General features: G+C 63.6%; 53 protein-coding genes, 3 pseudogenes and 2 riboswitches. Of the genes and pseudogenes, 27 read left to right on the forward strand and 29 right to left on the reverse strand.

Features of this window, described 5'->3' with window-relative positions; translation table 11 throughout:
* Nucleotides 1-130 precede the first annotated feature (130 nt).
* Nucleotides 131-382: a hypothetical protein gene (locus JZZ72_RS12920; protein WP_043861483.1), complete on the forward strand. Its 252-nt coding sequence runs from the start codon at nucleotides 131-133 to the stop codon at nucleotides 380-382.
* 53 nt (nucleotides 383-435) lie between these two features.
* On the opposite strand, the gene JZZ72_RS12925 is transcribed toward JZZ72_RS12920, so the two are convergent.
* The 4 genes from JZZ72_RS12925 to JZZ72_RS12940 all read right to left on the reverse strand — a co-directional run bounded on the left by JZZ72_RS12925 (nucleotide 436) and on the right by JZZ72_RS12940 (nucleotide 2,325).
* Nucleotides 436-618 carry a DUF6021 family protein gene (locus tag JZZ72_RS12925; RefSeq protein ID WP_078480403.1) on the reverse strand — a complete coding sequence of 61 codons (183 nt, stop codon included), beginning with the start codon at nucleotides 616-618 and terminating at the stop codon, nucleotides 436-438.
* Nucleotides 619-702: 84 nt separating this feature from the next.
* Nucleotides 703-882, reverse strand: coding sequence for a hypothetical protein (locus JZZ72_RS12930; RefSeq protein WP_080922870.1), 180 nt, complete (start codon nucleotides 880-882; stop codon nucleotides 703-705).
* Between the two features lie 104 nt (nucleotides 883-986).
* Nucleotides 987-1,160 (reverse strand): hypothetical protein, encoded by a 174-nt coding sequence (locus JZZ72_RS12935; protein ID WP_167400190.1) that lies wholly within the window; start codon nucleotides 1,158-1,160, stop codon nucleotides 987-989.
* Nucleotides 1,161-1,281: 121 nt separating this feature from the next.
* Nucleotides 1,282-2,325, reverse strand: a complete 1,044-nt coding sequence (locus tag JZZ72_RS12940) for an ABC transporter substrate-binding protein (RefSeq protein ID WP_054914548.1) — start codon at nucleotides 2,323-2,325, stop codon at nucleotides 1,282-1,284.
* A 192-nt stretch (nucleotides 2,326-2,517) separates the two neighbouring features.
* On the opposite strand from JZZ72_RS12940, the gene JZZ72_RS12945 reads away from it, so the two are divergent.
* Complete coding sequence (locus tag JZZ72_RS12945) at nucleotides 2,518-4,470, forward strand: oxidoreductase (RefSeq protein WP_043861480.1); 1,953 nt, start codon at nucleotides 2,518-2,520, stop codon at nucleotides 4,468-4,470.
* Nucleotides 4,471-4,515: 45 nt separating this feature from the next.
* Entirely contained in the window at nucleotides 4,516-5,118 is a 603-nt protein-coding gene (locus tag JZZ72_RS12950; RefSeq protein ID WP_043861479.1) for a helix-turn-helix domain-containing protein, read from the forward strand.
* Nucleotides 5,119-5,165: 47 nt separating this feature from the next.
* Here JZZ72_RS12950 and JZZ72_RS12955 read toward each other — a convergent pair whose 3' ends face one another.
* From JZZ72_RS12955 to JZZ72_RS12965, 3 genes are all read right to left on the reverse strand, one after another.
* A complete protein-coding gene (locus tag JZZ72_RS12955) occupies nucleotides 5,166-5,339 on the reverse strand; it encodes a hypothetical protein (RefSeq protein ID WP_167400191.1) in 174 nt (57 codons plus the stop codon).
* A 40-nt stretch (nucleotides 5,340-5,379) separates the two neighbouring features.
* Entirely contained in the window at nucleotides 5,380-5,574 is a 195-nt protein-coding gene (locus JZZ72_RS12960) for a hypothetical protein (RefSeq protein ID WP_054914550.1), read from the reverse strand.
* An 82-nt stretch (nucleotides 5,575-5,656) separates the two neighbouring features.
* On the reverse strand, nucleotides 5,657-6,172 hold the full coding sequence (locus JZZ72_RS12965; RefSeq protein ID WP_210014535.1) for a DUF4142 domain-containing protein: 516 nt from the start codon (nucleotides 6,170-6,172) through the stop codon (nucleotides 5,657-5,659).
* Nucleotides 6,173-6,368: 196 nt separating this feature from the next.
* Here JZZ72_RS12965 and JZZ72_RS28005 point away from each other — a divergent pair, with 196 nt between their 5' ends.
* Nucleotides 6,369-6,503: a hypothetical protein gene (locus JZZ72_RS28005; RefSeq protein ID WP_255001044.1), complete on the forward strand. Its 135-nt coding sequence runs from the start codon at nucleotides 6,369-6,371 to the stop codon at nucleotides 6,501-6,503.
* Between the two features lie 263 nt (nucleotides 6,504-6,766).
* Here the strand turns inward: JZZ72_RS28005 and JZZ72_RS12970 are convergent, their stop codons facing one another.
* From JZZ72_RS12970 to JZZ72_RS12995, 7 genes are all read right to left on the reverse strand, one after another.
* Nucleotides 6,767-7,825, reverse strand: coding sequence for a linear amide C-N hydrolase (locus JZZ72_RS12970; RefSeq protein WP_116054068.1), 1,059 nt, complete (start codon nucleotides 7,823-7,825; stop codon nucleotides 6,767-6,769).
* 547 nt (nucleotides 7,826-8,372) lie between these two features.
* Entirely contained in the window at nucleotides 8,373-8,723 is a 351-nt protein-coding gene (locus JZZ72_RS12975; protein WP_054914552.1) for a copper-binding protein, read from the reverse strand.
* The gene (locus JZZ72_RS12980; RefSeq protein ID WP_210014536.1) at nucleotides 8,720-11,878 is read right to left on the reverse strand and encodes an efflux RND transporter permease subunit; all 3,159 of its coding nucleotides are present in this window, start codon (nucleotides 11,876-11,878) and stop codon (nucleotides 8,720-8,722) included. The genes JZZ72_RS12975 and JZZ72_RS12980 overlap by 4 nt, the downstream gene beginning before the upstream one ends.
* Nucleotides 11,875-13,359: an efflux RND transporter periplasmic adaptor subunit gene (locus JZZ72_RS12985; RefSeq protein ID WP_058540154.1), complete on the reverse strand. Its 1,485-nt coding sequence runs from the start codon at nucleotides 13,357-13,359 to the stop codon at nucleotides 11,875-11,877. The genes JZZ72_RS12980 and JZZ72_RS12985 overlap by 4 nt, the downstream gene beginning before the upstream one ends.
* A complete protein-coding gene (locus tag JZZ72_RS12990) occupies nucleotides 13,356-14,612 on the reverse strand; it encodes a TolC family protein (RefSeq protein WP_043861473.1) in 1,257 nt (418 codons plus the stop codon). The genes JZZ72_RS12985 and JZZ72_RS12990 overlap by 4 nt, the downstream gene beginning before the upstream one ends.
* A 100-nt stretch (nucleotides 14,613-14,712) precedes the next feature.
* Nucleotides 14,713-15,054: a hypothetical protein gene (locus JZZ72_RS27805; protein WP_054914555.1), complete on the reverse strand. Its 342-nt coding sequence runs from the start codon at nucleotides 15,052-15,054 to the stop codon at nucleotides 14,713-14,715.
* Between the two features lie 340 nt (nucleotides 15,055-15,394).
* Complete coding sequence (locus tag JZZ72_RS12995; protein WP_177346323.1) at nucleotides 15,395-15,565, reverse strand: hypothetical protein; 171 nt, start codon at nucleotides 15,563-15,565, stop codon at nucleotides 15,395-15,397.
* Nucleotides 15,566-15,790: 225 nt separating this feature from the next.
* Here JZZ72_RS12995 and JZZ72_RS28095 point away from each other — a divergent pair.
* The 3 genes and pseudogenes from JZZ72_RS28095 (at nucleotide 15,791) to JZZ72_RS13005 (ending at nucleotide 19,125) form a co-directional block, all read left to right on the forward strand.
* A pseudogene (locus tag JZZ72_RS28095) lies at nucleotides 15,791-16,102 on the forward strand (integrase).
* Between the two features lie 71 nt (nucleotides 16,103-16,173).
* The gene (locus tag JZZ72_RS13000) at nucleotides 16,174-17,760 is read left to right on the forward strand and encodes an ABC-F family ATPase (RefSeq protein ID WP_043861471.1); all 1,587 of its coding nucleotides are present in this window, start codon (nucleotides 16,174-16,176) and stop codon (nucleotides 17,758-17,760) included.
* A 171-nt stretch (nucleotides 17,761-17,931) separates the two neighbouring features.
* Nucleotides 17,932-19,125 (forward strand): MFS transporter, encoded by a 1,194-nt coding sequence (locus JZZ72_RS13005; RefSeq protein ID WP_054914556.1) that lies wholly within the window; start codon nucleotides 17,932-17,934, stop codon nucleotides 19,123-19,125.
* Here the strand turns inward: JZZ72_RS13005 and JZZ72_RS13010 are convergent.
* Entirely contained in the window at nucleotides 19,119-20,150 is a 1,032-nt protein-coding gene (locus tag JZZ72_RS13010; RefSeq protein ID WP_054914557.1) for an alpha/beta hydrolase family protein, read from the reverse strand. The two genes, JZZ72_RS13005 and JZZ72_RS13010, sit on opposite strands and share 7 nt — an antisense overlap.
* 133 nt (nucleotides 20,151-20,283) lie before the next feature.
* Nucleotides 20,284-20,895: an FMN-dependent NADH-azoreductase gene (locus JZZ72_RS13015; RefSeq protein ID WP_054914558.1), complete on the reverse strand. Its 612-nt coding sequence runs from the start codon at nucleotides 20,893-20,895 to the stop codon at nucleotides 20,284-20,286.
* Nucleotides 20,896-21,023: 128 nt separating this feature from the next.
* Here JZZ72_RS13015 and JZZ72_RS13020 point away from each other — a divergent pair, with 128 nt between their 5' ends.
* Both JZZ72_RS13020 and JZZ72_RS13025 read left to right on the forward strand, forming a co-directional pair.
* A complete protein-coding gene (locus tag JZZ72_RS13020; protein ID WP_210014548.1) occupies nucleotides 21,024-21,932 on the forward strand; it encodes a LysR substrate-binding domain-containing protein in 909 nt (302 codons plus the stop codon).
* Nucleotides 21,925-22,284, forward strand: coding sequence for an MmcQ/YjbR family DNA-binding protein (locus tag JZZ72_RS13025; RefSeq protein WP_043861467.1), 360 nt, complete (start codon nucleotides 21,925-21,927; stop codon nucleotides 22,282-22,284). Before JZZ72_RS13020 ends, JZZ72_RS13025 begins: the two co-directional genes overlap by 8 nt.
* Nucleotides 22,285-22,347: 63 nt before the next feature.
* On the opposite strand, the gene JZZ72_RS13030 is transcribed toward JZZ72_RS13025, so the two are convergent.
* The gene (locus JZZ72_RS13030; RefSeq protein ID WP_236066268.1) at nucleotides 22,348-22,749 is read right to left on the reverse strand and encodes a DUF1294 domain-containing protein; all 402 of its coding nucleotides are present in this window, start codon (nucleotides 22,747-22,749) and stop codon (nucleotides 22,348-22,350) included.
* A gap of 1 nt (nucleotide 22,750) precedes the next feature.
* On the reverse strand, nucleotides 22,751-23,581 hold the full coding sequence (locus JZZ72_RS13035; protein WP_054914658.1) for an undecaprenyl-diphosphate phosphatase: 831 nt from the start codon (nucleotides 23,579-23,581) through the stop codon (nucleotides 22,751-22,753).
* A 284-nt stretch (nucleotides 23,582-23,865) separates the two neighbouring features.
* Here JZZ72_RS13035 and JZZ72_RS13040 point away from each other — a divergent pair, with 284 nt between their 5' ends.
* The 8 genes from JZZ72_RS13040 to JZZ72_RS13075 all read left to right on the forward strand — a co-directional run bounded on the left by JZZ72_RS13040 (nucleotide 23,866) and on the right by JZZ72_RS13075 (nucleotide 30,663).
* Entirely contained in the window at nucleotides 23,866-25,500 is a 1,635-nt protein-coding gene (locus JZZ72_RS13040) for a methyl-accepting chemotaxis protein (RefSeq protein ID WP_043861500.1), read from the forward strand.
* 150 nt (nucleotides 25,501-25,650) lie between these two features.
* Nucleotides 25,651-26,217, forward strand: coding sequence for a nicotinamide riboside transporter PnuC (pnuC, locus tag JZZ72_RS13045; protein WP_210014537.1), 567 nt, complete (start codon nucleotides 25,651-25,653; stop codon nucleotides 26,215-26,217).
* The gene (locus JZZ72_RS13050) at nucleotides 26,214-26,765 is read left to right on the forward strand and encodes an AAA family ATPase (protein ID WP_210014538.1); all 552 of its coding nucleotides are present in this window, start codon (nucleotides 26,214-26,216) and stop codon (nucleotides 26,763-26,765) included. The genes pnuC and JZZ72_RS13050 overlap by 4 nt, the downstream gene beginning before the upstream one ends.
* A gap of 295 nt (nucleotides 26,766-27,060) precedes the next feature.
* Nucleotides 27,061-27,513 (forward strand): hypothetical protein, encoded by a 453-nt coding sequence (locus JZZ72_RS13055; protein WP_373870424.1) that lies wholly within the window; start codon nucleotides 27,061-27,063, stop codon nucleotides 27,511-27,513.
* A gap of 1 nt (nucleotide 27,514) precedes the next feature.
* The gene (locus tag JZZ72_RS13060) at nucleotides 27,515-28,087 is read left to right on the forward strand and encodes a hypothetical protein (RefSeq protein ID WP_043861463.1); all 573 of its coding nucleotides are present in this window, start codon (nucleotides 27,515-27,517) and stop codon (nucleotides 28,085-28,087) included.
* A 65-nt stretch (nucleotides 28,088-28,152) separates the two neighbouring features.
* Nucleotides 28,153-29,148, forward strand: coding sequence for a hypothetical protein (locus JZZ72_RS13065; protein WP_043861462.1), 996 nt, complete (start codon nucleotides 28,153-28,155; stop codon nucleotides 29,146-29,148).
* Between the two features lie 60 nt (nucleotides 29,149-29,208).
* The gene (locus JZZ72_RS13070; protein WP_043861461.1) at nucleotides 29,209-29,889 is read left to right on the forward strand and encodes a C39 family peptidase; all 681 of its coding nucleotides are present in this window, start codon (nucleotides 29,209-29,211) and stop codon (nucleotides 29,887-29,889) included.
* Nucleotides 29,890-29,922: 33 nt separating this feature from the next.
* Complete coding sequence (locus JZZ72_RS13075; RefSeq protein WP_043861460.1) at nucleotides 29,923-30,663, forward strand: hypothetical protein; 741 nt, start codon at nucleotides 29,923-29,925, stop codon at nucleotides 30,661-30,663.
* A gap of 101 nt (nucleotides 30,664-30,764) precedes the next feature.
* Here JZZ72_RS13075 and JZZ72_RS27810 read toward each other — a convergent pair whose 3' ends face one another.
* Complete coding sequence (locus JZZ72_RS27810) at nucleotides 30,765-30,902, reverse strand: hypothetical protein (RefSeq protein WP_236066271.1); 138 nt, start codon at nucleotides 30,900-30,902, stop codon at nucleotides 30,765-30,767.
* Between JZZ72_RS27810 and JZZ72_RS13080 the strand changes: the two are divergent.
* Nucleotides 30,864-31,915, forward strand: a pseudogene (locus JZZ72_RS13080) (hypothetical protein). The gene JZZ72_RS27810 and the pseudogene JZZ72_RS13080 sit on opposite strands and share 39 nt — an antisense overlap.
* 88 nt (nucleotides 31,916-32,003) lie before the next feature.
* On the opposite strand, the gene JZZ72_RS13085 reads toward JZZ72_RS13080, so the two are convergent.
* A complete protein-coding gene (locus tag JZZ72_RS13085) occupies nucleotides 32,004-33,329 on the reverse strand; it encodes a sigma-54 dependent transcriptional regulator (RefSeq protein WP_043861458.1) in 1,326 nt (441 codons plus the stop codon).
* Nucleotides 33,330-33,652: 323 nt separating this feature from the next.
* On the opposite strand from JZZ72_RS13085, the gene JZZ72_RS13090 reads away from it, so the two are divergent.
* On the forward strand, nucleotides 33,653-33,919 hold the full coding sequence (locus JZZ72_RS13090; protein WP_054914565.1) for a hypothetical protein: 267 nt from the start codon (nucleotides 33,653-33,655) through the stop codon (nucleotides 33,917-33,919).
* Nucleotides 33,920-34,036: 117 nt separating this feature from the next.
* On the opposite strand, the gene JZZ72_RS13095 is transcribed toward JZZ72_RS13090, so the two are convergent.
* Genes JZZ72_RS13095 through cobW form a run of 4 tightly spaced genes read right to left on the reverse strand, consistent with a single transcriptional unit; the run spans nucleotide 34,037 to nucleotide 40,540 of the window.
* Nucleotides 34,037-34,705: a vWA domain-containing protein gene (locus tag JZZ72_RS13095; protein ID WP_229589463.1), complete on the reverse strand. Its 669-nt coding sequence runs from the start codon at nucleotides 34,703-34,705 to the stop codon at nucleotides 34,037-34,039.
* A complete protein-coding gene (locus tag JZZ72_RS13100; RefSeq protein ID WP_116054196.1) occupies nucleotides 34,702-35,709 on the reverse strand; it encodes an ATP-binding protein in 1,008 nt (335 codons plus the stop codon). The genes JZZ72_RS13095 and JZZ72_RS13100 overlap by 4 nt, the downstream gene beginning before the upstream one ends.
* A gap of 7 nt (nucleotides 35,710-35,716) precedes the next feature.
* On the reverse strand, nucleotides 35,717-39,466 hold the full coding sequence (gene cobN, locus JZZ72_RS13105) for a cobaltochelatase subunit CobN (RefSeq protein WP_210014539.1): 3,750 nt from the start codon (nucleotides 39,464-39,466) through the stop codon (nucleotides 35,717-35,719).
* A gap of 3 nt (nucleotides 39,467-39,469) precedes the next feature.
* On the reverse strand, nucleotides 39,470-40,540 hold the full coding sequence (cobW, locus tag JZZ72_RS13110) for a cobalamin biosynthesis protein CobW (RefSeq protein WP_043861454.1): 1,071 nt from the start codon (nucleotides 40,538-40,540) through the stop codon (nucleotides 39,470-39,472).
* 98 nt (nucleotides 40,541-40,638) lie between these two features.
* A riboswitch (cobalamin riboswitch) is annotated at nucleotides 40,639-40,837 on the reverse strand.
* Nucleotides 40,838-40,893: 56 nt separating this feature from the next.
* Nucleotides 40,894-41,122: riboswitch (cobalamin riboswitch) on the forward strand.
* 114 nt (nucleotides 41,123-41,236) lie between these two features.
* On the opposite strand from cobW, the gene JZZ72_RS13115 reads away from it, so the two are divergent.
* The 6 genes from JZZ72_RS13115 (at nucleotide 41,237) to JZZ72_RS13140 (ending at nucleotide 47,516) form a co-directional block, all read left to right on the forward strand.
* The gene (locus JZZ72_RS13115) at nucleotides 41,237-41,422 is read left to right on the forward strand and encodes a CbtB domain-containing protein (RefSeq protein ID WP_043861453.1); all 186 of its coding nucleotides are present in this window, start codon (nucleotides 41,237-41,239) and stop codon (nucleotides 41,420-41,422) included.
* Between the two features lie 11 nt (nucleotides 41,423-41,433).
* On the forward strand, nucleotides 41,434-42,123 hold the full coding sequence (locus tag JZZ72_RS13120; RefSeq protein WP_210014540.1) for a CbtA family protein: 690 nt from the start codon (nucleotides 41,434-41,436) through the stop codon (nucleotides 42,121-42,123).
* Entirely contained in the window at nucleotides 42,123-42,527 is a 405-nt protein-coding gene (locus JZZ72_RS13125) for a cobalamin biosynthesis protein (protein ID WP_123752579.1), read from the forward strand. The genes JZZ72_RS13120 and JZZ72_RS13125 overlap by 1 nt, the downstream gene beginning before the upstream one ends.
* 28 nt (nucleotides 42,528-42,555) lie before the next feature.
* Entirely contained in the window at nucleotides 42,556-43,302 is a 747-nt protein-coding gene (gene cobM / locus JZZ72_RS13130) for a precorrin-4 C(11)-methyltransferase (RefSeq protein WP_043861450.1), read from the forward strand.
* Between the two features lie 295 nt (nucleotides 43,303-43,597).
* Complete coding sequence (locus tag JZZ72_RS13135) at nucleotides 43,598-44,212, forward strand: response regulator transcription factor (RefSeq protein WP_043861449.1); 615 nt, start codon at nucleotides 43,598-43,600, stop codon at nucleotides 44,210-44,212.
* Nucleotides 44,213-44,219: 7 nt separating this feature from the next.
* Nucleotides 44,220-47,516 (forward strand): transporter substrate-binding domain-containing protein, encoded by a 3,297-nt coding sequence (locus tag JZZ72_RS13140; RefSeq protein ID WP_210014541.1) that lies wholly within the window; start codon nucleotides 44,220-44,222, stop codon nucleotides 47,514-47,516.
* 8 nt (nucleotides 47,517-47,524) lie between these two features.
* Here JZZ72_RS13140 and JZZ72_RS28275 read toward each other — a convergent pair whose 3' ends face one another.
* From JZZ72_RS28275 to gntR, 3 genes and pseudogenes are all read right to left on the reverse strand, one after another.
* Nucleotides 47,525-48,064, reverse strand: a complete 540-nt coding sequence (locus JZZ72_RS28275) for a methyl-accepting chemotaxis protein (protein ID WP_373870429.1) — start codon at nucleotides 48,062-48,064, stop codon at nucleotides 47,525-47,527.
* Nucleotides 48,062-48,844: pseudogene (locus tag JZZ72_RS28280) on the reverse strand (PAS domain-containing protein); the annotation flags it as partial. The pseudogene JZZ72_RS28280 and the gene JZZ72_RS28275, both read right to left, overlap by 3 nt.
* 89 nt (nucleotides 48,845-48,933) lie before the next feature.
* Entirely contained in the window at nucleotides 48,934-49,953 is a 1,020-nt protein-coding gene (gntR, locus tag JZZ72_RS13150; RefSeq protein ID WP_054914573.1) for an HTH-type transcriptional regulator GntR, read from the reverse strand.
* A gap of 207 nt (nucleotides 49,954-50,160) precedes the next feature.
* Here gntR and JZZ72_RS13155 point away from each other — a divergent pair, with 207 nt between their 5' ends.
* Together JZZ72_RS13155 and JZZ72_RS13160 are read left to right on the forward strand one after the other, a co-directional pair.
* Nucleotides 50,161-50,700, forward strand: coding sequence for a gluconokinase (locus JZZ72_RS13155; RefSeq protein WP_043861445.1), 540 nt, complete (start codon nucleotides 50,161-50,163; stop codon nucleotides 50,698-50,700).
* A gap of 100 nt (nucleotides 50,701-50,800) precedes the next feature.
* On the forward strand, nucleotides 50,801-52,153 hold the full coding sequence (locus JZZ72_RS13160; protein ID WP_043861444.1) for a GntP family permease: 1,353 nt from the start codon (nucleotides 50,801-50,803) through the stop codon (nucleotides 52,151-52,153).
* Between the two features lie 80 nt (nucleotides 52,154-52,233).
* Here the strand turns inward: JZZ72_RS13160 and yiaY are convergent, their stop codons facing one another.
* Both yiaY and ilvA read right to left on the reverse strand, forming a co-directional pair.
* A complete protein-coding gene (gene yiaY / locus JZZ72_RS13165) occupies nucleotides 52,234-53,382 on the reverse strand; it encodes an L-threonine dehydrogenase (protein WP_054914574.1) in 1,149 nt (382 codons plus the stop codon).
* Nucleotides 53,383-53,460: 78 nt separating this feature from the next.
* Nucleotides 53,461-55,023, reverse strand: a complete 1,563-nt coding sequence (gene ilvA / locus JZZ72_RS13170) for a threonine ammonia-lyase, biosynthetic (RefSeq protein WP_210014542.1) — start codon at nucleotides 55,021-55,023, stop codon at nucleotides 53,461-53,463.
* Between the last annotated feature and the right edge of the window lie 83 nt (nucleotides 55,024-55,106).

Raw genomic sequence — 55,106 nt, forward strand, 5'->3', positions numbered from 1 at the left:
CGCCCCCACCCCGCAACCTGCTGTAACGCAACCGGTCGCCCCCTCGCGACATCCGGTGGAATCCCTGCCGCCCTGGCCTGTCGGAAGCTGTGCAACGCCCTTCATACCCATGAACACTGCGAGGCAGGCAATGACCAATCAAACACTGCAAAACGAAGTACTCACCCGGCTGTACCACGCCCACCCGAACGGGTTGGGCAAGGAAGTGCTGGACAACTTCGAAGGCGAAAAGGCGGTGGCCGAGACGCTCAAGCAACTGCAGGACAAGGGGTTGATCCAGGACGGTGCGGTCACCGTTGGGGCCGACGATGAACCGTCAGTGCGTTACCCTATCAAGCTCAGTGCGGCGGGTGTGACCGCGGCCAAGGCAGCCGGCGGCTGATTGCACGGCTGATTGCAAAAAGGCCCGGCATTGCGCCGGGCCCTTGTTTGCGGCTACTCGCCAAGAAGCGGTGGCTTGCGTGGTTCTGGCCCGCCCTTGGGCGCCTTGGCCGGGCCTACCGGATCCACCTGCGGGTCATCCAGGTCTGGCGAATCGGGATCAAAGTCCAGCGTGTCCCGTTCAGAGGCGTGCTCGGATGAATGCGGTCCTTCTGGTTTGTGCTGATTACCGGTCATCAATACCTCCACGTCGTCGAATGGGGCCAGGCATCCGGGTGTCTGCCAGCGATCCCCCCAGCCCCCTGGCAGACGCCCCTGCGCTCAATCATTGGGCAGCGGCATGTCTTCGTCATCGGGCACGCCATCACCGCTGGCCGGGTCTTTCCAGTCCTCGGGACGATCTGGCGTGAACACCGGTGGGCGTGCCAGCGGATCGACGTCTTCGGGAGCCGTCGTCGGTTGAGTGGGGTCTTGGGCTTGGGCAGTCACTTGGTCAGTCATGGAACACCTCGCCAGCAAAGGCCCGGAACATCCGGGCCCTGTCAGTTGGAGGTCAGGCCGCGGCCAGGGTGCAGCACACGCGACGAATGGTGAAGCCGGCGGGGCTATGGGTCTTCGGGCTGGTCATCGTCATCGTCGAGCAGACCCCAGGCATCATCGTCCTCGTCATCCTCATCCATACCGCCCGCCTCTGGCTCGGGGGCAATGTATTGATCGTGAAATTCGTGGTCGAGCAGGTGGTCGTGCTCGGGTTCGTGGATATCGTCGTCATCGTGCATGGAACGGGCTCGCCGGCGGTTCTGGTAAGCGCGTATTTAACCAGACTTTGAAGGGGCGCCGCGCGCCCCTTCACAGCTGAGCCCGCTCCTGCAGAACGGTGCAGGAGACGGGCTGCAACGGCTACTTGGTAGCCCAGGCGTTGAACCGCTCCTCCAGTTCGTCACCATGATCGACCCAGAACTCGACGTTCATCGACAGCGCCCCTTGAAGGTTCTGCGGCGAGGTCGGCACCCAGCTGGCCAGCGACGGGTCCAGCTTTGCCGCGGCCTGGGTGTTGGTCGGGCCGTAGGGAATCTGCTGTACATAGCGCACCTGCGCTGCCGGGTCGTTGGTGTAGGCGATCAGCCGCTTGGCCTGGTCGACATGTTTGGAGCCCTTGATGATGGCCCAGTAGTCCATGCCGTACAGGCTGCCGGGCCATACCACCGCCAACGGCGCACCGGCCTGCGCGGCACTGGCGATGCGCCCGCTGTAGGTGGAGGTCATCACCACGTCACCCGCCGTCAGCCACTGCGCCGGCTGCGCGCCAGCCTCCCACCACTGGATGTTGGGCTTGAGCTCGCTCAGCTTGGCAAAGGCGCGGTCCACGCCCTCGGGGGTGGCCAGTACCTTGTAGACGTCCTCGACCTTGACGCCGTCGGCCAGCAGTGCGAACTCCAGGTTGTACACCGCACGCTTCCTCAGGCCGCGCTTGCCCGGGTATTTGTTCACGTCCCAGAAGTCGGCCCAGGAGGTGGGCGCCTGGGCCAGTTTGTCGCGGTCATAGGCGATCGCCACGCTCCACACCAGCGCCGCCGAGCCGCACGCCTGGGCAGCGTCCGGGATCAGCTCGTCGGCATGCCCCAGCTGCTTCCAGTCGAGGGGTTCGTACATGCCTTCGTCGCACCCGCGCATCAAGTCAGGCCCTTCGATCTGCACCACATCCCAGTCCACATTGCCAGTGTCGACCATGACCTTGATGCGGGCCATTTCACCGTTGTACTCGCTCTGGATCAGCTTGCTCTTGTCCTGGGCACTGAACGGCTGGAAGAACGCCACGTCCTGGGCCTTCTGCCCGGCACCGCCATAACCCACCACGACCATCTGCGGAGCTGCCTGGGCACTGCCCAGGCCCAGGGCAAGCAGCACTGCATACAGGCCTGGTTTACGCGGGAACGCTTTCATCGATGGATCCTCCTGCGGGTACCACTCGGCCTGGCGCCGGCGTGGTCCACTTTCTTGTTTTTGTGAGGTAAGCCCCTGCACTGGGGTGACTCGACGCTAATCAAACCCAAGTAAAAAAACAAGTTGATTTTTTACTGTCGGTACACTTTCATAGAAAAATAATAACAACACCCCCGCTGGAGCCTGACCACCATGTCGACCGCCTTCGCGCACCTGTTCACCCCGTTGCAGATCCGTGGCAAGCGCCTCAAGAACCGCATCATGTCCAGCGGCCACGACACCTCGATGCCCACCGACAACCTGGTCAACGAACAGCTGATCGCCTATCACCAGGCCCGGGCCGAAGGTGGTGTGGGGCTGATCGTGCTGCAGGTGGCCGGCGTACACGACAGCGCCCGCTACACCTCCCACGTGCTGATGGCCACCGATGACGCCTGCATCGAGGGGTATCGCCGGCTGGCCGAGACCTGCCATGCCCACGGCACCGTGGTGCTGTCGCAGATCTTTCACCCGGGCCGCGAGATCATGGAGTCCAGCGACGGCTTGCTGGCGGTGGCCTACTCGGCCTCGGCGGTGCCCAACGAACGGTTCCGGGTGATGCCGCGCGAGCTTGACCAAGGCATGATCGACGAGATCGTGGCCGGCTATGCCGCGGCGGCGCGGCGCCTGCATCAGGCGGGCGTGGACGGCGTGGAGGTGGTGGCCAGCCACGGGTACCTGCCCGCCCAGTTCATCAACCCTCGGGTCAACCGGCGTAGCGACGGCTACAACGGCGACCTTGAACAACGTTTGCGCTTTGTGCGCGAGGTCATCGCCGCGGTGCGTGCCAGCACCGACGAACACTTCATCATCGGCCTGCGCATCAGCGCCGATGAACGCGACGCCGAGGGCCTGAGCGAAGATGAATCGCTCGGCGCGGTGAAGGCCCTGCAAGGGCAACTGGACTATGTGCATATTGTGGCCGGCACCTCGGCGTCCCTGGGCGGCGCGGTGCATATCGTGCCGCCGATGGCCATCGAGGCCGCCTATCTGGCCCGCGAGGCGGGCACCTTCAAGGCCAGCCTGGACATTCCGCTGTTCGTTACCGGGCGCATCAACCAGCCCCAGGAGGCCGAGCTGATACTTGCCCGCGGCCAGGCCGACGTGTGTGGCATGACCCGCGCGCTGATCTGCGACCCGCAGATGCCGAACAAGACCGACAGCGGCCGGGCCGAAGACGTGCGTGCCTGCATCGCCTGCAACCAGGCCTGTATCGGGCACTTCCACAAGGGCCTGCCGATTTCGTGCATCCAGCATCCGGAGACCGGGCGCGAGCGGCAGTTCGGCCAACTGCAGCCTGCCACGCTGCGCAAGAAGGTGATGGTGGTGGGCGGCGGCCCGGCCGGCATGAAGGCTGCCGCGGTAGCGGCGGCCCGTGGTCATCAGGTCACCCTGTATGAGGCTGCCGCCCAACTGGGTGGCCAGGTGCTGCTGGCGCAACTGCTGCCACGGCGCAGCGAATTCGGCGGTGCCAGCACCAACCTGCAACGCGAGATGCAGTTGGCCGGCGTGGAGGTGGTGCGCAATACCCGGGTCGACCGCGCGCTGGTCGCGCGCGAGCAGCCGGATGCCGTGATCGTCGCCACCGGTGCCGCGCCCTACTGGCCGGCTTTCGAGCGCGGCGGCGAGTTGCAGGTGGTCGACGCCTGGCAGGTGCTGCGCGAGCAGGTACAGGTCGGTCGCTCGGTGATGGTGATGGACTGGCGCTGCGACTGGATCGGGCCGGGCATCGCCGAACGCCTGACCCGCGCCGGGCATCAGGTGCAACTGGCGGTCAACGGTACCCACTGCGGCGAGAGCCTGCCGTTGTATGTGCGTGACCAGATGGCCGGCGAGCTGCACAAGCTGGGCATCCCGATCACGCCCTATGCGCGGCTGTATGGCTGCGACGACAGCAGCGTCTACCTGCAGCACACCGCCAGCGGCGAGGCGATGATCTTCGAGGGCATCGACACCCTGGTGCTGTGCCACGGCCATCACCCGGTCGACACCCTGGCCGGCGAGATCCAGGACCTGGCCGCAGTACACCGCATTGGCGATTGCCTGGCGGCACGTACCGCCGAGGAAGCCATCTATGAAGGCCTTAAAGTCGCCGCGAGCCTGTGAGGCTGTTTATACTCCGGGCCTTTGCAGGGCTGATCGGATAACGCCATGAGCAACAACAGCAAGCTGCCGCCCACCGCCGAGGACGGCAGCGCCGCGCCGCACTTTCTGGGCACGCGCATTCGCGGGCTTCGCAAGCGTCGCGGCATGACCCTGACCGAGCTTGCGCAACAGAGCGAGCTGACCGCCGGCTATATCAGCCAGCTGGAACGCAACCTGTCGTACCCCTCGATACCGGCACTGTTCAATATCGCCCGCAGCCTGGGCGTGACCATCCAGTGGTTCTTCGCCAGCGAGGCGGTCACCGCCCCCGAGGACAGCGGCTACGTGGTGCGCCGGCAGAGCCGACTGAGCGTGCATTACGAAGACGGCATCGTCGACCAGTTGCTCACCCCGCAACCCAACCGCGAACTGGAGATGCTGCATTCGCGTTTTCCGCCGGGTACCTACAGCCAGCAGAGCTACAGCCATGAGGGCGAAGAAGCCGGGTACGTGCTGTCCGGCCGCTTCGAGCTGTGGGTGGGGGATCGCCATTTCGAACTCGGCGAAGGCGACAGCTTCAGCTTCTCCAGCCAGGAGCCGCACAAATACGGCAACCCGGGTGAAGTGGATGCGGTGGTGATCTGGGTGATCACCCCGCCCACCTTCTGAGCCCTGCGCCCCAAGCCTCGGCTGACTGGGGCGCACGTTCGCTCAAGCTAGTTGTTGGGGGGTTGCCGAGGCGCCGGCTCCGCAGGGGGCGTGTCGGGCTTTTGCATCTGCAGGGAAGACTTGCTGCGATCGGTATCCTTGTCGACATGCTCGGGCTCGTTGAAGCACCCTTGCAGCATCGACAGGCTGGCGACCAGCAACGCCAACGCGGTCAGTTTCATGACGTTAACCTCCAGGCACTGCCGGCATTGGCAACGCCCCTCAGTGGAAGATAAAGGCATTGGCTTCCTTCACCAGCTCGCGCCACTCGCGACTGCTGATGATGCCCGCCACCTCGAGTGCATCGGCGGCCATCAACGCCTTGTCGTAACGCTGCTCGGCGTCCAGTGACGCATGCTCGTGGACCAACGCCTGTCGCCAGTTCTGCAACGCCTGCCTTTTGTCCGTGTCGTTCATCGTCACCTCTCCTCTACGACTGGAACGGTGCGTACTGCATTGCCAATGGCCAGCGCGTGCGCACTGGCCAGCGGGCATTCACTCAGGGTTGGGCTGCATCACCGCCATGTGCGCTGGCAAGTGCCCTGGCCTTGGTCAGATGCTCTTTCAGCGTGGGCAGGGTTTTCTCGGCGAACGCCTTGAGCTCGGCATCGGTGCCGTCCTTCACATAGTTCTCGAACAGCTCGATGGTGGCCTCGTGCGCCTTGACCTGGTTGTTGGCATAGGCCTGGTCGAACGACTTGGCGCTACGCAGCTCCAGAATCATCGCCTTGGCCTTGTCCACCAGCATGGCATCATCCGAGACTTCCAGCTTTTTGCTGGCAGCGATGGCCTTGAGCTTCTCGTTGGCTGCGGTATGGTCCTTGACCATCATGTCGGCAAAGGCCTTCACGTCGCTGGCGCTGCCCTTCTCCTGGGCCAGCTTGCCGGCTTCCACTTCGGCGATGCCTTTGGCCGAGGCGTCTTCCACGAAATCGTCGGCGTCCTGGGCCGCGTGTACCGCGCCTGCCAGGGTAAACGCCAGCGCAAAAGCGCTGCTTCGCAACAGGGTATTCATCATGAAATCCTCGTTCTGTTTTTCGGGAACTGCGTTTGAGGTACCGCTGTTCATGTGAGCGCGTGGCAGCGTGGGTGGTTCATCTTTTTTGCCTGGCCTGTTTGCGGTCGTCGATACACGGGCAAAAAAATTGAATTAGCCCGACACCCGCCCGGTCCAGACCTATGAACGCAGTAAATCTGACGAGGTAACAGCAATGACTATCGAAGCAGAGACACTCGTACAACTGACCGACGCCCTGCGCAAACGCGGCCTGACCCGCGTCTCGGACATCACCTTCATGCGCGCGCCCTACCGGCACAATCATCGCTGGACCTGCACGGTGAAATAGCAATCATTCAGACCAATCCCGTAATTTTCACAAGCCTTTCACATTCGAAGGCTTATGGTTGACCCAGCTCCTAGTAGAAACCTTTAAGCCCGCTCCCCCCCATCGCGGGCTTTTCTTTGTCTGGGATTTGGGTTGTCACAGGCAGGCTGATGACCGAGCCGCCTTTTGTTCAACGCACACAAAAGCGCTCGACCTCATGATTGCCGAGGCGAGCGCTGTTGCGTCCTGAGTGTAAATGTCAGGGATCAAGTCGCTGGTGCAATTCAAATCCCCTCGAATTTGAACGGTGCTGACTCTTCGAAGCGGGCGGACACTTCGCCGGCATACACGTTTGCCTGGTTAGGCCCCAGGTCCAGCTTCTTCACCTTGCCGGTTTTCTGGCTGAGGTCCAGCTTCTTCAGGTCAACCCAGAACGTATTGGGCGTGACTGCGGACTCGAAAAAATACTGCTTGTGTTTATGGTCCGCCACGGTGCGCCAGCGCGTGGATGAGATATTGGGCTGATCTGGCGTTGTAATGCCGTACGGCACCGAGACGTTGCGAATCACACTGAACACACTGGCCAGTGACAGCCGCGCATCCTCATGCTTGGGCACGGCATTTACGTAGAAGGACGCACGCGCAAAGCGATCAGGCGAGCGGTTGGTGCCAGGCAACATCTGTGTTCCGTCAATGCCTTGCCAATAAGCATACATTTCCAACTGCTCGTCGAACTTCGGCGAGTTCGTCATCACTTGATATTTTCTGTCGTGGTGAATGACTTGCTTGCCATCGATATATTCAACGATTGCGCTATCGCCCGACGCATCGGACATTGAAAGGTGCAGCGTTGCCAGGCGGGTTTCGTTCGGAACCTTGGATGTCACCACGTGAAACGGTTCGGCCTTGAGCGCCTCGACCGCTTCAGCCACGGTCTTGAAGTTATCCAATACGTACTGAGCCCATGCCGAGATACTGAGCCCTGGCTTGCCCTGTTCGAGTGCTGGATATTCTGATTCCACCAGCCACAGCAGGTTTGCAGATAACCCGGCTTCGTTGATGCCGTCGGTGGTGGAAATATCGTAGCCGGACGCAATGACACTGCCGTACTTCGACGTCCAGGTAACCGAATTGGGGCCTGCCTCACCGTGGCGCTTCATGCCCTGGGGGAACACCCACAGGTTGGTTTCCACATCCTTCGCCCAGTCCATTGAGCGTGCCGTTATGATCTGTTGGTTGTCTCCAAGAAAAACCAGCCGCGTGCAGGCGTGCACCACGGGTATCGATGAACAGAAACCGACCAGGGCCAGTGCAATTCCTTTTGCTGCGGGTGAAAGTTTCATTCCTTTGATTTCCTTGACCAAACTGATTATCAACACGCGCGAGCCCAGGCCTTCAAGCGAACGTGCAAGCACCTGGCTCGGTAATGACAAATAGTGTTTGATCGTCAATGACGACAAACATCAGCCAATAAAGCACGCACATATCAGAAATCAAGATTTGAGGGGACAAACAGCGTTCGCTTACAAGTACCGCAGCCTTGGCTTACCCCACTTGGGTCGATTCGGTGTTTTTCCATTTTGTGGTTGCACGGGGCGCGGATGCGCCGGCCGAGCTGGTCCAGGTCGGTCATACCCGTCAGATCGGCGAAGGCTTCGTCGATATAAAGGAAAGATGTCAACCCATGGAGATCAGTTTGAATGAACAGTTGGCGGGGTTTAGAGCAAGTTTCCGGCGTCCATAGACCACACGCATTTTCACAGAAATGGATCACGTGGTGTCCATGGTAAATACGCGAATTGTGGCGACGATCAGATGGCGGATTTTAGCAAGGGTAGCCTTTCCAAACCGGCACGACAGAGCGTGCCGGTAGTTCTCATCGCTACAGTCTTATTTTTTAATGGAAACGATTGCGGCTTTGCCATCCTTTACCCTAAAGGAAAACGATACATGGTCTCCGACCTTCAGACCTGCCAGCAGATCCTCCGTCACTGAAAAGGCCATAGTCATTGGGGGCCATTGCACCGCTGGCACAGCTCCGTGGGAGATGGTCACCGTATGCTTCGAAGTATCCATAGCCTTGATGGTTCCCTCAGCGTCAGCAACTGGAGCCTGTTTTGTTTCCTGCTCCATCTTCATGCCCTCCATACCATCCATTCTCATACCCGGCATGTCCTGCGAGTAGGCAGAAAGTGAAAACATAAACGCGGTACTGGCAGCTGCGATCAGGGTCAGTTTCATACGAATTTTCCTTGTGGTTTGATCGGTTCAACGATGAGGTGCCGGCGACGCATCAGGCGATAGGCTGCCGGAATGACAAACAGGGAAAGCAAGGGGGCCGTGACCATGCCGCCAACCATGGGCGCGGCAATGCGGCTCATCACTTCGCTACCAGTGCCACTGCCCAACAGGATCGGCAGCAAACCGGCAATAATGACCGCCACGGTCATGGCCTTGGGTCGAACGCGCTGCACAGCGCCTTCACGAATCGCTGCCACCAGCCCGCGCTCAGTGCTGTCGCCGAGGTCTTCCCGTTCGGCCCAGGCATTCTTCAGGTAGAGCAGCATGATCACACCAAACTCGGCGGACACACCGGCCAAGGCGATAAAGCCGACCCCGGTGGCGACCGATAGGTTGAATCCCAGCAGATAGAGGAACCATGCTCCGCCCGTAAGTGCGAATGGCAGCGTGGCCATGATCAGCAAAGCCTCATCGAAGCGTGCGAACGTCAGATAGAGCAGCACGAAGATGATCAGCAGCGTGGCAGGCACCACCAGCTTGAGTCGTGCGTTGGCCCTTTCGAGAAATTCAAACTGTCCTGAATAGCTCAGGCTCATTCCGGGCTGCAACTTGACCTGCTCACTGACGATTCGGCGCAGATCAGCGACCACCGAGGCAATGTCTCGACCACGCACATCGATGTATACCCAACCCGAAGGTCGTGCGTTTTCGCTCTTGAGCATCGGTGGGCCATCCGTGACCTTGACCTTCGCCACTATGCCGAGGGTGATCTGGCTCCCTAGCGGGGTATAGATCGGCAATTGCTCCAAGGCGCCGACCGAATCACGCCACTCCCGTGGGTAGCGCACGCTGATCGGAAAACGGGCGAGCCCTTCAATGGTCTCCCCGACGTTTTCACCACCGATAGCACCGGCCACGATGGACTGCACATCGGCAATATTCAGCCCGTAGCGCGCGGCGGCTTTGCGGTCGATATCCACGTCGATGTAACGGCCACCGGTCAGGCGCTCAGCCAGAGCTGAACTGACACCAGGCACACCCTTGGCAACGCGCTCTACCGCCTGAGTAGCGGCGTCGATCTCCGTCAGGTTGGTGCCGGCAACTTTCACCCCGATGGGACTCTTGATCCCAGTGGCCAGCATGTCGATACGGTTGCGAATCGGTGGTATCCAGATATTCGTCAGTCCAGGGACTCGCACCACTCGATCCAGTTCTTCCACCAGTTTTTCCTGGGTCATGCCTGCACGCCATAGCTCGTGCGGTTTGAATTGAATGGTGGTTTCGAACATCTCTAGCGGCGCGGGGTCGGTGGCAGTTTCCGCGCGTCCCGCTTTACCGAAGACATGTTCGACTTCGGGCACGGTTTTGATCAGGCGGTCGGTCTGTTGCAGCAATTGCGCTGCTTTCTGTGCCGACAAGCCCGGCAAAGCCGAAGGCATATAGAGCAGATCACCCTCGTCCAGCGGCGGAAGAAACTCACCACCCAAGCGCGACATTGGCCATAGCGCACTGACAAAAATCAGTAGCGCCAACAGCAATGTGATCTTAGGTCGACGCAAGACCATATCCAAAGCCGGCTGATAGATTCGGATCAGCCAACGGTTTAACGGGTTCTGCTGCTCATTGGGTATTCGCCCTCGAATCCAGTAGCCCATCAGCACGGGCACCAGAGTCACAGACAATCCCGCCGCTGCGGCCATGGCGTAGGTCTTGGTGAACGCCAATGGGCCAAACAGCCGTCCTTCCTGAGCCTCAAGGGTGAATACCGGAATGAACGACAAGGTGATGATCAATAGGCAGAAGAAAAGTGCCGGGCCTACCTCTGCCGCTGCTTCAGTCATCACATGCCAATGACGCTCCCCCGTTAGCTCCTCATCCGGATTGGCTGCGTGCCAGGCCTCGATTTTCTTGTGGGCGTTTTCGATCATCACTAAGGCGGCATCGACCATGGCACCAATGGCGATGGCTATTCCGCCCAAGGACATGATGTTGGCGTTGATACCCTGGTAACGCATGACGATGAAGGCAATCAATACACCAACCGGTAAGGAGATAATCGCCACCAGGGATGAGCGCAGGTGCCAGAGGAAGATCCCACACACCAAGGCGACGACGATGAACTCCTCGATCAGCTTGTGACTGAGATTATCGACAGCGCGGTCGATCAGCTTGCTGCGGTCGTAGGTGGTGACGATTTCCACACCAGCCGGCAGACTGCTTTTCAGTTCATCGAGCTTGGTCTTGACCGCTGCAATGGTTTCGCGAGCATTCTTGCCGCTACGCAAAATCACCACACCACCGACGGTCTCACCTTCGCCGTCGAGTTCGGAGATGCCCCTGCGCATTTCCGGCCCTAACTGAATCGTGGCGACATCACCCAGGGTCACCGGCACACCGCCTGAACCCAACTTAAGCGGGATCGCTCGAAAGTCATTAAGTGTCTTTAAATAGCCCGACGCCCGCACGATGAACTCGGTCTCTGCCATCTCCAACACGGCACCACCGGTTTCCTGGTTAGCTTTGCCGATAGCCTCGCTCACCTCGACTTGCGTGATGCCGAGGCTGGCCAGTTTGAGCGGATCGAGCTGCACCTGGTACTGCTTTACCATGCCTCCCACGGTAGCCACTTCCGCAACGTTGGGCAAAGTCTTGAGTTCGAACTTGAGGAACCAGTCCTGAAGAGCGCGAAGCTGTGCCAGGTCGTGTCCGCCACTGCGATCTACCAGTGCATATTGATAGATCCACCCCACCCCTGTCGCATCCGGCCCCAACGCCGGCTTGGCACTGGCAGGCAATCGACTTTGTATTTGGCTCAGGTATTCCAGCACCCGCGAACGGGCCCAATACAAGTCAGTGCCGTCTTCGAACAACACGTAAACGAAGCTATCACCAAAGAAGGAGTAACCACGTACCGTCTTGGCACCCGGCACCGAGAGCATGGTGGTGGCTAACGGATAGGTGACCTGGTTCTCGACAATCTGCGGCGCCTGGCCTGCGTAAGGTGTACGGATGATTACCTGTACATCAGAGAGATCGGGCAGCGCGTCTATAGGGGTGCTCTGCACCGACCAAATGCCCCAAGCCGTAACGAACAATGTCGCCAGTAGCACTAGGATACGGTTGGCCACTGACCAACGAATCAGGGCCGCGATCATGGCTGGCTCCCCGATTTATCCAAGCGATCCACACGCAAACCATCATCGGTTTGAGTAACTCCGATACGAACCTTGTCACCCGTTTCAAGTCCCTGCATCAGTGCCGGTTTGGCAAGCGGGAAAGTCATCGTCATACCAGGCATGCCCAACGTCTTGAAAGGGCCATGGGCAAGAGTGACCTCTTTGTCGTTGATCTCAACAATCTGCCCATCCGCTTCATGTAAGCTGGAGCCTGCTGCACCTGGTGGTGACTCGTCCTCCGCCCCTATGACAACGCCCTTAAGGCTGGCCTCCGAGTCGAGCAGGAATTGGCCAGACGTAACCACCTTCTGACCTTCTTCCAAGCCCTTCAGGATCGCCGTTCTACCATCGCTTTCCTGCCCAAGTTGGATCTCCACAGGACGGTAGCGACCCGCGCCTGCGGCGAGCATCACCAGAGCACGTCGACCAGTGCGAATGACGGCCTCGCTTGGCACCCACAGGACACTCTGCTCGGTCGAGCGGTTCAGACGTACCTCCGCCGACAGACCTGGTCTCAGGTGACCGTCAGGATTGGGCAGCTCCACCCGCACACGAATTGTGCGACTGTCCGAGTTGGTCTCGGGCAAAATCGCGCTGACCTTGCCATTGAGTGTTGTTCCCGGAAAGGCAGGCAAGCGCGCTTCGACGGTCTGTCCTAAGGTGAGAGTTCCGGCTTCCGATTCTGGAATGGCCACGGCCAGCCAGATACTGCTCAAGCCGTTCACACGTGCCAGAGTATCGCCAATCGCCACGGTCATGCCTGCACGAACATTCAATTCTTGCAGCACACCACCTATAGGGCTGGTGAGCGTCAAGTAAGGCTGAACCTTGCCACTACGCCCGACCTGAGTGATCAGTGCCGCTGGCATTCCCGTGAGCAGTAATCGTTGGCGGGCCGCAGCCAGTAGCTCAGCATCCCCGCTGCGTTTCAGGGCAAGGAACTCCGTCTGGGCGGCTGCCCACTCTGGCACTAGGATATCCGCCAATGCCGCGTTGGCCTTGAGCACGTCACCGGGAGCATGGGCGTAGACCCGCTCCACAAAACCACTGGTGCGAGCCTGAATCACCGCGACATCACGCTCGTTGAACGCCAGGATGCCTGTCACATTGAGGCTGGAATCCAGGACACCACGGGTGACGGTCGCAAAACGCAGCCCGAGATTTTGAGTCAAGCTCGGATCAATACTCACAGTTGCCCGATCCCCTGCACCGCTGGCGTACTGGGGAACCAACTGCATGTCCATGAAGGGGGATTTACCCGGCTTGTCGAATTTTTGTTGCGGGTACATGGGATCGTACCAATACAGGGCTTTCCGCTCGTTTGGAGAATTGAGGCTCTGCTCTGGAACGGTACTTGGCACTTCGCTCATGCGCAGATGAGCGAACCAGTACCCACCGGCTACACCCAATGCCAACGAGATGCGTATCACCAATGACCCACTCCATTTTTTTAGGCTCATTGGCTGGTCTCCCCATAAGCGAAATACAGGCGCGCACTGGTCAGCGCTCGTTGCTCCTCCACGTCGATCTGTTTGAGGCGCGCTTCGACGAGTTCACGTCGGGCGGCAACCACGGCGCTCAAATCGCCTTTGCCCGACCGATAACTCGCCATACTGAGTTCGACCTTTTCCTTGGCCAGAGGCAACAGGCTTTCCTGATTTCGACGCACCGCACGATTCAGGCGCTCATAGTCGGCCAGTTCGCTCTCCAATTGCTGAGTGTGCTCGCGTGACAGGGCTTCGCGCTCGGCCTCGAGCTGGCTGAGTTCAGCCTGCTTGGCAGCGATTTTGGGGGTTTGGCGCGAGTCAGGAAACAGAGGTAAATCCCAAGAAAATTGCACGCTGACCATATCGCCGAACTCACGGCCACGATGCTGGTAATCCACTTCCCAGCTCCAGTCCGACTGCTTCTCTGATACGGCTTCCCGAACCTTGGCCTGCGCTTCGCGGGTCATCGGTGCAAACGCAGCCAACTCGGGATGGTGTTGCAGCCTATGGGAGTAGCCTGAGGTGTCGACCGGCCATTCAGGAAAACTACCCACAGGCTTGTCGTTAGCGGCAGAACCAATCCAGCGTTTGAGAGCCGCTTGTGCTTGCGCTCTTTGGAGAGTCAGATCGTCCTGTTGTTCTGCCAGTTTGGCTGCTTCTTGTTTGGGTGTCACCGCGTCAGCAGGTTGAGCGCGGCCACCGGCAATCTGAGCCCGTACAGTATCGGCTAGCAGGAGATTTTCTTTGTAGAAGTCCTGAAACAGTGCATCTTTGCGCTCAACCGAGTAACTACTGATCCAGGCCAATGCCGTGGACTGGCGTACCTTCAGACGTTCGACTCGACGCTCCGCAGAGGCGCGATCAATAGCTGCATCGGCGACCTCAATCCGCGCTTTGCGCTTGTCGCTGTTGGGCATCTCCTGTCTGACCCCGACCATTTGCATGGTCATGAAGTCTTGGTCGATGCTCCAGCGATCCGGGCCCCCAATGGGGTAGTTCTGCACGCCCATCAGCAGCTTGGGATCAGGTAATTCACCGGCTGGAATAGCTGCACTGCTGGCAGCTTGAATTTTGGCATCTTGTGCGGTCAGCGACGGCGCATTGTTTTCGGCCAGACGCAGAGCTTCATCGAGCGTCAATGGCGCAGCGAAGCTCGGCAATGCCAGCACGCTTGCCGCCAAGCCGGCCATAAGAGACCAGCCTGTGCAATTGCACTTGGAGTTCATGTTTACGATTCCTGTGATCATCCACTGCACGCGAAAAAATGGAACGCGCGCAGCTAGTCCATCCCGCTAATGCGGAATGAGGCTCAATGTTGGAAAGGAATCAAACGCGTGGCGGTCGCCATACCCCGGACGGGGTCTGTACAGGCAGAGAATCGCTGATGAGGGAAAGCACTACGGGGCTGAACACGGTCACAGGAGGCTTGAAGATTGAGACTTGCAACATACCGCCCGACTTGCACTCCTGGCCCGGCTTGCAAGGTTTGCCGTGTTCGACAGGGCTTTTCATGTCGTTGCAACAATCCATGCCCATGTCGTCCATCATAGCCATACCCATGGTCTTCATCGGGCAAGGTTCTGTCGGTGCCTGGACCCCCGCCATCCCACTGAGGGGAAGCGCCAGGCTGATCAAGAAGATGAGACAAAACCGCAGGTAGCGTTTCATGGTCTGGAGTGTATTCGCTGAAAATGGCTCTTACAATTGGGCACTGATCATCAAAAAAATGTCGTCAACCTCCAAAGCAGGCAATCAAGCCTTTTAAAAATTAAGCCAGTATTACGCGAAAAAAATTAACAATTTGGCCGAGACAGGCATTGCGAGGCAGTTCCGTAAGGGCTCTCTTGGAATCACGCCCCCCTATTGTCTGGGGTAGATGCCTGGAACAAGAGTTTTCGCTTCAGGCAGGGCCTCCCTATTCAAGGCTCGCTCGATAGTCCGCGTTGAGTATTTTCACTCAGGCACCTATGTGTATGCCTGTGCCTGCACCTTGACCCCACCGCACACGTCAAGCCCGCTGGCGATATCCGGTAACGAGCAGCACTACGCCAGGCACCAGAAAGCCGACCGCGGTGTAGCCAAAAGCAGCTTGCCCAGAGGCGCCGACTGCGGCGAACGCAGCGCCGATCGCAATCAGTGGCGCCGCAGCGTAGTAGAACGGTTTGGCTTTATTGGCCATATCTAACCTCCTGTTTGACATACTTTTTTATAACACATCAGTCCGCCGAAAGGCGCGGGCCTGGAGAGCTGTTGCCGTGGCAAACGAAGAACTGGCCGGGCCGCTGCGGCGGCGTGCAAGGACGACGGCAGTAGCGGCCCGCAGACAAGCATGCGGGCAAAAAGGAAGAAACCCGGGGATGAGCACGCTGGGGAGCAACAGGCCGTGGTACCGGGTTTGCGCAAAATGGCATCGAAATCAGCCACTCCCACCAGTCCTTTTGTGTTCCAGCCGGGTAAAGGCGGGATGTAGATCAGGCAGGCAGGTGTTACAATCAGGCACTTCAAGCTCGCGCTCAAGGCGCTGGGCATCCGTGAACGTCGGCAGTACGACACGCGCCACACCTACGCAACCATGTGCCTAATGGCTGGGATGAACCCTGCGTTCATCGCGAACCAACTCGGCCACAGCGTCGAGATGTTGCTCTCTACCTACGCAAAATGGATCAGCTCCTCCTCGGATTGGAAGGAGCTGGAGAAGCTGCCGTCCCGTATCTGACGGGCCCAAAATCGGCCCCAAAAGGTCGGCGGCACCTAAACACACCTCTGGACACCCCGCAGGATAAGCACTTGATTTCTACCGCTAACATCACCATGCAGTTTGGCGCCAAGCCCTTGTTCGAGAACGTCTCGGTCAAGTTCAACAATGGCAACCGCTACGGCCTGATCGGCGCCAACGGCTGTGGCAAGTCGACCTTCATGAAAATCCTCGGCGGCGACCTGGAGCCGTCGGCCGGCCAGGTGATGCTCGAGCCGAACGTGCGCCTGGGCAAGCTGCGCCAGGACCAGTTCGCCTACGAAGAATTCACCGTGATCGATACCGTGATCATGGGCCACGAGGAACTGTGGCGGGTCAAGGCCGAGCGCGATCGTATCTACTCGCTGCCGGAAATGACCGAAGACGACGGCATGGCCGTCGCCGAGCTGGAAACCGAATTCGCCGAGATGGACGGCTACACCGCCGAATCCCGCGCCGGTGAACTGCTGCTGGGCCTGGGTATCCCCCTCGAACAGCATTTCGGCCCCATGACCGAAGTCGCCCCAGGCTGGAAACTGCGTGTGCTGCTGGCCCAGGCACTGTTCTCCGACCCTGAAGTGCTGCTGCTCGACGAGCCGACCAACCACCTGGACATCAACACCATCCGCTGGCTGGAAAGCATCCTCACGGCGCGTAACAGCACCATGATCATCATTTCCCACGACCGTCACTTCCTCAACAGCGTGTGCACCCACATGGCTGACCTGGACTACGGCGAGCTGCGTCTGTTCCCGGGCAACTACGACGAGTACATGACCGCCGCCACCCAGTCGCGCGAGCAACTGCTGTCGGACAACGCCAAGAAGAAGGCCCAGATCGCCGAGCTGCAGACCTTCGTCAGCCGCTTCTCGGCCAACGCCTCCAAGGCCAAGCAGGCCACCTCGCGCGCCAAGCAGATCGACAAGATCCAGCTGGCCGAGGTCAAGCCATCGAGCCGCGTCAGCCCGTTCATCCGCTTCGAGCAGACCAAGAAACTGCACCGCCAGGCCGTGACCATCGAGAAGATGTCCAAGGGCTTCGACGGCAAGACCCTGTTCAAGAACTTCAGCTTCACCGTCGAAGCCGGCGAGCGCGTGGCGATCATCGGCCCCAACGGTATCGGCAAGACCACCCTGCTGCGCACCCTGGTCGGCGAGCTGACCCCGGATGCCGGCGAGGTGAAATGGACCGAAAGCGCCGAAGTGGGCTACTACGCCCAGGACCACGCCCACGATTTCGAAGAGGACCTGAGCCTGTTCGACTGGATGGGCCAGTGGACGCAGGGCGAGCAGATCATCCGCGGCACTCTGGGGCGCATGCTGTTCTCCAACGACGAGATCCTCAAGTCGGTGAAGGTGATCTCCGGTGGCGAGCAAGGCCGCATGCTGTTCGGCAAGCTGATTCTGCAAAAGCCCAACGTACTGGTGATGGACGAACCGACCAACCACCTGGACATGGAATCGATCGAGGCGCTCAACCTGGCGCTGGAAAACTACCCGGGCACGCTGCTGTTCGTCAGCCACGACCGCGAGTTCGTGTCCTCGCTGGCCACCCGCATCATCGAGCTGAGCCCCAGCGGCGTGATCGACTTCAGCGGAACCTATGACGACTACCTGCGCAGCCAGGGTGTGTTGATCTAAGCGTCGTACACAAGCTTCGTCGGCAAGGCCGGCTCCTGCAGGGTGCGTGGTTTTCGCGACCCGGGTGGGGGCCAGCCTTGCTGGCCACAGCTTGTTCGTTAGCCTGCTTTCTTTTCCTGCCCGCTCCCGCCATCATGGTCGCCTCCAACCGCTTGCCTGCGAACGAGCCCCATGTCTGCCCCGCCCCCTTCTGCTGCACTCAGTAACGAGTCGGTTACCCGACAGATACTGTCGATCGTCTTCTACACCTTCATCGCCTTCCTCTGCATCGGCCTGCCGATCGCGGTGCTGCCCAGCCATGTGCATGACACCCTGGGGTTCAGCGCGGTCATCGCCGGCATCACCATCGGCCTGCAATACCTGTCCACCCTGCTCAGCCGCCCCATGGCCGGACGCCTGGCCGACAGCCTGGGGACCAAGCGCGCGATCATCTACGGGCTGCTGGGCATCGCGCTGAGTGGCGTGCTGACCTGGGCATCGGCACTGGCCGTGCACCTGCCAGTGATGAGCCTGGCGGTGCTGCTGGCTGCACGGGTGGCCCTGGGCATCGCGCAGGGCCTGATTGGCGTGGGCACCCTGAGCTGGGGCATCGGCCAGGTGGGCGCCGAACACACCGCGCGGGTGATTTCCTGGAACGGTATCGCCTCCTATGGCGCCATCGCCATCGGAGCACCGCTGGGGGTGATCGTGGCCAGCGAACTGAACTTCGCCACCCTGGGCCTGAGCCTGACCGCGCTGGCGGCAGCGGCGCTACTGGTGATACGCAACAAGCCCTCGGTGCCGGTGGTGCGTGGCGTGCGCCTGCCGTTCTGGGCCGCCTTCGCGCGGGTGGCACCGTGCGGCGTGGGCCTTACCCTGGCCTCCATCGGCTATGGCACGCTGACCACCTTCGTCACGCTCTTCTATATAGAACGCGGCTGGAGCGGCGCCGCCCTGTGCCTGAGCGCCTTCGGCGTGTGCTTCATCCTGTCGCGGCTGCTGTTCGTGAACGCGGTCAACCAGTGGGGCGGCTACCGCGTGGCAATTGCCTGCATGGGCGTCGAGGCCCTGGGGCTGGCATTGTTGTGGCTGGCGCCGTCACCGCTGCTGGCGTTGGTCGGCGCGGGGCTGAGCGGCTTCGGCCTGTCACTGGTGTACCCGGCACTGGGGGTCGAGGCGATCAAGCAGGTGCCCAGTTCCAGCCGCGGCGCCGGGCTGGGGGCCTACGCAGTGTTCTTCGACCTGGCCCTGGCGATTGCCGGCCCGGTGATGGGCGCCATCGCTGCGCACCTGGGCTACGCCTCGATCTTCTGTGTGGCGGCGCTGCTGTCACTGGCCGGCGTGGGCCTGACCCTGGTGCTGTTGCGCCGCGCCACGGCTCAGTGATCGACCGCACTCAGGCCGACACGCTCGGCGCCCCCCAGGGTGCGGGTGAAGAAGCGCGTGGCTTCGGCCTGTAACGACAGGTGTATGCCGGCGCGGTCCACCCCTTCGGCATCGGTGCACAGCGTGGCCATGTGCTGCAGTTGGGATGCATCGCACGGGGCCATGAACACGAAGTGCCCGGCACCCGCCAGCAGGCGGTAGTTGGGGGTGATCGGCAGTTTGCGCGCCAGCGCCTGGGCATTCTTGTCGATGGCCAGCAACTGGTCGCGGTCGCCGCTGTAGATCAGCGCGGGCACCTTCACATCGGCCAGCGCGTGGCGTCCGAACATCAGGCTCAACGGCGCCATCAGCAGCAATGAACGCACCCTGGGGTCGGCATGGGGCAGCAGGTCGTCACGGTCTGCCACCAGCACCCCGTGGGCCTTGCAGGCATCGGCGTCCAGCGGGTTCTGCTGGCAGTAGCGGCGCAGGCGTTGCAGGTCTGGTCGGGCACCGGACAGGATCAACGCTGTCTCGCCACCGGCCGAGTAACCGATCATGCCTACCTGCCCGTCGCTGACGTAAGGTGCAAGCAACGGATCGGCAAGGGTCGCGGTCAAGGCGGCACTGATCTGCAGGGGCCGGCCATAGAGGTTGCTCAGGGTGCCAAGCCGGCTGTGATCGCGGGCGTTGTCTCCCGGGTGCACCACCGCCACCACCACGAAGCCCCGGCGTGCCAGGGCGCTGGCCAGGTCATGCAGCGCCAGTGGCGTGCCGGTGTTGCCATGGGACAACATCAGCAGCGGAAAGCGGCCCATTACCACCGCGCCTTCTTCGGCCACGTGGACCCGATAGCCGTCGACCTGATGCCACCGGGCGGCGTCGCTGGATGGGTAGAACGCCAGCGCCTGCATCGGCTGGCCGTCCACCGGGTCGGTCACAGCCATGCGATGCAGGCCGACACTCCAGTGCTGCGCAGGCTCGGCCTGCACCAGCAGGCAGCAGCTCCACAGCACCAGCATCAAAAATGTTCGAACCCACCGCATCGTTGCTCACCCTGCCCGGCCCGCACCTGTGACCGGTACTGGCAAGCATAGAGCGGGCCAGGCCGGGCTGGATGAAAGGTGCATGAAAAAGCCGACTTGCGGGGTGACCGCAAGTCGGCTTTTCGACAGGGGCTCAGGCAGCCGCGAACAGCTCGCTGTCGATCTGCGCCTGGGCGGCCTGCATGGCATTGCTGCGGTGCTCGTCGCCGTAGGCCAGGCCATGGGCGCGAACGAACTCGACGTCGGTGATGCCGATAAAGCCCAGGAACACCTTGAGGAATTCCTCGTGGGCCACACCGGTCGGCTGGCCGACGTGCAGGCCGCCGGAGGTCGACACCACGATCACCTTCTTGTTGCCGCACAGGCCTTCAGGCCCGGCTTCGGTGTAGCGGAAGGTCTGGCCGGCGACGGCAATGCGGTCGATCCAGGCCTTGAGCTGGGTCGGCACGGTGAAGTTGTACATGGGCGCCGCGATCACCACCGCATCGGCCGCCAGAAACTCCTGGAGGGTTTCACTGCTGAGCCTGGCTTCATGTTGCTGCGCCGCATCGCGCAGTTCGTCAGGCGTGCCGGCGGCAACCAGGGTCGCGGCCGAGAAATGGCTGATGGCATCGGCGGCCAGGTCCCGGTAGACCACCTGCGCCGAAGGTTCTGCCGCTTGCCAGGCGGCGACCACGCGCTGGCTGAGCTGGCGAGAAGCGGAGTTGTCGCCGAGGATGCTGGAATCGATGTGCAACAGTTTCATGGGGCTCTCCTGAATGAGGATCGGCTGGCGATCACGATGGGGAGGATGCTACCGGGATAGCCAATAGCTGATAAGATCGCAAATTCGCACTTCTTCGTCCCACTGGCAGGACAATGCCCATGACCGGCATGCAAGACCTCAACAATCTGTTCTATTTCGCCCGCGTGGTGGAGGCCGGTGGTTTCGCGGCGGCCGGGCGTCTGCTCGGTGTGCCCAAATCCAGGCTGTCGCGGCGCATTGCCGAACTGGAGGAGCGCCTGGGCACGCGTCTGCTGCAGCGCACCACCCGGCAACTCAAGCTCACCGCCGTGGGCGAGCGCTACCTGCGCCATTGCCAGGCCATGCTGCTGGAGGCCGAGATGGCCGACGAAGCGGTGGCCAGCATGACCAGCGAACCGCGCGGGCGCTTGCGGGTGTCGTGCCCGGTGGGCCTGGCCCATGAGTTCCTGCCCGGCGTGATCAGCGCATTTTTGCAGCAGTACCCGCAGGTACAGCTGGACATGGTGCTGCTCAACCGCCGGGTCGACCTGATCACCGAAGGCATCGACGTGGCCCTGCGTGTGCGCGACCTGGGCGACGAAGACCCGGCGCTGGTCACCCGCCGCCTGCGCCAGGCGCAGATGTTGCTGGTGGCCGCACCTGAGTTTGCCGCCCGGCACCCTGTCAGCTCCCCTGCCGACCTGGCCAGGGTGCCGGTACTGGGCGCGGTCGAGGCCGACCGCCTGGTGCACCTGCGCCTGCTCGACGAGCAGGGCCACAAGCAGGACCTGACCCTGGAAGCGCGCCTGGCCATCGACGACTTCGTGGTGCGCAAGGCCGCCACCCTGGCGGGCCTGGGCTTCACCACGCTGCCTATCATGCACTGCGAGGCCGAACTGCAGCGCGGCGAACTGGTACGCCTGCTGCCGGGCTGGTCACTGCCGGGCGGTTACCTGCAGGCGGTGTACCCGCACCGGCGCGGCGTGCTGCCGGCGGTCAGGGCGTGGATCGATCACCTGGTAGCCTCGTTCGAGGAATGCGGAGAGCGTTATGTCTGAGCGAAAAATGACCGAGGCACAGGTGGCGGCATTCTGCCTGGGCCTGCCCGGTGTGCAGGAAGATTACAAATGGGGTGGCGTGCGCGTGTTCTCGGTGGCCGGCAACAAGATGTTCGCGGTGATGGACCTGGCGGGTGCAGGCTTGTCGTTCAAGGTCGACACCGAACTGTTCCTGGGCTACGTGGACCGCCCCGGGGTGCGACCGGCGCCGTACCTGGCGCGGGCACACTGGATCAGTGTGGCGCAGCCTTATGCGATGGGGCGTGGGGAACTGGAAGAGTTGCTGCGCCGCTCGCATCAACTGGTGGTGCGGCGATTGCCCAAGCGCGTACAGGTCGGGCTGCTGCTCTGAGGCCGATGGCTTTCGCCGGCAAGGCCGGCCCCTGAAGGCGCCGACCTTGCCGGCGAAAGCGCTCTAGAACCCGAACAATCGCCCGGCAAGAAACAGGTAGTCGGCCCAGAACACCTGATGCCCCAGCACGATCACCCAGAACACCAGCTGATAGGACAACTTGCGTGTCTTGTGCCGGAACACCTGCTGCGCCAGCAGCGCGCCTGGCCAGCCACCGACCAGTTCGCAGGCATGCAGCACCTTCTCGGGGGTACGCTGCCCCTGGCCGCGCGCCTGACGCTTGTCGTAGCCATACAGCCCGAAACAGCCAAGGCTCGCCAGCCCATAGGCCGCCAGCCACAACCAGTTGCCTGTGCCCACACCCAGCTTCAGTGCGCCCAGCACCGGCAGCAGGCACAGGGCCACGAATGCCAGCAACTTGAGGCGCAGGTGGCGCATGGGCGGGCGCGTTTCGATGCGGGCCATCTCAGCCGTGCGCCACGGCCCAGTCGACCCAGCCGAACTGCCAGGTCGCCAGGATCACCAGGCCAAATGCGATACGGTACCAGGCAAACACCGCGTAGCTGTGGCTGGCGATGAACTTGAGCAAGCCGCGCACCGCAATCATCGCGAAGATGAACGACACCACGAAGCCGATGGCGAACACCGGGAAGTCATCCGGCTGGAACAGGTCGCGGTACTTGTAGCCCGAGAACACCGCCGCCCCGACCATGGTCGGCATCGCCAGAAAGAACGAGAACTCGGTGGCGGCCTTGCGCGACAGGCCGAACAACAGCCCGCCGATGATCGTCGAGCCCGACCGCGAAGTCCCCGGAATCATTGCCAGGCACTGCGCGCAGCCGATCTTCAGCGCATCGGTCCAGCGCATGTCATCGACCTCCTCGGCACGCACCACGTGCTGGCGGCGCTCGGCCCACAGCATGATCACCCCGCCCACCACCAGGGCCACCGCCACCGTGATCGGGTTGAACAGGTACTCATGGATCAGGTCGGCGAACAGCACGCCCAGCACCACGGCGGGCATGAAGGCGATCAGCAGGTTGAGGGTAAAGCGCTGGGCCCGGGCCTGGCGGGGCAGGCCCACCACCACGTCCAGGATCTTGCGGCGAAATTCCCACACCACCGCCAGGATCGCGCCCAGCTGGATGATGATGTTGAACGCCATCGCGCGTTCGCCGCCAAAGTCGATCAGGTCGGCGACCACGATCTGGTGACCGGTACTCGAAATGGGCAAAAATTCCGTCAGACCCTCGACGATGCCGAGAATCACAGCCTGCATGGCGGTCCAAAAATCCATCATTCCCCCGTAAGACATTGCCGCTGGCAGGTCTCATCATTCGTTATTTGATTGCCCGAAACCGGGCATATTACGGCGACACTCCGTCGCAAAACCGAAGGAAATGCTACCCCGGCCTTCAGAACTGCCCCGTGAAGGCCGAAATCCTAACAGAGCGCTCGTGCAAACGCTGCCGCTCGACGCGACAGCGCTCTACTAATCAATCACTTAGCCCTTGGTCGAGTAGGTTGTTTCGGTAAAGCGTGGTTGGATGCGGACAATAACAAGAACATAGGGTGACCTTCATGAAGACTTTACGCAGTATGTCGATCAGCCGTCGGCTGTGGCTCATCCTGGTGGTGGCGGTACTGATGCTGGTGACCCTGGGGCTGCTGATGCTGCGTCAGATCCACGGTGACCTGTACCAGGCAAAGGCCGAAAAGACCCGGCACGTGGTCGAAACCGCAGCCGGCGTGCTGGCCTATTACCAGGGGCTGGAAGCCAGCGGTACCCTTACCCGCGAGGCCGCCCAGCAACAGGCGCTGAGTGCGGTGCGCGGGTTGCGTTATGACCAGGACGACTACTTCTGGATCAACGACCTGGGCCCGAAGATGATCATGCACCCCATGAACCTCAAGCTCGAAGGCCAGGACCTCTCCGGCATTCGCGACCCGGACGGCTATGCGCTGTTCAACGAAATGGTCGCGTTGGCCAAGGCCCAGGGCGCCGGCAGCATCGACTACCGCTGGCCCAAGCCCGGTGCCAGCGAGCCGGTGGAAAAAACCTCGTACATCCAGCTGTTCAAACCCTGGGGCTGGGTGATCGGCTCTGGCGTGTACATCGACGACATGCACGCCGAGTTCGTGCGCCAGCTTCGCGACGCATCGCTGCTGGGGGTGGTCATCGCGCTGATAATGGCACTGGTGGTCATGCTGATCGCCCGCAGCATCACCCGCCCCTTGCAAGAAGCCGTGGATGCCATGGGCAACATCGCCAGCGGCGAAAGCGACCTGACCCGTCGCCTCGACACCCATGGGCAGGATGAAGTCACCCAGCTGGGCCTGCACTTCAACACCTTCACCGCCAAGCTGCAGCAGGTGGTGACCCAGTTGCAGGGCGCCGCCCAGGCCCTGGGCCATTCGGCCGGGGACGTAGGCAGCAACGCCGGCCAGGCGCACCAGCGCAGCGAACAGCAGTCGCAGCAGATGGAACAGGTGGCCACCGCAATCAACGAGGTCAGTTATGCGGTGCAGGACGTGGCCAGGAACGCCGAGCACGCCTCCAGCGAGATGCAGGACGCCCAGCAGCGGGCCGAACAGGGCCGGCAAAGCATTCATGGCAGCCTGCTGAAAATCGACGAGCTGTCGGGCACCATCGACCAGGCGGTGCAGGTGATCCAGGCCCTGGCGGGCCAGAGCACGCGTATCGGCAGCGTGCTGGAGGTGATCCGTTCGATTGCCGAGCAGACCAACCTGCTGGCACTCAACGCCGCCATCGAGGCCGCGCGGGCGGGTGAACAGGGTCGCGGGTTCGCCGTGGTGGCCGACGAAGTGCGCCTGCTGGCGCAACGCACCCAGCAGTCGACGGCCGAGATCCAGCAGATGATTGAGCACCTTCAGGGCCAGTCCGAGGCTGCGGTCAAGGCGATCGATGCCAGCAGCCTGGCCTCGCGCGAGACGGTCGAACAGGCCAGCGAGGCCGGTGCCAGCCTGGATGCCATCAGCCAGGCACTGCACAACCTCAGCGCGCTGAATGCCTCGATTGCCAGTGCCACGCTGCAGCAGTCGCATGTGGTCGAAGAGATCAACCACAACGTCACCCAGACGGCCGAGCTGTCGCGTCAGACGGCCGTGGCGGCGCACCAGTCGAGCAGTGCCGGGGCCGCATTGAACCAGTTGAGCGAACAGCTGGGGCAGTTGCTGAGGCAGTTCCGGGTCTGACCGCAGCCTGCACCTCGCCGGCGGCCGGCTTCTGCAAGGCTCGACATTGCCTCAGCAGGAGCCGGCCTTGGCGGCGAAGTGCTCACCCAAGGCTGGCGCCTGACGTGCCACAAGGTACAATCGCCGCCCTGCCCCCCTTAAGGAACGCCGATGTCCGGCCTGGAACTGTACGCTGCCGTGCTGGGCGTCATCGCTGTATGGCTCACGACCCGCCAGAACCCCTGGTGCTGGCCCATCGGCCTGCTGGTGGTGCTGCTCTACAGCTGGATCTTCTTCGACTTCAAGCTGTATTCGAACATGCTGCTGCAACTGGCGTTTGCCGTGTTCCAGCTCTATGGATGGTGGCAGTGGACACGCCCCGGCGAGGATCGCCCGATCCGGCAGGTGACCTACCTGCGTACCGCGCCGCTGCTGTCGGGCCTGGGCGTGGGCCTGCTGGCCAGCCTGGCCCTCGGTGCGGCCATGGCCACCTGGACCGATGCTGCAGAGCCCTGGCTGGACGCCACCCTCACCGCCTTCAGCCTGGTGGCGCAGTTCTGGATGGCGCAAAAGCGCGTGCAATGCTGGCCGTTGTGGATGGTGCTGGACGTGATCTTCGTCGGCCTGTTCCTCTACAAAGGCATGTACATCACCGCCGCGCTGTATGCGCTGTTCACCCTGATCGCCCTGCAGGGCTGGCATAGCTGGCGACGTGACCCGGCATTGGCCAGCCCATGAAGGTCCTGGTACTGGCGGGCCCGGAGTCCAGTGGCAAGAGCTGGCTGGGCGGCGAAATCCAGGCGCATTTCGGTGGCGAACTGGTAGGCGAGTACGTGCGCCACTTCATCGACGAGCAGCGACGCGACACCTGCTACGCCGACATCGACCCCATCGCCCGCGGGCAACTGATGTGGGAGGATGCGGCCCGCGGGCGCCAGCCCGAGCTGCTGATACTCGATACGCACCTGCTGAGCAACATGCTGTGGAGCCGCGTACTGTTCAACGACTGCCCGGCGTGGCTGGAACAGGCGCTGCTGGCACGGCGCTACGACCTGCACCTGTTGCTCAGCCCCGCAGGCGTGCCCTGGGTCGGCGACGGCCAGCGCTGTCAGCCACGGCTGGAGGAGCGCCAGGCGTTCTTCGATGCCAGCCGCCAATGGCTGCAACGGCATGGCCAACCCATGCAGGTCATCGAGGGCGACTGGGCATACCGCCAATCGACGGTACTGGCGGCCGTACAGGCGCTGCTGGAAGGAAAGCCCCCGGCCTGCGCCACCGAGTGTTAACCCGGCGTTACACACCCGGCCACCTCAACCGCCGATCCAGAGCACTTGCGCCCAACACGCGGTGACGTGTTAAGCCGGTGATACACCCACCCTCGGGGCACGCCGGGCATCTGCGCTGCTCCAAGGCCTGTAAAAAGGACCAGCGGTTGTATCACCGGTGATACAGGTTTTCCGACCGGCCCCTGCCACGTGCGCTATGCCCTTGATTCGCTGGCACAAAGCAAAAGCGGCACAGCTTCTGCTCTCCTTCTCGCAACGCTGATAGGGCCAGCGCACCGAAGAAGGAATCGCTGCCGTGGGGAATCACACCAACAAGCTGCTGAGTCTTTTCGTCATGGGCTGTGCGCTGGGCGCCAGCACCCTGAGCCTGCCGATACTGGCCGCCGGCGACGGCACCATCATCATCCAGCGCCAGGTTCAGCCGCGTTCGGCCGTTCGCCCGACCGGCACCCCCGACCCCCGCCCCATGACCGTCAATGCCAATCAGTCGCCACGCATCCTGAGCCAGACCAACGAGCTCAGCGATGGCGACTTTGCCGGTGTGGCCAGCGGTGCCAGTGTAAACCGGGTGTTGATGCCCGACGCATCCGGCAACATCCGCGGCATGGGGGCGGTGCCCACCAGCCTGCCGGGCCTGCGTGGCGGTTCCGGCCCTGGCGCAGGGGGCGCCAACAGCATCTCCAATTCGGTCAACCAGAACGTGCAGCGTGGCCTTGCGCCGCTGCAGATCCTGACCGGGGGCCGTTGAGATGAACCACTCACTGCTGTTTCTGGCGCTGGCCTGCAGCGCGTCGGCCCTGGCCGGCCAACCGGTCAATGACAACGCCACCATCAACGCCAGCGGCCAGGGCTACAAGGGCAACGTGACCATCAACCAGGCGGCTGGCGACCAGCAGCAACAGAACAACAGCCGCGCCATCGCCATCAACCCCGATGCCACCGCCACCACCCAGGTGCGCCAGCGCATCGACACCCCTGCCAGCAGCGCGATCAATGCCCGCGCCAGCATCGGTGGCAACGCCTTCACCAACGGTAACGGGATGATTGGGATCAACCAGTCGGCCGGTGCCAACACACAACAAGTCAATGCCGTGCGGGTAAGCATCAGTGCCACCGCGCAGAGCATCGACGACAGCGTCCTCGACCAGCAGAACGTGGCGCTGTCAAACGGCTCAGGCTCGACAGGTCAAACCCCCGGCAGTCGCCAGGTCGCTACCAGCGATCAGGCCTTCACCGGCAGCCGTGGGGTGATCCAGTTGAACCAGAGCGCCGGGGTCGGGAACCGAATGGCCAACACCCTGAGCGTACGGGTTGCAGATTGACCCGAGCAGTTCACAACGCAGCACAACACAACACTTAACAACTAAAAACAATGCGGAGAAACACCATGAAACCCACAATGGCACTCAAGCCTCTGGTATTCGCACTCGCAGCGGTCATGGCAGTTGCTGCACAAGCGGGCGGAAACAACGGTGGTCACAACGGCGGACACAATGGCGGCAATAACGGCGGCAACAACAATTCCAGCGCGCTGCTCGCCCTGCTGGTAAACGCCGGCGCTGGCGCCACCGTGATCGATACCCAGGGCAATGGTGGTAACGGTGTGCTCAACGAGAACACCCGCAACAACGGCACCATGGACAACTCGGCAAACGGCTCTCAAGGCAACCTGGGCGCCAACGTGGCCGCCGGTGACGGCAACCAGCAAGACAACGTTGCCGCCATCGCCACCGCCGACGAACGCTTCATCTTCGGCAGTGCGGTTGCTGTTTCCAGCGCCACCCAGACCAACACCAGCAACATCGTCAACAACTTCTCTACCCAGAACAACGCCAATCTCACCAATTCGGCGAACAACAGCTCCGGCAACATCGGTGTCAACGTGACCGCCGGCGACTTCAACCAACAGAAAAACAACCTGGCAATCGCCGTGTCCGGCGGCCGTGTGGCCGTGGCCAGCGCAGCCGCCAACCAGTCCACCTCCGGCCTGAGCGTCAACAACAAGGCCGACCGTACCTACACCAAGGAAACCCTCGGTGGCGCCTTTGCCGCCTATGGCCAGTACGAAGGCGAAGGCCACGGCTACGTGGAACGCAAAGACGACAAACCCGGGCACAACGGTGGCTGGGATGATCGTGGCGGCAACAAACCACAGAAAGACAAGCTTACCTTCACCGAAGAAGGCAGCTTCGTACTCGGTGGCGTCTACACCTACCAGGTGCTCAAACCTACCGGCTGGGCCAACCCTGTGGTCAACAACGCCAACATGAGCAACTCGCTCAATGGCGTGTCGGGCAACGTGGGCGCCAACGTGTCGGCCGGCTCGGGCAACCAGCAGAGCAACTCGCTGTCCATCGCAGCAGGCTGCCGCGCCTGCCTGTAAGCTGAAAAAGGACGGGGCCCCCAGGGGCCCCTTTCCTGCCATCTACACGGTGCGAAGACCATGCGCATTGCCCTGCTTGCCGCATTGCTGTTTCTGGCCAGCCTGGCCGAGGCCGCACAGATGCCCATCGCTGCCCTGCCGGGCGGCAATGTCATTTACAAGCCCATCCAGAGCATTCGCGAACGACGCTTCGCCGACCTTGTACAACAGAAAACCGATTTCAGTTGCGGCGCCGCCGCCCTGGCCACCGTCCTCAAGCAAGCCTACTGGCTGGACGTCGACGAAGAACACATCATCGACGGCATGCTCGCCCACGCCGACCAGCAAGTGGTCAAGACCCAGGGCTTCTCCATGCTGGACATGAAGAAATACGTGGAAAGCATCGGCATGCGTGCCCGGGGCTATCGGATCCCGCCCGAGAGCCTGCAAAGCGTCACCATTCCAGTGGTAGTGCTGATGGACATTCGCGGCTACAAGCACTTCGTGGTGCTGCAACGCACCGAAAAGGACTGGGTGTACATCGGTGACCCGGTTCTGGGCCACAAACGCTACAAGTTCGATGATTTCGTCAAAGGCTGGAACGGCATCATCTTTGCCGTCATCGGCCCTGGCTATGACAAGGCCAACGCATTGCTCGACCCGCCACAACCCTTGACTGCAAAAAACAAGATCAACGGGTTCAGCCCGGTAGACGATGCGCAGTTGATGGATTTTGGTTTCATACAAAGTGATTTCTTCTAATCAGAAGGGGCATGAAGCTCCGGGGAGCACCCGATGAAGACTTCAACCTGGCTGGTTGCCGCCTGCCTGGCCGCCAGCTTGCCTGCGCATGCGCAGTTCAAGCCCATCGAGATCAAGGACCAGGAACTGTCCGAACTGCGCGGACGCTATGTGATGCCAGGGCGCATCATCAGCTTTGGCGTGGTGATGAGCAGCACCTGGCAGAACGCCCGCGGCGACAGCATCGGCGCCACCGCCAGCATGCAAGTGCAGCAATCCTCGTTCAAGCCGCAGTTCTATGTATCGCTCGACACGCGCGACGGCAACGGCGCCCCGGTAACCCAGGGCAACGGTACCGTCACCGGCGGGGCCGGCCTTGGCACGACCCAGGGCGTTACCCAGTCGGTACGCGCGGCGGGCGACTACAACACGGCCTACAACAATGTCTCGATCAACGTGAAGGAAGCCAACAGTGCCCCGGCGGCGGGCCAGCCACAGGGTCAGTTGCTGGGTAGCGGGCAGACCATCACCGGCAGCAATGGCGCCGGCACGCTGAGCGTTTCCGCCACCGGCAAGGGCATCCAGCTGGGTATCCAGGCCAACAACAACCAGGGCAATACGGTGCAGCGCCTGGCCCAGGGCGGGCTGCTGCAGGCCACCACGCTCCTGGGCGGCAACAACGCCGTCAACAACATCACCCAGCTCAATGTGGTACTGCGCAACAACCTGCCTACTGCCGGGGCCTTGAACTGCAACCTGGATCAACTCAAGGGCCTTCGTATTTCCGGATATTGATCTACGCTCTGTCTCAATTCACCGCAGTTGGAAGGGACGGCTAACCCATGCATCGATCGTTTTCGTTGAAGGCAGTGGTCTGTGTGAGCACTCTGGCGTCTTCAGCGCTGCTGCAAGCGGCGCCAGATCCGCAAGTTGAGGCCCTGAAACAGGAGTTGCAGGCACTCAAGCAACGTTATGAATCCCAGCAGCAGGCACTGATGGTGCTCGAGCAGCGGGTCCGCCAGGTTGAAGATCAACCCCCGGCACCGGCAGTTCCTACGGCGAAGCGCTCAAGGGCGATTCGGAACCTGCGCAGAGCGTGTCCAACCTGTACGACGAGGCCAGCGGCTTCTTCGGTGGCGGCAAGTTCAGCGTCGAGACCGGCATCACCTACGCCCGCTACGACACCCGCCAACTGATCCTCAACGGTTTCCTCGCGCTGGACTCGATTTTCCTGGGCAACATCAACCTGGACCGCATCAAGGCCGACAACTGGACCCTGGACCTGACTGCCCGCTACAACCTCGACCAGCGTTGGCAGTTCGATATCAACGCCCCCATCGTCTACCGCGAGTCCACCTACCAGTCCGGGGGCGCCGGCAACAACGCCCAGGGCGTGACCGAACAGACCGTCACTCGCGACCCGACCCTGGGGGATGTCAACTTCGGCGTGGCCTACAAGTTCCTCGACGAATCGGAAAACAGCCCCGATGCGGTGCTCACCCTGCGGGTCAAGGCGCCCACCGGCAAGGACCCGTTCGGCATCAAGCTGATCCAGGATCCGAACAACGACAGCCTCGCCTACCCCGAAGACCTGCCCACCGGCAACGGCGTATGGTCCATCAGCCCGGGCATCTCGCTGGTCAAGACGTTCGACCCGGCAGTACTGTTCGGCAGCCTGTCCTATACCCATACCCTGGAAGAGTCGTTCAGTGACGTCAGCTCCACGTCCGGGGTCAAGGTGCCGGGCAAGGTCAAGCTGGGCGACAGCTTCCAGATCGGCGCCGGTATCGCCTTTGCGCTGAACGAGAAGATGAGCATGTCGTTCTCGGTGTCCGACCTGATCGCGCGCAAATCCAAGATCAAGTCGGCCGAAACCGGCGACAGCTGGACCTCGGTGCCCAGCAGTGATGCCAACGCCGCCTATTTCAACGTGGGCATGACCCTGGCCGCCACCGACAACCTGACCATAGTGCCCAACCTGTCGATCGGCCTGACCGACGATGCGCCGGACTTCACCTTCAGCCTCAAATTCCCTTACTACTTCTGATCTGCGCCGACGCCATTCGCCAGCAAGGCTGGCTCCTACCTTCGGGTAGGAGCCAGTCTTGCTGGCGAATGGACGTAGCGTGGGATCTTCAGCGAATCTGATGCTTGTGCAGCAACCGGTAGAACGTAGGCCGCGACACCCCAAGCACCTTGGCCGCAATGCTGAGGTTGTCACTGTGACGATTGAGCACGTCACACAGCGCCTGGCGCTCGGCGCGGTGCTTGTAGTCTTCCAGGGTACCCATCGGCGTCATCTCGACCTGCGCCCCCTGCAACCCGAGGTCCTGGGCCTCGATCTGCCGCCCTTCGGCCAGCACCAGGCCGCGACGCACGCGGTTGGCCAGTTCACGCACATTGCCCGGCCAATCATGCTTGCCCATCGCCATCAGCGCGTCTTCGCTGAAGGTGCGCGGGCGCCGGCCGGTTTCCTGGCTGTAGAAACGCGAAAAGTGGCTGGCCAGCATCGACAGGTCGCCATGCCGGTCACGCAGCGGTGCCGTCACCACCTGCAGCACGTTGAGCCGGTAATACAGGTCTTCGCGAAAACGCCCGCTGGTGATCGCGCTCTCCAGGTCGACATGGGTCGCAGCCAGCACCCGCACGTCCACTGCAATCGGCTGGCTGCCGCCTACCCGTTCGATATGCTTTTCCTGCAGAAAGCGCAGCAGGTTGGCCTGCAGTTCCAGCGGCAGGTCGCCGATCTCGTCGAGAAACAGCGTGCCGCCGTTGGCAGCCTCGATGCGCCCGACCTTGCGCTGGTGCGCGCCGGTGAAGGCGCCCTTTTCGTGGCCGAACAGCTCGGACTGGATCAGGTGTTCGGGAATCGCCCCGCAGTTGATCGCCACGAACGGTTTGTCGTGGCGCTGCGACTGCCGGTGCAGGGTGCGCGCCACCAGCTCCTTGCCGGTACCGCTCTCGCCTCGAATCAGCACCGGTGACTCGGTGGGCGCCAGCTTGCTCAGCAACTTGCGCAATTCGCGGATCGGGCGGCTGTCACCCAGCAGTTCGTGCTCGGGCTCATCCACATGCAGGTTGCCCTTGCCGCGCAGGCGTGCCATGCCGAATGCGCGACCCAGGGTCACCTGCACGCGGGAGACATCGAATGGCAACGTATGGAAGTCAAAAAACCACTCGCACACAAAATCACCCACGTTCTGCGCGCGCAGCTCCTCGGCGCTGAGCACCGCGATCCACTCGGTACCGCTGCGGCTGATCAGGTCCTTGACCGCATCGGGGTGCTGCAGGTGGCTGGCGTGCAGGCGCAGCAACCCCACATCGCAAGGGTGCTCCAGGGCAGTGGCAAGGGTGCAGGTGCGCACGTCCCAACCTACGCTGCGCAGGCCTGGCAACAAGCGGTGGCAATCGTCACAAGGGTCAACGATCAGCAAGCGGCGGTTCGGTACCGGTTCCAGCATGACCTTTCCTTGGCGCCAATTATTGGAAATGTTAGTAGAAACAGCATGTTGTATGGCCCGTCTGTAACAGTAGCAACCAACGTCAGAATGCCCACTACCGTCCGTCTGCAAATACGGCCTTGCTTTCGGCTCGGTAGAATTTTCCTGTTAATTCAACGTCCCAGATGTTGCCAATGAATGCAGATTGTCAGCACCGATTAAAAAAACATTACTTGCAGTGTGACCTGACCCACTACTGCGTGCATCAGTACAAGTAACCTGCCGCAGGGAACACACCTTGCCGCAACTTTTTCAATGTTTGGGACCACAGAGAGACCGAACCCATGAACGCCCCGCTCCGTGTCAACGAAGCACTGCTGATTGCCGACCACGCCTTCGAACCTTTCCAGTGCGTCGCCTGGGATGTGCCTAACGGCACTGGCGAACTCAGCCTGGCGGTAATCGACCGGACCAGCACCCGTATCGGCAGCAAGCAAGTTCCAAGCAGCACCTATTCCGACCCGCAGCAATTGGCACACCTGATCGAGGAAGTGCGCGCCGAGTTGAGCCAGAAAGGTTATGACTTGCAGCCGTGGAGCATGCCGAAGTAACTTTCCGGCCTGCCCCGTTCATGCAAAAGTGCACCCACCGGGTGCACTTTTTTTGTTTGTGAAGTGTGCGCCGGCGGCTGCGGCAGTTGGCCGCAGTTTACGGCCCAAGTACTTGTTTCAACGCAAGTTGAACTGTTCCAGGTGTTGGTATTGCGCACCCAGTTCCAGCGCCATTTGCCTGGCGCGGCCCAGGCGAACCGGTGCGCTTTCCATGTCCACCAGCAGGCTGCTGCACGGCAGTGCCTCCAGCGCCGGCCAGGCCTTGAGCCGGCCATCGGTGAGGATCAGGCAGTGCTGCACCTCATTGGGGTAGCGCCGCTGGCGTTGGGTCAGCCATTGCCGGGCCTGCTGCAGTGCCTCGAGCAGTGGCGTGCCTCCGCCGGCGCCAAGCTCCGCCAGCCAGGGCTGCAGCGCGGCAGAGGCCTTCAGGCCGTGGCGCTGCCAACGCGGTTCGCGGCCGCTGGCCGTGAGCAGGGCGAGCCTGGCGCGGGCCCGGTACGCCTGGTCGAACAGCTCGGCCAGCAAACCCTTGGCCTTGCTCAGTGCCTGGTAACGCCGGGTAGACGCCGACGCATCCACAATCACCAGCCAGAGCTGCGTCGGCGCTGCGGTGCGCTGCGCCCAGCACAGCTCGTCGCGCTGGCGCGGGCGGCCCTTGAGCAGGGTGGCAGGCCAGGCCACGCTGCCCTGCCCGGCTGCCCGGGCACGCCCGCGCGGGCCCCGGTCGAGCTTGCCTGCACGGGGCCTGGCATCCGCCGCCGGGTGCGAGCGCGGGCGGATGCTCAAGGCTTTTTTGGCCAGCGCGGTACCTCGCGCCGAGCGCCCACAGCCACCGGCTGGCCTGGCAGCTCACCCCACTGGCCACTGCCCTGGGGCTCGCTCGACGGGCTCGATTGCCCCTGGGGCTGAGCGTCCGGGCGAGGCGGTTGCTCGGCGGGCCGGTCATGGCGCCGATGGCGCAAGGCAAACTCTGCCACCGCCTCGATATCCTCGGCCTCGATGCCCGGTGCACTGCGCCAGGCCGCATGGGCACGGGCGGCACGCAACCAGACCAGGTCGGCGCGCAGGCCGTCGACCCCGGCCTCGAAGCAGCGCTGGGTGATCTGCGCCAGGGCCTGGTCATCCAGGGCAATCTGTTCCAGGCGCTCGCGTGCCTGCTGGCAGCGCTGGCGCAGCTCGGCCTGGGCATCGGCCCACTGCGCGCAGAACGCCTGCGGGTCGCTGTCGAAGTCCAGCCGGCGGCGGATGATCTGGCCTCGCGCCTCGGGCAGCGGCTGGCCCTGCAGGGCCACATTCAGGCCGAAACGGTCGAGCAACTGCGGACGCAGCTCGCCCTCCTCCGGGTTCATGGTGCCGATCAGCACGAAGCGCGCACTGTGCCGATGGGAAATGCCATCGCGCTCTACCCGGTTGGTGCCGCTGGCAGCCACATCCAGCAGCAGGTCGACCAGATGATCGGGCAGCAGGTTGACCTCGTCGACGTACAGCACGCCGCCATCAGCCCTGGCCAGCACACCCGGCGAGAACTGCGCGCGGCCCTGCCCAAGCGCAGCATCCAGGTCCAGGGTGCCGACCAGGCGCTCCTCGGTGGCGCCCAGCGGCAAGGTCACGAAGGGCCCCTCGCCCAGCAGGTCGGCCAGGCCCCGGGCCAGGGTGCTCTTGGCCATGCCGCGCGGGCCTTCGATCAGTACGCCGCCGATCCTGGGGTCGATGGCCGTCAGGCACAGCGCCAGCTTCAGGTCGTGGGCGCCGACCACGGCGGCCAGCGGAAAATGTACGGGTTCGCTCATGTCTGGCTTATTCCTCTGCGTCCAGCAGTTGCTCTTCCAGGGCCTGGCGGTACTCGCCCGGAGCCTGCCACAGCCCGCGCTGCTGGGCCTCCAGCAAACGTTCGGTGATGTCGCGCAGGGCCTCGGGGTTGTGCTGGCGGATAAACTCGCGGGTCGCGGCATCGAGCACATAGGCCTCGGCCAGCGACTGGTAATGATGATCGTCGATCAGGTGCGTGGTGGCATCGAAGGCGAACAGGTTGTCGACCGTCGCGGCCATCTCGAACGCGCCCTTGTAGCCATGGCGCTTGACCCCGTCGATCCACTTGGGGTTGAGCGCACGCGCACGGATCACCCGGTTCAGTTCTTCCTTGAGGGTGCGAATGCGCGGGCGATCCGGCTGGCTGTGATCGCCGTGGTAACTGGCAACGCCGGCGCCGGCCAGGCTTTCTGCCGCCGCGAGCATGCCGCCCTGGAACTGGTAGTAGTCATTGGAATCGAGCAGGTCGTGCTCATGGTTGTCCTGGTTCTGCAGCACCGCCTGCACCTGGCTCAGGCGCCGGGCAAAGGGTTCGCGCGCGGCGGTGCCGTCGTCCGAGGCACCATAGGCATACGCGCCATGGTTGATGTAGACCTCGGCAAGGTCTTCACGGCTGTGCCACAGACGGCCGTCAATGGCGTTCTGCACCCCGGCGCCGTAGGCACCGGGCTTGGAGCCGAACACCCGCCAGCCCGCCTGGCGCTCGGCCTGCTCGGGGCTCAGGCCAGCGGCCAGCAGTTCGGCACGCTCGCTGCGCACCTTGGCCGCCAGGGGGTTGAGGTCATCCGGCTCATCCAGTGCCGCCACGGCCTGCACCGCCGCGTCGAACAGCTTGATCAGGTTGCCGAACGCATCGCGGAAGAACCCCGAAACGCGCAGGGTCACGTCTACCCGTGGGCGATCCAGCAGGCTCACCGGCAGGATCTCGAAGTCGTCCACCCGCTGGCTGCCGCTGGCCCATACCGGTCGTACGCCGAGCAGGGCCATGGCCTGGGCGATGTCGTCGCCGCCGGTGCGCATGGTGGCCGTGCCCCATACCGACAGGCCGAGCTGGCGCAGGTGGTCGCCGTGGTCCTGCAGGTGGCGTTCCAGAATCAGGTTGGCCGAGGCGAAACCGATGCGCCATGCCGTGGCGGTGGGCAGGTTGCGCACATCCACGGTGTAGAAGTTGCGGCCGGTGGGCAGCACGTCCAGGCGCCCGCGGCTGGGCGCCCCGCTCGGCCCCGCCGGCACGAAACGCCCGTCCAGCGCCGCCAGCAGGCCCTGCATTTCGGCCGGGCCGCAGGCATCCAGCTGCGGCGCCACCTGGGCCCGCAGCGCCTGCAGCACGGCCTCGACGTCGGCGCTGTGCTGGTGGCTGGCCGGCGCCCCGTCGAGGGTCTGCTCGATCAGGCGGGCGGCATACAGTTCAAGCCGCTCGCGGGTGTCGCCGTTGGTCCGCCAGGCCTCGCTGCTCACCTGTGCCAGGCTCGGCGGCCGTGGCCCTTCCCAGGCAAGGCCCAGGTCGCAGTCCAGCGGGTCGAAGCCCAGCCCCAGGCCGCGGGCCAGGGCGCGCAGCAGGCTGGCATTGGGGCCGCGCCCATCACCACGTTCCACCCGCAGCAGGGCCAGCAGCGTGTCGATCCGCAGGCGTCCGTCCGGCGATTGGCCGAACACATGCAGGCCGTCGCGAATCTGCGACTCCTTGAGGTCGCACAGGTAGGTGTCCAGGCGCGGCAGCCACACCGCCGCATCGTCCAGCTCGCCTTCCAGCTGCAGCTCGCGGTCGATGTGGTTGTCACGCACCAGGTTGAGGATGTCGCGCTGCAGTTCACGGGCCCGGCGCGGGTCCAGCAGTTGCGCCTCGTAGTACTCGTCGGCCAGCAGTTCCAGGTCGCGCAACGGCCCGTAGGTTTCGGCGCGGGTCAACGGCGGCATCAAGTGGTCGATGATCACCGCCTGGGTGCGGCGCTTGGCCTGTGCGCCCTCGCCCGGGTCGTTGACGATGAACGGGTAGATGTTCGGCAGCGGCCCCAACAACGCGTCCGGCCAGCACCCGGCTGACAGGCCGACGCCCTTGCCCGGCAGCCACTCCAGGTTGCCGTGCTTGCCCACGTGGATCAGCGCATCGGCGGCATAGGCGTGGCGCAGCCAGAAGTAGAACGCCAGGTAGCCATGCGGCGGCACCAGGTCGGGGTCGTGGTACACCGCACTGGGGTCGACCTGATAACCGCGCGCCGGCTGGATACCAACGAAGGTCAGGCCAAGGCGCAGGCCGGCGACCATCATGCGCCCGCTGCGAAACATCGGGTCCTGCTCCGGCTCGCCCCAGCGCTCGCGCACCGCCTGCTGGTTGGCCTGAGGCAACAGGGCGAAGGCGGCGCGGTAATCGTCCAGCGCCATGCTCTGCGCACAGGGGCGCTGGTCGAGCGTGTCGAGGTCGTTGCTGACCCCGCCGAGCAGGGCCTGGATCAGCGCCGTGCCACTGTCTGGCAACGGCCCCACCGGGTAGCCCTGGGCCTGCATGGCGCGCAGGATGTTGAGCGCCGCCGCTGGGGTGTCCAGCCCCACACCGTTGCCGATGCGCCCGTCGCGGGTCGGGTAGTTGGCCAGAATCAGCGCCACGCGTTTTTGCGGGTTGTCCAGGCGCGCCAGCTCGCACCAGCGCCGGGCCAGTTCCGCAACAAAATCCATGCGTTCCAGGTGCGGCTTGTAGCACACCACGTCCGACTGGCTGCGTTCGCTGCGCCAGGCCAGGTCCTTGAAGCTGATCGGCCGGCTGATGATGCGCCCGTCCAGTTCCGGCAGGGCAATGTGCATGGCCAGGTCGCGGGCGCCCAGGCCCTGTTCGCTGGCCTCCCAGGCCGGCTGGTTGTCCTGTGCGCAGATGGCCTGCAGCACCGGGATGTCGCGCCGGAACGGGCGCAAATGCGGCTGCTGCGGGCTGGACTGGGCGAAGCCTGTGGTGTTGATGATCAGGGCCGCGTCGACCTGGTCCAGCCATTGCTCGACCTGGTCCAGGCAGGCTGCCTCCTTGAGGCTGGCCACGGCAATCGGCAGCGGGTTGAGCCCCGCGCCTTGCAGACGCTCGCAAAACGCATCGATGAACCCCGTGTTGGCGGCCTGCAGGTGCGAGCGGTAGAAGATGATCGGCGTCACGGGCTGGCCGGGCTGCCACAGGGCACGCCAGCTGTCCACGCTCGCCTGGGGGTGTTGCGGGTGATAGACACTGGTGCGCGGCAACTGCTGCGGCTCGTCCCAGTGGTAGTCGCGGTCCAGCCATTGGCTGGCCAGGCACTGGAACAGGTTCAGCGCATTGGCCTTGCCGCCCTGGCGCAGGTAGTGCCACAACCGTTCGGCCTGGGCAGCGGGCACCGTGCTCAGGCTGGTCAGCTCAGGGTCCGGGCGGTCGTCGCCCGGCACCAGGATCAGTTGCACGCCCCGCCCCGCCAGCGCCACCAGTTGCTCCACGCCATAGCGCCAGTAACCGATACCGCCGTGCAGCGACACCAGGATGACCTTGGCATGGCGCAGCACTTCGTCCACATACAGGTCGACCGAAGCATGGTTCTGCACCTGCATCGGGTTGGCCAGGCGCAGGCTGGGGTAGTCGTCCGGCAACTGCTGGGCGGTTTCGGCCAGCAGTGCCAGGTGCGAATCACCGCTGCAGAGAATCACCAGGTCGGCGGGGGTCTGGCCGAGGTCGGCGATGCTGTCGTCCGGCACAAAGCCGCCGGGCTGGGTCCGCAGCAGGTGCATGGGTCAGGCGCCCAGTGCGGCGCGCAGGCTGGCTTCGAGTTGCACGGCGTCAAGGTCCTGGCCAATCAGCACCAGGCGCGTGGTACGTGGCTCGTCGCTGCGCCAGGCGCGGTCGAAGTGCTTGTCGAAGCGCGTACCCACGCCCTGCACCAGCAGACGCATCGGCTTGCCCGGAATGGCCGCGAAGCCCTTCACGCGCAGGATGCCGTGCTGCACCACCAGTTGGGTCAGGGCATCGAGCAGCAGGCTTTCGTCGGCCTGGGGCAACTCGATGGAAATGGAGTCGAAGGCATCATGGTCGTGATCGTCGTGGTCGTCATCGCCGTCATGGTGCGAATCGTGGTGGGTACGACGCGCGTCGATGTGCTGCTCGGACTCGGCGCCCAGGCCCAGCAATACGTCCAACGGCAGGCGGCCGCTGCTGGCCTCCACCACCTTGACCGCAGGCGGCAGTTCCTCGGCCACCTCGGCGCGCACCCTGGCCAGGTCGTCGGCAGCGATCAGGTCAGCCTTGTTCAGCACCACCAGGTCGGCGCTGGCCAACTGGTCGGCAAACAGTTCGTGCAGTGGGGACTCGTGGTCCAGGTTCGGGTCGAGCTTGCGCTGGGCGTCCACCTGATCGGGGTAGGCAGCGAAGGTGCCGGCGGCCACGGCCGGGCTGTCGACCACGGTGATCACCGCATCGACCGTGCAGGCGTTGCGGATTTCCGGCCACTGGAAGGCTTGCACCAGTGGCTTGGGCAGTGCCAAGCCGCTGGTTTCGATGAGGATATGGTCCAGGTCGCCACGGCGCGCCACCAGCTCGCGCATCACCGGGAAGAACTCTTCCTGAACGGTGCAGCACAGGCAGCCGTTGGCCAGCTCGTAGACGCGCCCGCTGGCTTCTTCCTCGGTGCAGCCGATGCTGCACTGCTTGAGGATCTCGCCATCGATGCCCAGCTCGCCGAACTCGTTGACGATCACCGCGATGCGGCGGCCCTGGGCGTTGTCGAGCATGTGCCGCAGCAAGGTGGTCTTGCCCGAGCCGAGGAAGCCGGTAACGATGGTGACGGGGAGTTTGGCCAGTGTTTTCATGGGGGTGCCCTTGGCAGGATGGCGGGCATGCAGGACGAGAGCCGCAGGAGCCTTGCTGCCTGAGCGCATTCGCCACCGGATCACCCCGCCCGGTTGAAAGTCGGAAACTGTTCGAGGCAGGTCTCCTGGCTCGCGCTGTGCCGGCACGCCTGCCGGCAGCATCGACGCCTTCCCGCCCGGGGCAGTGGCACGGCCGATGCCGTTCAACGCTTACAGTTGCGGGGGCAGCCACGGCTTGAACCGTATTCCCGTCTTAGCTGCAGCCAGGGCCGCAGAACCTCGAAGCGGCTAGGCTACGCAGTGGTCCGGGGCAGGTCAACCGCTGTATTGACGGATGCCGGCGCGCGTGATTTGCTAGCCGCATTCGTTCGGGTGCCTTTTTACAAGGTGAAACGGGAAACCGGTGCGTCAGCCGCTTCTGCAAAGAAGCAGCGACAAATCCGGTGCTGCCCCCGCAACGGTAAGCGAGGAAAGCGTCTTTACCACTGTGCCAGCTGTGCGGCATGGGAAGGTGACGCCCTCAGGCTGAGCATGCTGCCAGCCCTCGCAAGCCCGGAGACCGGCCCGATACAGTCATGACAAACCCGCGGTGGGCGGGCGCTGTTGAACCCCTGGGCGAGCCTCGCGCAGGGGTTGGCCGCGCTTGCCTGTTGCCGATAGCCCCGACGACACGACAACAGCAAAAAGGAACGCGCCATGCCCATCAGTACCGCCAGCCAGCCCCTCGTCACCCCCACTACCCTCAGCCAGCGCCTGGCCGTCGCCATCGGTGCATCGCTGCTGGGCCTTTGCCTGGTCTACTTCGCCGGCTTCTCGCACATCGAGGCGGTGCACAACGCTGCCCACGATACCCGCCACAGCGCCGCGTTCCCTTGCCACTGAGACCTGCCCCGATGATCAAGCGCATTGCCCGCACCGCAGGCTTTACCGGCCTGCTCGCCGCCCTGCTGCTGACCCTGCTGCAAAGCTTCTGGGTCGCACCGCTGATTCTGCAGGCCGAAACCTACGAGAACCCGGCACCGGCCGCCCAACCCCATGAGCATGCCGACGCCGCGGGTGAAGGCCACCACCACGATGCCGAGGCCTGGTCGCCTGAAGACGGCTGGCAGCGCGTGCTGTCGACCACCGGTGGCAACCTGGTGGTGGCGGTCGGCTTTGCCCTGATCCTGGCTGCGCTGTACACCCTGCGTGCGCCGGGCCGTACCGCCACCGGCGCAGCCTGGGGGCTTGCCGGGTTCGCGGTATTCTGCCTGGCGCCCACCCTCGGGCTGCCGCCAGAGCTGCCGGGCACTGCCGCCGCCGACCTGGCGCAGCGTCAACTGTGGTGGGTGGGCGCCGCGGCTGCCACCGCTGCCGGCCTGGCCCTGATCGTGTTTGCGCACAACTGGCTGCTCAAGGCGCTGGGTGTGGCATTGCTGGTTGTTCCGCACGTGATCGGTGCGCCGCAGCCGGAGGTGCACGAGAGCCTGGCGCCGCAAGCACTGGAGGCGCAGTTCAAGGTGGCGTCGCTGTTGACCAATGCCGCGTTCTGGCTGGCCCTGGGCCTGCTCAGTGCCTGGCTGTACCGTCGCCAGCCAGCCTGATGCAGTTGTATGCCGGGCTGGGCTGTCGTCGCGGCTGCCCGGCCCGCGAACTGGCCGCCCTGCTCCAGCAGACCCTGTTCGCCCATCACCTGCCCACCTCTGCCCTCGCCGGGCTGGCCAGCATCGACCTCAAGGCCGACGAGCCCGGCCTGCATGAACTGGCCAGGCAACTGGGGTTGCCGCTGGTGTTCTTTTCGGCCGCGCAACTGGCCCCCTTCGAAAGCCGCCTGAGCCACCGTTCGCCCACGGCGTTCGCCCTCAGCGGCTGCCATGGGGTGGCCGAAAGCGCCGCGCTGGCCCTGGCCGAGCAACGCGGCGGCGCCAATGCCGCACTGCGCCTGCCACGCACCGTGCAAGGCGCCGCCACCCTGGCATTGGCCTGGGCCCCGCCGTTTGACGGATAATGCCGCGCAATCTTTCCAAGGATTCATCATGACCGTCTATTTCATCGGTGCCGGCCCGGGCGACCCCGAGCTGATCACCGTCAAGGGCCAGCGCCTGATCCACAGCTGCCCGGTGATCATCTATGCCGGCTCGCTGGTGCCCGCCGCCGTGCTCGAAGGCCACCGCGCCGAAACCGTGATCAACAGCGCCGAACTGCACCTGGGACAGATCATCGAGCTGATGCGCACGGCCCACGCCAACGGCCAGGATGTGGCCCGCGTACACAGCGGCGACCCGGGGCTGTACGGTGCGATCGGCGAACAGATCCGCCACCTGCGTGAACTGGGTATCCCGTTCCAGATCATCCCCGGCGTGACCGCCGTGGCCGCCAGTGCCGCCCTGCTCGAATGCGAGCTGACCCTGCCGGACATCGCCCAGAGCGTGATCCTGACGCGCTACGGCGATACCTCGCCGATGCCGCCGGGCGAATCGCTGGGGAGCCTGGCCAGCCACCAGGCAACCCTGGCCATTCACCTGGGGGTCAAGCACCTGGCCAGAATCGTCGAGGAACTGCGCCCGCATTACGGCAGCGACTGCCCGATCGCCGTGGTGCACCGCGCCACCTGGCCAGATCAGGATTGGGTGCTGGGCAGCCTGGACGACATCGTGCAACGGGTGCAGGCCAAGGGCTTTCGACGCACCGCACTGATCCTGGTGGGCCGGGTATTGGGCAGCGATACCTTCAGCGAGTCGGCGCTCTACCGCGCCGGGCATGCGCACCTGTACCGACCTTGACGGCCATTGACGGCGGCCCTCCCGGCCCGATGCCCGGCACGTTCCCATGGGCGCGCCTGCCGATTCAACAGCCTCTGCTAGCGATAACCGGCCCAGGCGATAGGAAATCGGCTACAGAACTTTCGAGCGCCTTGTAAGAAAAATCCTCTAATCGAACTGATTTCTTCCTCACTTCTATACTGGACGTACTCCTGCTGAGCGTTTCCACGTATCTTGGCCGCCTTGCCAGAGCCTGGGCAGGCGTCGCCCCGAACGGTTCGGGGCCTGGATCACCTCTCTGACAAGGAGTTGCGCGATGCCCAAAGTCTTGATCGTTGATGACCACACCACCATCCTCTTCGCCATCCGCACCCTGCTGGAGCGCGATGGCTACAACATCGTCGGTGAAGCCCGAGACGGCGCCAGTGCCGTCGAACTGGCGCGCAAGCTGCAACCTGACGTGGTGATCCTCGATCTGGGGCTGCCACGCCTGGATGGCCTGAGCGTGCTGGAGCGGCTCAGCCAGTTGACCAACCCGCCACGTATCCTGGTACTGACCGGCCGCCCACCCCGGCTGTTCGCCCGCCGTTGCATCGAGTCCGGTGCCTCGGCATTCGTGCGCAAGGACGAAGACCTCGATATCCTGAGCGCCGCCCTCAAGGCCGTGCTCAACGGCTATTCCTACCTGCCCGATGCGTCACGCTTCAATGACCGGTCAAGCTCGGAACTCCAGCGCCTGGACAAGCTGTCCAACCGTGAGTTCGAGGTGCTGCGCCAGTTGGCCAAGGGCGCCAGCAATGGCGAAATCGCCACGGCGATGATCCTCAGCGCCAAGACCATCAGCACCTACAAGACCCGCATCATGGAAAAGCTCGGGGTGGTATCGCTGGTTGAGTTGATCGATGTGGCCAACCGCAACGCACTGACCTGAGCCGCCCATGACCAAGCGTTGCCTGCCTGCCCTGCTGCTCGCCTGCCTGGTGCAGTGGCTGGCGATAAGCGCCATGGCACAGGAGCCGGGGGTTGCCCGCCAACTGCTCGGGCGCTCGGTCAGCAGCAGTGCGCCACCCTCACTGACCCTCGCCGAACGTCGGTGGCTCAAGCACAAGCAGGTGCTGCGCCTGGGCACCTCGGCGCCGGACTACCCGCCCTTCGACATCAATGTGAGCCAGCACGACTATGAAGGGGTCAGCGCCGACTTCGCCGGCCTGATCGGCGAGCAGTTGAAGATCCCGGTGCAGGTGCTGCAGTTCCCGAACCGTATCCAGGCCATCGCCGCCCTGCACAGTGGCCAGATCGACCTGCTGGGCAGCGCCAACGGCTACGAAGCCGCCGACAGCGCACTGGTGATGAGCCAGCCCTACGCCGACGACCAGCCGATCATCGCGACCCCCGTCGGCGTGACCCATGACCCAGACGACCCGCTCGACGGGCTGACGCTGTCGATGGTCGAACACTACCTGCCACCGTCGCTGGTACGCCAGCTCTACCCCCGGGCGAACCTGCAACTGTACGCCTCGACCATGTCGGCCCTGTCGGCGGTGGCCCTGGGCCAGGCCGATGCATTCATCGGCGACGCGATCAGTTCCGACTACCTGATCGGCAAGAACTACCGCGAAAGCCTGCAGATCTCCCACTACGTCAAACCCCAGCGCTCTTCATTCGGCTTTGCCCTGGTGCGCGAGAACACCGCGTTGCTGGACCTGGTGAACAAGGCATTGGGCAGCATCACCGACAGCGACCGGCTGAACGTGATGCGCCGCTGGACCAGCGGCGTGAGCAGCATCCTGCTCAACCGGGCGGACATCGCGCTGACCGACGAAGAGCGCCACTGGATCGCGCAGCATCCCAGCGTGCGCGTGGTCATCAACAAGTACTTCGCGCCCCTGAGCTTCTTCGACGAAAACCAGCACTTTCGCGGCATCACCGCCGACGTGCTGGCGCAGATCAGCCTGCGCAGCGGGCTGAAGTTCCAGATCATCGAGACCGACTCGGTGCCCACCATGATCAGCATGGTCGAACAGGGCGAAGCCGAGGTCGTCGGCGCGCTCAACTATGGTGAGCAGCGCGCCAGAACCCTGGCCTTCACCCGGCCCTACCTGGCCAACCCGCGGGTGCTGGTGACCAGCGTGCGCGATACATCGATCCGCCACCCCGACCAGCTCGACGGCAAGCGCCTGGCGATCATTCGCGGTACACCGGTGAGCGCCGAACTGCGCCAGCGCTATCCCGCCATCAGCCTGATCGAAGTCGACGACCCGCTGGCACTGATGGAGTACGTGGCCCAGGGCCGCGCGGACGCGGCGCTCAGTTCGCAGATCAACGCCGCCTACTTCATCAGCCGCATGTTCAAGGACCGCCTGCGCATCGCCACCCTGCTGGACGACACCCCGGCCCTCGCCGCCTTCGCCACCGAACGTTCTTCGCCACTACATGCGATATTGGAAAAATCCCTGCTCAGCATCCCGCCCGAGCAGATGACCCAGCTGGTCAATCGCTGGCGCATCAACGCCCTGATCAGCGACACGCCCTGGCGCAACTACCGCTCGCTGGTGCTGCAGATTCTTGGCATCGCGGTGGCGCTGGTGCTTGCCATAGCGTTGTGGAACCGTTACCTGCGCAAGCTGATGCAGCAACGCGCCGAGGCCGAGCAGGCTCTGCAACTGCAGCTGCGCATCAGCGAACACCTGCTCGAAGAGCTGCATGTGGCCAAAGAACAGGCCGACAGCGCCAACCACGCCAAGAGCACCTTCCTGACCACCATGAGCCACGAGATCCGCACCCCCATGAACGCGGTGATCGGCCTGCTCGAGCTTGCCCTGAAGGATGCCGCACAGGGCCGCACCGACGAGCACTCCCTGCAGGTGGCATTCGATTCGGCCAGCAGCCTGCTGGAGCTGATCGGCGACGTGCTGGACATCGCCCGCATCGAATCCGGACACATGAGCCTGGCGCCACAACCCACCGACCTGGGTGCGCTGGTACGCAGCACCGTGCAGGTGTTCGAAAGCAGCGCCCGTCTCAAGGACATCAGCCTGACCCAGGACCTGCAGCCCCCCGCCGCCCTGGTGGAGATCGACCCGCTGCGTTTTCGCCAGATCCTGTCCAACCTGCTGGGCAATGCCATCAAGTTCACCGAGCGCGGTGGCGTCAGCGTGCGCCTGCAGTGCCAGCCCACGCCGTGCGGCAAGCAGGTGCACATGCACCTGGCCGTCGAGGACAGCGGCATCGGCATCAGCCAGCCGGACCAGCAGCGCCTGTTCCACCCCTTCATCCAGGCCGGCAGCCAGCCGGCTCGCCAGGGCACCGGCCTGGGCCTGGTGATCAGCCGGACCCTGTGCGAACTGATGCAGGGCAGCCTGGAGCTGCACAGCACCCCGGGCCATGGCACCCAGGTCACGGTCAGCCTGCCGCTGATGCTGGCCAGCACTGCCAGTCAACCCGAGGAACCGGCCCAGGAGCCAACGGCGCAGGCCAGCCAGCGGCTGAACATCCTGGTGGTCGACGACTACCCCGCCAACCTCATGCTGCTGGAAAAGCAGCTGAGCGTGCTGGGCCATCGGGTGACCCAGGCCAGCGACGGCGCGGGCGGCCTGCAAGCCTGGCAGGCCGGGCGCTTCGACGCCGTGATCACCGACTGCAACATGCCCGGCATGGACGGCCACCAGCTGGCGCGCGAGATTCGTGCCCAGGAAGCCCAGGCGAATTGCCCGCCCTGCCTGATCCTGGGCCTGACCGCCAACGCCCAGGCCGACGAACGCGAGCGCTGCCTGGCGTCGGGCATGGATGACTGCCTGTTCAAGCCGATCGGCCTGGGCGCCTTGAGCCGTCACCTGTCGGGGGTGGATACCCCCGAGCCGCAGGCGCCACCCGAGCCCCGCGCCGAGGACAACAGCGGTTTCAACATCGACAACCTCAAGCACCTGACCCTGGGTGACCCACGGCTGATCAAGCGTCTGCTGACGGAGCTGGAGCGCAGCAGCGCCGAAGACCTCGAGGCGTTGCGTGCCCTGGGCTCAGGCGCGAGTCGACAGCAACTGCGCAGCCTGTCGCACCGCATCAAGGGCGGCGCCAAGATGCTCAAGGCCCATGGCCTGGTGGGGCACTGCGATGCGCTGGAGCAGGCCTGTACCGGCAAGGCCCCGGACAAGGCCATCGAGGCGTTGCTGGCGGCGCTGGAACAGAGCCTGAAGGATCTGCATGAACACCTGCAGCGATCCATCGCCGCCGGTTGAGATGCGGCTCAGTGCAGTTGCAGGGTCGAGTTGATCTGGCTGATGGCGTCCACCACATGCTGCGAACCCTGCTGGATTTCCAGGATCACTTCCCCCGCCTCATTGGCCAGTTCCACCCCCAGCCCGGTGCGGCTGAGGCTCGACTGCATGCTGGCCACCGCATTGAGTGAAAGGTCGTGGTTCTGGCGCACCACATCGACGATCTCCAGGGTCGCCTTGCTGGTGCGTGCCGCCAGGCTGCGCACCTCGTCGGCCACCACGGCAAAGCCGCGGCCGTGCTCACCTGCCCGCGCCGCCTCGATGGCGGCATTCAGGGCCAGCAGGTTGGTCTGGTCGGCAATGCTGCGGATGGTCTGCACGATCTGCCCGATCAGTTCCGACTGCTTGCTCACCGCATCGATGCTGCGGGCTGCGGCATTGAGCTCGCGGGAGATCTCCTCGATCACCTGCACCGTATGCTGCACCACCTCCGAGCCCTTGCGCGCACAGGCATCGTTCTGCACCGAGGTGGCGTGGGCCGCTTCGGCTGCCGTCTGCTGGGTACACACCTGGTGGGTGATGTCGCTGGCAAACTTGACCACCTTGTACAGGCGGCCACGGGTATCGAAGATCGGGTTGTAGGAAGCTTCCAGGTACACCATCTGCCCGAGTTTGTTCTTGCGCTCGAAACGATGGGAATGGTACTCGCCGCGATTGAGTGAGGCCCAGAATGCCTTGTAGGCGCTCGACTCGCTTTCGCTGCGGTGGCAGAACAGGCTGTGGTGCTGGCCAATGACCTCCTCGGCCCGGTAATGCATGGTCTTGAGGAAGTTCTCGTTGGCACGGATCACATTGCCTTCGGGGGTGAACTCGACCATCGCCATGGAACGGCTGATGGCATTGATCAGGCTGTCGCTCTCATGCTCCTCGACCACCCGCCGGGTGATGTCGGAGGCGACCTTGATCACGCTGGTGACCTGCTGGTTGGCGCCGAACACCGGCATGTAGCTGGCCTCCAGCCATACATCGTGCCCGGCCTTGTCGCGCCGCAGAAAGGTACCGCTGTGGGCCTCGCCCCGCGCCAGGTCGCGCCACAGGGTGCGGTACGCATCGCTCTTGACGTAGTCGGGCTCGCAGAAAATGCGGTGGTGCTTGCCGATGATTTCCTCGGCGGCATAGCCCAGGGTGGAGCAGAAACGCTCGTTGGCTTCGAGAATCACCCCGTCGGGGCTGAACTCGATCATGGCCATCGAGCGACCTATGGCCGCAAGCTTGGCATTGGAGTGGTGTAACGCTTGGGTGCAACGCTCGATTTCAGCCAGGTCAGACTTGCGATGGGCGTTAAACATTGGTTACCACTCCATTGGCGGTTTTTGCTCAGCATAGATGCACTTCTGTACCCTGCAAGCCAACTGCCATCACCGTTTATCACCCCACGTCAACTGCTTTCGCGCACCATCAGTTCGAAGCCCAGGTCCTGGGTGCGCGGCTGCCCGCCCTTGCCGTCGAGCAACGCCAGCAGCGCCTGCGCAGCCTGCCGCCCCACGGCAGCGCGCGGGGTGCGAATGGAGGTCAGGCGCGGAACCAGGTGAGCCGATGCCGGCAGGTCGTTGAAGCCCACCATCGCCACCTGCCCCGGCACCTCGATGCCCTGGCGCAAGGCCTGCAGAATCGCGCCCTGGGCCAGGTCGTCGTTGCAGAAGAACAGCCCGTCCACCTCCGGGTGACGCTCGAGCAACTGGCTGAACAGCTCGCCGCCCAGGCCGATGGATGACGGCTGCGGTGCGAGCATTTCCAGTGCCGGGTCATACAGCCCTGCATCGTCCAGCGCCTGGCGGAACCCGTCGGCGCGTTGCATCACCCGAGGATCGAGCTGCGCGGCAATGAAGCCCAGGCGCCGCCGCCCGCGTTCGATCAGGTGCCGGGCAGCCGCGCGCCCGGCCTGCTGCTGGGAAAACCCGACCGAAGTGGCCGTGTCCGGCCCACCCAGCTCCATCATGTGCACGCAGGGCACACCACTGGCGGCCAGCATCTGCTGCGACGCCTCGGTGCGGTCAAAACCGGTGAGCAGCATGCCGCACGGCTGGTAGGCCAGGTAGTTGCGAATCAGGTTCTCCTCTTCGGCCACGTCGTAGTGGAAGTTGCCGATCAGCACTTCAAGGCCGCGCGGGCGCATCACGTCGTGGATGGCTTCGAGGGTTTCGATGAACAGCTGGTTGGACAGCGACGGAATCAGCACCACCACCGACTGGCTCTGTGCCGACGCCAACGCGCGGGCTGCCGGGTTGGCGACATAGCCCAGCGCTGCGGCAGCATCCTTGACCTTCTGCACCAGTTCCGGGGCAACCGTGCTGATGCCGCGCAGGGCGCGCGAGGCGGTGATCGGGGAAACCCCGGAAAGCCTGGCCACTTCAGCCAGGGTGGGACGACCGGTAGTACGGGAGCCAATGCGGGTCATGGGGGCTTTTATTTTTCGGCTTGCAAAGAGAAGGGAACGGGCACTAAGGTAGCGCTGTCTCAGACGTCAGGCAATGCATAACTGCAGGTGCACGGCGATGAGCGCCCAGACTGCTTTTACAAAACCAATAACAACCGGGTGGGAAGCCGCCGAGGCGTTGTCAGCCTCGGCCAAAGATAGCGCTATCTCGCCCCGCAGGAGGTACCGATGAACTCTCCCCTGTCCGCTATTGTGGTGATGGGCGTGGCTGGCTGCGGCAAGAGCTGCGTCGGTTCTGCCATCGCCGATTGCAGCGGCGGCCGCCTGATCGAAGGCGATGCCTTTCACCCTGCCGCCAACATCCAGAAGATGAGCGCCGGCATTCCCCTTGACGATGACGACCGCGCTGGCTGGCTGATCCGCCTGGGCGAAGAGCTGCAGGCCACCCTCAAGGCCGGCGAACGGCCGATCCTCACCTGCTCGGCGCTGAAAAAGCGCTACCGCGACGCCCTGCGCCACGCCGTACCCGACCTGGGCTTCGTGTTCCTCGAACTGACGCCCCAGGAAGCCGAACGCCGCGTGCTGGCACGCCCCGGCCACTTCATGCCGGCAAGCCTGATCGACAGCCAGTTCGCCGCCCTGGAGTCGCCGCGCGGCGAAACCCTGACCCTGACCCTGGACGCCACCCAACCCATCGCCCAGTTGGCCCGTCAGGTAGACACCTGGCTAAAGCCCTGCGGTGAGTCGGCGCTGGCGCGAACTGCCTGATTTTCCGGCAGTTTTCCGGCTCACCAAAGATAGCGCTGTCTCGACTGCTGCACGCTGTAAAAGTTCCGCCCACAACAATGACAATACGAGGCACTGAACCATGTTCGGTCTGGCAACTGATACCTACCTCTTGCTCGATGCACTGGTGACCATCATCGGCCTGGTGCTGCTGATCACCCACTTCAAGGTGCACCCTTTCGTGGCGCTGACCCTGGCCGCGGGCTTTCTGGGCCTGACCTCCGGCATGCCGGTAGCCAAAGTGATGAAGTCGTTCCAGGACGGCTTCGGGGGCGTACTCGGCTTTGTCGGGATCGTGCTGGCACTGGGCACCATGCTCGGCAAGCTGATGGCCGATTCCGGCGGCGCCGACCAGATCGCGCAAACCCTGATTCGCGCCTTCGGCAAGCAGAAGGTGCACTGGGCCATGATGTTCGCCGCCTTCCTGGTGGGCATCCCGCTGTTCTTCGAAATCGGCTTCGTGCTGCTGATACCCCTGGTGTTCATCGTGGCCCGGCGCACCGGGGTATCGCTGATCAAGATCGGCATTCCGCTGCTGGCCGGGCTGTCGGTGGTGCACGGACTGGTGCCGCCGCACCCGGGCCCGCTGCTGGCCATCGGCGTGTTCGGCGCCGACATCGGCAAGACCATCTTCTACGGGCTGATCGTGGCGCTGCCCACGGCGATCATCGCCGGGCCGCTGTACGGCACGTTCATTTCGCGGTACATCCCCGGCTCGCCGTCCCAGGAGCTGATGGACCAGATCGCCCGCGAAGCCGAGCGCACGCAACTGCCCAGCTTCGCCATCACGCTGGTAACCATCCTGCTGCCGGTGTTCCTGATGCTGCTCAAGACCTTCGCCGACGTGGTACTGCCGGCCGAGCACATCTTTCGCCAGTGGATGGACCTGATCGGGCACCCGATCACGGCGCTGCTGGCCGCCCTGCTGCTGGCCTTCTACACCTTCGGCTCGGCCCAGGGCTTCAGCCGCCAGCAGATCATGAAGATGCTCGACCAGAGCCTGGCGCCTACGGCGGCAATCGTGCTGATCGTGGGGGCTGGGGGCGGCTTCAAGCAGATGCTGGTGGATACCGGTGTGGGCAACGTGATCGGTCAGATGGCGGTGCAGGCGCAGATCTCGCCGATCATGCTGGCCTGGCTGGTGGCGGCGGTGATTCGCATCGCCACGGGCTCGGCGACGGTGGCGACCATTACCGGTGCGGGTATCGTGGCCCCGGTGATCGGCATGATACCGGGCGTGAACCGCGAGCTGCTGGTGCTGGCCACGGGGGCCGGCTCGCTGATCCTGTCGCATGTCAACGATGCGGGCTTCTGGCTGGTCAAGCAGTACTTCAACATGACCGTGGCCGAAACCTTCAAGACCTGGAGCATGATGGAAACCATCCTGTCGGTGGTGGGCATCATCTTCATCATGCTGTTGTCGCTGGTGGTCTGACGGCTTCGCCGCAAAGCCAGCCCACAGGTTCTGGCCGTACCGCAGAACCCTGTGGAAGCTGGCTTGCCAGCGAAGATGCGCTAGAAGGCTGCCTTGAAGATCGCCTCGATCTCGGCCTGGCTGGCCCGCCGCGGGTTGGTCAGGCCGCAGGCATCCTTGAGCGCGTTGGCCGCCAGGGTCGGCACATCCGCCACCCGCGCACCCAGCACCTCCAGCCCTGGCGGGATCTCGATATCGTCGCTCAGTTGCACGATGGCCTGGATCGCCGCATCGGCACCCTGCGCCGCGTTCAGCCCCTCCACCGCCACGCCCATCGCCTGTGCCACATCACGCAGGCGCGCCGCGCTCACCGCCGCATTGAACCGCTGCACATGGGGCAGCAGCACCGCGTTGCACACCCCGTGCGGCAGGTCGTAGAAGCCACCGAGCTGATGCGCCATCGCATGCACGAACCCCAGCGAAGCATTGTTGAACGCCATGCCGGCGAGGAACTGCGCATAGGCCATGTTCTCCCGCGCGGTCAGGTCCTGCCCGTCGATCACCGCCTGGCGCAGGTTGCGGCTGATCAGCTCGATGGCCTTGAGTGCGCAGGCGTCGGTGATCGGCGTGGCCGCCGTGGATACATAGGCCTCGATGGCGTGGGTCAGTGCATCCATACCGGTGGCCGCCGTCAGCGACCTGGGCATGCCGACCATCAGCGCCGGGTCGTTCACCGACAGCAACGGGGTGACGTTGCGGTCGACGATGGCCATTTTCACGTGGCGCGCCTCGTCGGTGATGATGCAGAAGCGCGTCATCTCGCTGGCCGTACCGGCCGTGGTATTGATCGCGATCAGCGGCAATTGCGGCTTGGCGGAGCGGTCGACCCCTTCGTAGTCGCCGATGTGCCCGCCATTGGTGGCACACAGGGCAATGCCCTTGGCGCAGTCGTGGGGTGAACCGCCGCCCAGCGAAATCACGCAGTCGCAGTGCTCGCGCTTGAGCATCGCCAGGCCCTGCTCCACGTTGGCGATGCTCGGGTTGGGCTTGGCGCCGTCGAACACCACCGAGTCGATGTCACGCATCGCCAGCTGCTCGGCGATTCGCTGTGCCACGCCGGCCTTGGCCAGCCCGGTATCGGTGACGATCAACGCCTTGGCAAAGCCATAGCCGACAATGGCGGTCATGGCTTCGTCCAGGCAGTCGATGCCCATGATGTTGACGGCTGGGATGAAAAACGTGCTGCTCATGGCGGTATTCCTCAGGCTTTATATCTCTGCCTCAAGGATCCGCCCGTGGGCCACAGGGCATGTTGATCCAGCGCAAAGTCAGCCAAGAAACAGCCGATAGGCCGGGTTTTCGGTCTCGTCCCAGTAGCGATACCCCATGCCGTCGAGGGTGCCTGGCAACTGCGCCAGCTCATCGTCCGGCACCTGCAGCGCCACGAACACCCGCGCCTCGGCAGCCCCGTGGTTGCGGTAGTGGAACAGGCTGATGTTCCAGCGTTTGCCCAGGCGCTCCAGAAAGCCCAGCAAGGCGCCAGGACGCTCCGGGAACTCGAAGCGCAGCACCCGCTCGTCGAGCGAGGGGGCCGAGTGGCCGCCCACGGTGTGGCGGATATGCAACTTGGCCAGCTCGTTCTCGGTCAGGTCCAGCACCTCGTAGCCCTGCCCGGCCAGGCTGGCCAGCAACTGCGCGCGCGGGTCGGTGTGCGGGTGGGTCTGCACGCCGACGAACAGGCGGGCCTCCTTGCCGGGCTGGTAGCGGTAGTTGAACTCGGTGATCTGGCGCTGGCCCAGGGCCTGGCAGAAGGCGCGGAAGCTGCCCGGCTGCTCGGGGATGGTCACCGCGATGACCGCCTCGCGCTGCTCGCCCAGTTCGGCGCGTTCGGCCACATGGCGCAGGCGGTCGAAGTTGACGTTGGCACCGGAGTCGATTGCCACCAGGGTCTGGCCCGTCACGCCGCGGCTGGCCACGTACTTCTTGATCCCGGCCACCGCCAGCGCACCGGAAGGCTCGGTGATCGAGCGGGTGTCGTCGTAGATGTCCTTGATGGCCGCGCACAGCTCGTCGCTGCTGACCGTGACCACTTCGTCCACGTAATGCCGGCACACCTCGAAGCAATGCGCGCCGATCTGCGCCACCGCCACGCCGTCGGCGAAGGTGCCGACCTGGGGCAGCACCACCCTCTCGCCAGCGGCCAGCGCGGCCTGCAGGCAGTTAGAGTCATGCGGCTCGACGCCGATCACCTTTACCTGCGGGCGCAGGTACTTGACGTAGGCGGCAATGCCGGCGATCAGGCCGCCGCCACCCACCGGCACGAAGATCGCGTCCAGCTCGCCCGGTTGCTGGCGCAGGATCTCCATGGCCACGGTGCCCTGCCCTGCAATCACGTCCGGGTCGTCGAACGGTGGCACGAACGTGGCGCCTTCGCTCTGGGCCAGTTGCAGCGCATGGGCCAGCGCCCGCGGGAAGCTGTCACCGTGCAGCACCACATTGCCGCCACGCGAGCGCACCCCTTCGATCTTCAGCGCCGGAGTGGTGGTGGGCATCACGATGGTGGCGCGCATGCCCAGTTCACGAGCGGCCAGCGCCACGCCCTGGGCATGGTTGCCGGCAGACGCGGTGATCACCCCGCGCTCGCGCTGCTCGGTGCTCAGACGACTGAGGCGGGTGTAGGCCCCGCGGATCTTGAAGGAAAAGGTCGGCTGCAGGTCTTCGCGCTTGAGCAGCACGTTGTTGCCCAGGGCCTCGGACAGCGCCCGGGCGGGCTGCAGGGGCGTCTCGATGGCCAGGTCATATACCGGTGCGGCAAGAATCCTTCGCACGTAGTCCGACAGCAGGCTGGTGGCGCTGGTGGAGGTGCTGGGGCAGACGGTAAGGCTGGTCATCGGTGACTCCTGGTTTTTTTTGAAGTGCCCAGGAGTCAGAAAGGAAAAACCCGCCTCCAGGGCGGGTTAGGTGCAAGGTGCTC

Origin of the sequence: Pseudomonas palmensis (assembly GCF_017848315.1) — a bacterium.
Taxonomy (GTDB): Bacteria; Pseudomonadota; Gammaproteobacteria; order Pseudomonadales; family Pseudomonadaceae; genus Aquipseudomonas; species Aquipseudomonas palmensis.

What these genes read in the sequence shown, in the direction of transcription:
- JZZ72_RS12920 (WP_043861483.1), top strand. Translation starts at nt 131, where the DNA reads ATGACCAATCAAACACTGCAAAACGAAGTACTCACCCGGCTGTACCAC.
- JZZ72_RS12925 (WP_078480403.1), bottom strand. Translation starts at nt 618, where the DNA reads ATGACCGGTAATCAGCACAAACCAGAAGGACCGCATTCATCCGAGCAC.
- JZZ72_RS12930 (WP_080922870.1), bottom strand. Translation starts at nt 882, where the DNA reads ATGACTGACCAAGTGACTGCCCAAGCCCAAGACCCCACTCAACCGACG.
- JZZ72_RS12935 (WP_167400190.1), bottom strand. Translation starts at nt 1,160, where the DNA reads ATGCACGATGACGACGATATCCACGAACCCGAGCACGACCACCTGCTC.
- JZZ72_RS12940 (WP_054914548.1), bottom strand. Translation starts at nt 2,325, where the DNA reads ATGAAAGCGTTCCCGCGTAAACCAGGCCTGTATGCAGTGCTGCTTGCC.
- JZZ72_RS12945 (WP_043861480.1), top strand. Translation starts at nt 2,518, where the DNA reads ATGTCGACCGCCTTCGCGCACCTGTTCACCCCGTTGCAGATCCGTGGC.
- JZZ72_RS12950 (WP_043861479.1), top strand. Translation starts at nt 4,516, where the DNA reads ATGAGCAACAACAGCAAGCTGCCGCCCACCGCCGAGGACGGCAGCGCC.
- JZZ72_RS12955 (WP_167400191.1), bottom strand. Translation starts at nt 5,339, where the DNA reads ATGAAACTGACCGCGTTGGCGTTGCTGGTCGCCAGCCTGTCGATGCTG.
- JZZ72_RS12960 (WP_054914550.1), bottom strand. Translation starts at nt 5,574, where the DNA reads ATGAACGACACGGACAAAAGGCAGGCGTTGCAGAACTGGCGACAGGCG.
- JZZ72_RS12965 (WP_210014535.1), bottom strand. Translation starts at nt 6,172, where the DNA reads ATGAATACCCTGTTGCGAAGCAGCGCTTTTGCGCTGGCGTTTACCCTG.
- JZZ72_RS28005 (WP_255001044.1), top strand. Translation starts at nt 6,369, where the DNA reads ATGACTATCGAAGCAGAGACACTCGTACAACTGACCGACGCCCTGCGC.
- JZZ72_RS12970 (WP_116054068.1), bottom strand. Translation starts at nt 7,825, where the DNA reads ATGAAACTTTCACCCGCAGCAAAAGGAATTGCACTGGCCCTGGTCGGT.
- JZZ72_RS12975 (WP_054914552.1), bottom strand. Translation starts at nt 8,723, where the DNA reads ATGAAACTGACCCTGATCGCAGCTGCCAGTACCGCGTTTATGTTTTCA.
- JZZ72_RS12980 (WP_210014536.1), bottom strand. Translation starts at nt 11,878, where the DNA reads ATGATCGCGGCCCTGATTCGTTGGTCAGTGGCCAACCGTATCCTAGTG.
- JZZ72_RS12985 (WP_058540154.1), bottom strand. Translation starts at nt 13,359, where the DNA reads ATGAGCCTAAAAAAATGGAGTGGGTCATTGGTGATACGCATCTCGTTG.
- JZZ72_RS12990 (WP_043861473.1), bottom strand. Translation starts at nt 14,612, where the DNA reads ATGAACTCCAAGTGCAATTGCACAGGCTGGTCTCTTATGGCCGGCTTG.
- JZZ72_RS27805 (WP_054914555.1), bottom strand. Translation starts at nt 15,054, where the DNA reads ATGAAACGCTACCTGCGGTTTTGTCTCATCTTCTTGATCAGCCTGGCG.
- JZZ72_RS12995 (WP_177346323.1), bottom strand. Translation starts at nt 15,565, where the DNA reads ATGGCCAATAAAGCCAAACCGTTCTACTACGCTGCGGCGCCACTGATT.
- JZZ72_RS13005 (WP_054914556.1), top strand. Translation starts at nt 17,932, where the DNA reads ATGTCTGCCCCGCCCCCTTCTGCTGCACTCAGTAACGAGTCGGTTACC.
- JZZ72_RS13010 (WP_054914557.1), bottom strand. Translation starts at nt 20,150, where the DNA reads ATGCGGTGGGTTCGAACATTTTTGATGCTGGTGCTGTGGAGCTGCTGC.
- JZZ72_RS13015 (WP_054914558.1), bottom strand. Translation starts at nt 20,895, where the DNA reads ATGAAACTGTTGCACATCGATTCCAGCATCCTCGGCGACAACTCCGCT.
- JZZ72_RS13020 (WP_210014548.1), top strand. Translation starts at nt 21,024, where the DNA reads ATGCAAGACCTCAACAATCTGTTCTATTTCGCCCGCGTGGTGGAGGCC.
- JZZ72_RS13025 (WP_043861467.1), top strand. Translation starts at nt 21,925, where the DNA reads ATGTCTGAGCGAAAAATGACCGAGGCACAGGTGGCGGCATTCTGCCTG.
- JZZ72_RS13030 (WP_236066268.1), bottom strand. Translation starts at nt 22,749, where the DNA reads ATGGCCCGCATCGAAACGCGCCCGCCCATGCGCCACCTGCGCCTCAAG.
- JZZ72_RS13035 (WP_054914658.1), bottom strand. Translation starts at nt 23,581, where the DNA reads ATGGATTTTTGGACCGCCATGCAGGCTGTGATTCTCGGCATCGTCGAG.
- JZZ72_RS13040 (WP_043861500.1), top strand. Translation starts at nt 23,866, where the DNA reads ATGAAGACTTTACGCAGTATGTCGATCAGCCGTCGGCTGTGGCTCATC.
- pnuC (WP_210014537.1), top strand. Translation starts at nt 25,651, where the DNA reads ATGTCCGGCCTGGAACTGTACGCTGCCGTGCTGGGCGTCATCGCTGTA.
- JZZ72_RS13050 (WP_210014538.1), top strand. Translation starts at nt 26,214, where the DNA reads ATGAAGGTCCTGGTACTGGCGGGCCCGGAGTCCAGTGGCAAGAGCTGG.
- JZZ72_RS13060 (WP_043861463.1), top strand. Translation starts at nt 27,515, where the DNA reads ATGAACCACTCACTGCTGTTTCTGGCGCTGGCCTGCAGCGCGTCGGCC.
- JZZ72_RS13065 (WP_043861462.1), top strand. Translation starts at nt 28,153, where the DNA reads ATGAAACCCACAATGGCACTCAAGCCTCTGGTATTCGCACTCGCAGCG.
- JZZ72_RS13070 (WP_043861461.1), top strand. Translation starts at nt 29,209, where the DNA reads ATGCGCATTGCCCTGCTTGCCGCATTGCTGTTTCTGGCCAGCCTGGCC.
- JZZ72_RS13075 (WP_043861460.1), top strand. Translation starts at nt 29,923, where the DNA reads ATGAAGACTTCAACCTGGCTGGTTGCCGCCTGCCTGGCCGCCAGCTTG.
- JZZ72_RS13085 (WP_043861458.1), bottom strand. Translation starts at nt 33,329, where the DNA reads ATGCTGGAACCGGTACCGAACCGCCGCTTGCTGATCGTTGACCCTTGT.
- JZZ72_RS13090 (WP_054914565.1), top strand. Translation starts at nt 33,653, where the DNA reads ATGAACGCCCCGCTCCGTGTCAACGAAGCACTGCTGATTGCCGACCAC.
- JZZ72_RS13100 (WP_116054196.1), bottom strand. Translation starts at nt 35,709, where the DNA reads ATGAGCGAACCCGTACATTTTCCGCTGGCCGCCGTGGTCGGCGCCCAC.
- cobN (WP_210014539.1), bottom strand. Translation starts at nt 39,466, where the DNA reads ATGCACCTGCTGCGGACCCAGCCCGGCGGCTTTGTGCCGGACGACAGC.
- cobW (WP_043861454.1), bottom strand. Translation starts at nt 40,540, where the DNA reads ATGAAAACACTGGCCAAACTCCCCGTCACCATCGTTACCGGCTTCCTC.
- JZZ72_RS13115 (WP_043861453.1), top strand. Translation starts at nt 41,237, where the DNA reads ATGCCCATCAGTACCGCCAGCCAGCCCCTCGTCACCCCCACTACCCTC.
- JZZ72_RS13120 (WP_210014540.1), top strand. Translation starts at nt 41,434, where the DNA reads ATGATCAAGCGCATTGCCCGCACCGCAGGCTTTACCGGCCTGCTCGCC.
- JZZ72_RS13125 (WP_123752579.1), top strand. Translation starts at nt 42,123, where the DNA reads ATGCAGTTGTATGCCGGGCTGGGCTGTCGTCGCGGCTGCCCGGCCCGC.
- cobM (WP_043861450.1), top strand. Translation starts at nt 42,556, where the DNA reads ATGACCGTCTATTTCATCGGTGCCGGCCCGGGCGACCCCGAGCTGATC.
- JZZ72_RS13135 (WP_043861449.1), top strand. Translation starts at nt 43,598, where the DNA reads ATGCCCAAAGTCTTGATCGTTGATGACCACACCACCATCCTCTTCGCC.
- JZZ72_RS13140 (WP_210014541.1), top strand. Translation starts at nt 44,220, where the DNA reads ATGACCAAGCGTTGCCTGCCTGCCCTGCTGCTCGCCTGCCTGGTGCAG.
- gntR (WP_054914573.1), bottom strand. Translation starts at nt 49,953, where the DNA reads ATGACCCGCATTGGCTCCCGTACTACCGGTCGTCCCACCCTGGCTGAA.
- JZZ72_RS13155 (WP_043861445.1), top strand. Translation starts at nt 50,161, where the DNA reads ATGAACTCTCCCCTGTCCGCTATTGTGGTGATGGGCGTGGCTGGCTGC.
- JZZ72_RS13160 (WP_043861444.1), top strand. Translation starts at nt 50,801, where the DNA reads ATGTTCGGTCTGGCAACTGATACCTACCTCTTGCTCGATGCACTGGTG.
- yiaY (WP_054914574.1), bottom strand. Translation starts at nt 53,382, where the DNA reads ATGAGCAGCACGTTTTTCATCCCAGCCGTCAACATCATGGGCATCGAC.
- ilvA (WP_210014542.1), bottom strand. Translation starts at nt 55,023, where the DNA reads ATGACCAGCCTTACCGTCTGCCCCAGCACCTCCACCAGCGCCACCAGC.